Origin of the sequence: Flavobacterium sp. CG_9.10 (assembly GCF_015752245.1) — a bacterium.
Lineage (GTDB): Bacteria > Bacteroidota > Bacteroidia > Flavobacteriales > Flavobacteriaceae > Flavobacterium.
Map to the genome: position 1 here is coordinate 115,343 of NZ_JADOVD010000003.1, position 57,671 is coordinate 173,013.

At 33.4% G+C, this 57,671-nt stretch carries 52 protein-coding genes (2 of these 52 running past the window's edge); 1 reads left to right on the forward strand and 51 read right to left on the reverse strand.

Annotation, left to right across the window (positions count from 1 at the left end; all coding sequences use genetic code 11):
* The 51 genes from IWX84_RS03425 to recR form a co-directional block, all read right to left on the reverse strand.
* Positions 1-116, reverse strand: partial view of a sugar transferase gene (locus IWX84_RS03425; protein WP_196849367.1) — the beginning only. 460 nt of this gene lie to the left of the window's left edge; only the first 116 of its 576 coding nucleotides appear in the window; it begins with the start codon at positions 114-116; its stop codon lies beyond the left edge, outside the window.
* A 63-nt stretch (positions 117-179) separates the two neighbouring features.
* Entirely contained in the window at positions 180-1,133 is a 954-nt protein-coding gene (locus IWX84_RS03430) for a UDP-GlcNAc--UDP-phosphate GlcNAc-1-phosphate transferase (protein ID WP_196849368.1), read from the reverse strand.
* Between the two features lie 120 nt (positions 1,134-1,253).
* The gene (gene rfbA / locus IWX84_RS03435; protein WP_196849369.1) at positions 1,254-2,123 is read right to left on the reverse strand and encodes a glucose-1-phosphate thymidylyltransferase RfbA; all 870 of its coding nucleotides are present in this window, start codon (positions 2,121-2,123) and stop codon (positions 1,254-1,256) included.
* Positions 2,124-2,143: 20 nt separating this feature from the next.
* Positions 2,144-2,542 (reverse strand): GxxExxY protein, encoded by a 399-nt coding sequence (locus IWX84_RS03440; protein ID WP_196849370.1) that lies wholly within the window; start codon positions 2,540-2,542, stop codon positions 2,144-2,146.
* 24 nt (positions 2,543-2,566) lie between these two features.
* A complete protein-coding gene (rfbB, locus tag IWX84_RS03445; RefSeq protein ID WP_196849371.1) occupies positions 2,567-3,616 on the reverse strand; it encodes a dTDP-glucose 4,6-dehydratase in 1,050 nt (349 codons plus the stop codon).
* Positions 3,617-3,769: 153 nt separating this feature from the next.
* The gene (rfbD, locus tag IWX84_RS03450; protein WP_196849372.1) at positions 3,770-4,627 is read right to left on the reverse strand and encodes a dTDP-4-dehydrorhamnose reductase; all 858 of its coding nucleotides are present in this window, start codon (positions 4,625-4,627) and stop codon (positions 3,770-3,772) included.
* 213 nt (positions 4,628-4,840) lie between these two features.
* Positions 4,841-5,389 (reverse strand): dTDP-4-dehydrorhamnose 3,5-epimerase, encoded by a 549-nt coding sequence (gene rfbC / locus IWX84_RS03455; protein ID WP_196849373.1) that lies wholly within the window; start codon positions 5,387-5,389, stop codon positions 4,841-4,843.
* 102 nt (positions 5,390-5,491) lie between these two features.
* A complete protein-coding gene (locus tag IWX84_RS03460; RefSeq protein WP_196849374.1) occupies positions 5,492-6,391 on the reverse strand; it encodes an NAD-dependent epimerase/dehydratase family protein in 900 nt (299 codons plus the stop codon).
* Complete coding sequence (locus tag IWX84_RS03465) at positions 6,391-7,497, reverse strand: glycosyltransferase (RefSeq protein ID WP_196849375.1); 1,107 nt, start codon at positions 7,495-7,497, stop codon at positions 6,391-6,393. Before IWX84_RS03465 ends, IWX84_RS03460 begins: the two co-directional genes overlap by 1 nt.
* 225 nt (positions 7,498-7,722) lie before the next feature.
* Positions 7,723-8,460, reverse strand: coding sequence for a glycosyltransferase family 2 protein (locus IWX84_RS03470; RefSeq protein ID WP_231385403.1), 738 nt, complete (start codon positions 8,458-8,460; stop codon positions 7,723-7,725).
* A 19-nt stretch (positions 8,461-8,479) separates the two neighbouring features.
* Positions 8,480-9,667: an EpsG family protein gene (locus IWX84_RS15530; protein ID WP_410743750.1), complete on the reverse strand. Its 1,188-nt coding sequence runs from the start codon at positions 9,665-9,667 to the stop codon at positions 8,480-8,482.
* Positions 9,668-10,837 (reverse strand): glycosyltransferase family 4 protein, encoded by a 1,170-nt coding sequence (locus IWX84_RS03480; protein ID WP_196849378.1) that lies wholly within the window; start codon positions 10,835-10,837, stop codon positions 9,668-9,670. It abuts the gene before it with no gap.
* Positions 10,838-11,036: 199 nt separating this feature from the next.
* Complete coding sequence (locus IWX84_RS03485; protein ID WP_196849379.1) at positions 11,037-11,960, reverse strand: glycosyltransferase family 2 protein; 924 nt, start codon at positions 11,958-11,960, stop codon at positions 11,037-11,039.
* A gap of 28 nt (positions 11,961-11,988) precedes the next feature.
* Positions 11,989-12,834: a hypothetical protein gene (locus IWX84_RS03490; RefSeq protein ID WP_196849380.1), complete on the reverse strand. Its 846-nt coding sequence runs from the start codon at positions 12,832-12,834 to the stop codon at positions 11,989-11,991.
* Positions 12,835-12,996: 162 nt separating this feature from the next.
* A complete protein-coding gene (locus IWX84_RS03495; protein ID WP_196849381.1) occupies positions 12,997-13,629 on the reverse strand; it encodes an acyltransferase in 633 nt (210 codons plus the stop codon).
* Between the two features lie 17 nt (positions 13,630-13,646).
* Positions 13,647-15,149: a hypothetical protein gene (locus IWX84_RS03500; RefSeq protein WP_196849382.1), complete on the reverse strand. Its 1,503-nt coding sequence runs from the start codon at positions 15,147-15,149 to the stop codon at positions 13,647-13,649.
* Positions 15,146-16,606 carry an O-antigen translocase gene (locus tag IWX84_RS03505; protein ID WP_196849383.1) on the reverse strand — a complete coding sequence of 487 codons (1,461 nt, stop codon included), beginning with the start codon at positions 16,604-16,606 and terminating at the stop codon, positions 15,146-15,148. Before IWX84_RS03505 ends, IWX84_RS03500 begins: the two co-directional genes overlap by 4 nt.
* A 38-nt stretch (positions 16,607-16,644) precedes the next feature.
* Positions 16,645-17,751 (reverse strand): DegT/DnrJ/EryC1/StrS family aminotransferase, encoded by a 1,107-nt coding sequence (locus tag IWX84_RS03510; protein WP_196849504.1) that lies wholly within the window; start codon positions 17,749-17,751, stop codon positions 16,645-16,647.
* Entirely contained in the window at positions 17,748-18,680 is a 933-nt protein-coding gene (locus tag IWX84_RS03515) for a hypothetical protein (protein ID WP_196849384.1), read from the reverse strand. The genes IWX84_RS03510 and IWX84_RS03515 overlap by 4 nt, the downstream gene beginning before the upstream one ends.
* The gene (locus IWX84_RS03520) at positions 18,677-19,363 is read right to left on the reverse strand and encodes an SDR family oxidoreductase (protein WP_196849385.1); all 687 of its coding nucleotides are present in this window, start codon (positions 19,361-19,363) and stop codon (positions 18,677-18,679) included. Before IWX84_RS03520 ends, IWX84_RS03515 begins: the two co-directional genes overlap by 4 nt.
* 15 nt (positions 19,364-19,378) lie before the next feature.
* Positions 19,379-20,371 carry a 3-oxoacyl-ACP synthase III family protein gene (locus IWX84_RS03525; RefSeq protein ID WP_196849386.1) on the reverse strand — a complete coding sequence of 331 codons (993 nt, stop codon included), beginning with the start codon at positions 20,369-20,371 and terminating at the stop codon, positions 19,379-19,381.
* Complete coding sequence (locus IWX84_RS03530; RefSeq protein WP_196849387.1) at positions 20,355-20,783, reverse strand: sugar 3,4-ketoisomerase; 429 nt, start codon at positions 20,781-20,783, stop codon at positions 20,355-20,357. The genes IWX84_RS03525 and IWX84_RS03530 overlap by 17 nt, the downstream gene beginning before the upstream one ends.
* Positions 20,776-21,183: a sugar 3,4-ketoisomerase gene (locus tag IWX84_RS03535; RefSeq protein ID WP_196849388.1), complete on the reverse strand. Its 408-nt coding sequence runs from the start codon at positions 21,181-21,183 to the stop codon at positions 20,776-20,778. Before IWX84_RS03535 ends, IWX84_RS03530 begins: the two co-directional genes overlap by 8 nt.
* Positions 21,184-21,515: 332 nt before the next feature.
* A complete protein-coding gene (locus tag IWX84_RS03540) occupies positions 21,516-22,580 on the reverse strand; it encodes a lipopolysaccharide biosynthesis protein (RefSeq protein WP_196849389.1) in 1,065 nt (354 codons plus the stop codon).
* Positions 22,581-22,822: 242 nt separating this feature from the next.
* Complete coding sequence (locus IWX84_RS03545; protein ID WP_196849390.1) at positions 22,823-25,264, reverse strand: SLBB domain-containing protein; 2,442 nt, start codon at positions 25,262-25,264, stop codon at positions 22,823-22,825.
* A 393-nt stretch (positions 25,265-25,657) separates the two neighbouring features.
* Positions 25,658-28,033, reverse strand: coding sequence for a GumC family protein (locus IWX84_RS03550; RefSeq protein WP_196849391.1), 2,376 nt, complete (start codon positions 28,031-28,033; stop codon positions 25,658-25,660).
* 9 nt (positions 28,034-28,042) lie between these two features.
* On the reverse strand, positions 28,043-28,834 hold the full coding sequence (locus IWX84_RS03555; RefSeq protein ID WP_196849392.1) for a polysaccharide biosynthesis/export family protein: 792 nt from the start codon (positions 28,832-28,834) through the stop codon (positions 28,043-28,045).
* A 279-nt stretch (positions 28,835-29,113) separates the two neighbouring features.
* The gene (locus IWX84_RS03560) at positions 29,114-30,532 is read right to left on the reverse strand and encodes an undecaprenyl-phosphate glucose phosphotransferase (protein ID WP_196849393.1); all 1,419 of its coding nucleotides are present in this window, start codon (positions 30,530-30,532) and stop codon (positions 29,114-29,116) included.
* Positions 30,533-30,616: 84 nt separating this feature from the next.
* Entirely contained in the window at positions 30,617-31,366 is a 750-nt protein-coding gene (locus IWX84_RS03565; RefSeq protein WP_196849394.1) for a WecB/TagA/CpsF family glycosyltransferase, read from the reverse strand.
* 66 nt (positions 31,367-31,432) lie between these two features.
* Complete coding sequence (locus tag IWX84_RS03570) at positions 31,433-32,590, reverse strand: glycosyltransferase (protein WP_196849395.1); 1,158 nt, start codon at positions 32,588-32,590, stop codon at positions 31,433-31,435.
* Positions 32,587-33,495 carry a sugar transferase gene (locus tag IWX84_RS03575; protein WP_196849396.1) on the reverse strand — a complete coding sequence of 303 codons (909 nt, stop codon included), beginning with the start codon at positions 33,493-33,495 and terminating at the stop codon, positions 32,587-32,589. Before IWX84_RS03575 ends, IWX84_RS03570 begins: the two co-directional genes overlap by 4 nt.
* Before the next feature lie 77 nt (positions 33,496-33,572).
* Positions 33,573-34,454 (reverse strand): glycosyltransferase family 2 protein, encoded by an 882-nt coding sequence (locus tag IWX84_RS03580; protein WP_255549179.1) that lies wholly within the window; start codon positions 34,452-34,454, stop codon positions 33,573-33,575.
* A complete protein-coding gene (locus IWX84_RS03585; RefSeq protein ID WP_196849398.1) occupies positions 34,451-35,191 on the reverse strand; it encodes a glycosyltransferase family 2 protein in 741 nt (246 codons plus the stop codon). The genes IWX84_RS03580 and IWX84_RS03585 overlap by 4 nt, the downstream gene beginning before the upstream one ends.
* A complete protein-coding gene (locus IWX84_RS03590; RefSeq protein WP_196849399.1) occupies positions 35,173-35,973 on the reverse strand; it encodes a hypothetical protein in 801 nt (266 codons plus the stop codon). Before IWX84_RS03590 ends, IWX84_RS03585 begins: the two co-directional genes overlap by 19 nt.
* A 542-nt stretch (positions 35,974-36,515) precedes the next feature.
* Positions 36,516-36,812 (reverse strand): acyltransferase, encoded by a 297-nt coding sequence (locus IWX84_RS03595; protein ID WP_196849400.1) that lies wholly within the window; start codon positions 36,810-36,812, stop codon positions 36,516-36,518.
* 504 nt (positions 36,813-37,316) lie between these two features.
* Complete coding sequence (gene rffA, locus IWX84_RS03600) at positions 37,317-38,450, reverse strand: dTDP-4-amino-4,6-dideoxygalactose transaminase (protein WP_196849401.1); 1,134 nt, start codon at positions 38,448-38,450, stop codon at positions 37,317-37,319.
* Positions 38,447-39,175: a GNAT family N-acetyltransferase gene (locus IWX84_RS03605; protein WP_196849402.1), complete on the reverse strand. Its 729-nt coding sequence runs from the start codon at positions 39,173-39,175 to the stop codon at positions 38,447-38,449. Before IWX84_RS03605 ends, rffA begins: the two co-directional genes overlap by 4 nt.
* A gap of 5 nt (positions 39,176-39,180) precedes the next feature.
* Positions 39,181-40,494 (reverse strand): glycosyltransferase, encoded by a 1,314-nt coding sequence (locus IWX84_RS03610; RefSeq protein ID WP_196849403.1) that lies wholly within the window; start codon positions 40,492-40,494, stop codon positions 39,181-39,183.
* Positions 40,463-41,827, reverse strand: a complete 1,365-nt coding sequence (locus tag IWX84_RS03615) for a lipopolysaccharide biosynthesis protein (protein WP_196849404.1) — start codon at positions 41,825-41,827, stop codon at positions 40,463-40,465. The genes IWX84_RS03610 and IWX84_RS03615 overlap by 32 nt, the downstream gene beginning before the upstream one ends.
* 255 nt (positions 41,828-42,082) lie before the next feature.
* Positions 42,083-43,162, reverse strand: coding sequence for a hypothetical protein (locus IWX84_RS03620; RefSeq protein WP_196849405.1), 1,080 nt, complete (start codon positions 43,160-43,162; stop codon positions 42,083-42,085).
* A gap of 208 nt (positions 43,163-43,370) precedes the next feature.
* The gene (gmd, locus tag IWX84_RS03625) at positions 43,371-44,459 is read right to left on the reverse strand and encodes a GDP-mannose 4,6-dehydratase (protein WP_196849406.1); all 1,089 of its coding nucleotides are present in this window, start codon (positions 44,457-44,459) and stop codon (positions 43,371-43,373) included.
* Positions 44,460-44,540: 81 nt separating this feature from the next.
* Positions 44,541-45,500, reverse strand: coding sequence for a GDP-L-fucose synthase family protein (locus tag IWX84_RS03630; protein ID WP_196849407.1), 960 nt, complete (start codon positions 45,498-45,500; stop codon positions 44,541-44,543).
* A 650-nt stretch (positions 45,501-46,150) separates the two neighbouring features.
* Positions 46,151-47,155 (reverse strand): mannose-1-phosphate guanylyltransferase, encoded by a 1,005-nt coding sequence (locus IWX84_RS03635; protein WP_196849408.1) that lies wholly within the window; start codon positions 47,153-47,155, stop codon positions 46,151-46,153.
* Positions 47,156-47,181: 26 nt separating this feature from the next.
* A complete protein-coding gene (locus tag IWX84_RS03640) occupies positions 47,182-47,607 on the reverse strand; it encodes an adenylyltransferase/cytidyltransferase family protein (RefSeq protein ID WP_196849409.1) in 426 nt (141 codons plus the stop codon).
* Positions 47,608-47,638: 31 nt separating this feature from the next.
* Positions 47,639-48,922, reverse strand: coding sequence for a nucleotide sugar dehydrogenase (locus IWX84_RS03645; protein WP_196849410.1), 1,284 nt, complete (start codon positions 48,920-48,922; stop codon positions 47,639-47,641).
* A 531-nt stretch (positions 48,923-49,453) separates the two neighbouring features.
* On the reverse strand, positions 49,454-49,918 hold the full coding sequence (locus tag IWX84_RS03650) for a UpxY family transcription antiterminator (RefSeq protein WP_196849411.1): 465 nt from the start codon (positions 49,916-49,918) through the stop codon (positions 49,454-49,456).
* 92 nt (positions 49,919-50,010) lie between these two features.
* Entirely contained in the window at positions 50,011-51,402 is a 1,392-nt protein-coding gene (locus tag IWX84_RS03655) for a UDP-glucose 6-dehydrogenase (protein ID WP_196849412.1), read from the reverse strand.
* Between the two features lie 481 nt (positions 51,403-51,883).
* Complete coding sequence (locus tag IWX84_RS03660; RefSeq protein WP_196849413.1) at positions 51,884-52,867, reverse strand: SDR family oxidoreductase; 984 nt, start codon at positions 52,865-52,867, stop codon at positions 51,884-51,886.
* 25 nt (positions 52,868-52,892) lie between these two features.
* Positions 52,893-55,361, reverse strand: coding sequence for a polysaccharide biosynthesis tyrosine autokinase (locus IWX84_RS03665; RefSeq protein WP_196849414.1), 2,469 nt, complete (start codon positions 55,359-55,361; stop codon positions 52,893-52,895).
* Positions 55,362-55,376: 15 nt separating this feature from the next.
* Positions 55,377-56,168 (reverse strand): polysaccharide biosynthesis/export family protein, encoded by a 792-nt coding sequence (locus IWX84_RS03670; RefSeq protein ID WP_196849415.1) that lies wholly within the window; start codon positions 56,166-56,168, stop codon positions 55,377-55,379.
* 70 nt (positions 56,169-56,238) lie between these two features.
* Positions 56,239-56,859, reverse strand: a complete 621-nt coding sequence (gene recR / locus IWX84_RS03675; protein ID WP_196849416.1) for a recombination mediator RecR — start codon at positions 56,857-56,859, stop codon at positions 56,239-56,241.
* Positions 56,860-57,003: 144 nt separating this feature from the next.
* On the opposite strand from recR, the gene IWX84_RS03680 reads away from it, so the two are divergent.
* On the forward strand, positions 57,004-57,671 hold the 5' end (the start) of the coding sequence (locus IWX84_RS03680; RefSeq protein ID WP_196849417.1) for a sodium:solute symporter. It continues 841 nt past the right edge of the window; only the first 668 of its 1,509 coding nucleotides appear in the window; its start codon is at positions 57,004-57,006; its stop codon lies beyond the right edge, outside the window.

Here is a 57,671-nt window from a genome sequence, read left to right on the forward strand (position 1 = left end):
AAAATTCCATTGGTATGTGTGTCAATAATTGCCAGTAGCCAGGCGATTATTAGTACCCAAAAAAATAAAAGGAGTATAATCAGTGAAAAAAGGATATCGAAAATTCGCTTCGTCATACCTTTAAAAGTTTAAATTGCAATAAAAATTGCGATAGATAAAGCAAATCCTAAGAATTTGAACTAAGAATTTCTTAGCATCAATTGACGAACAATTACACCGCGAACCATTAAATAAACAAGGGTTAACAGCAGTAAAATTCCCCCAGCAAAATATAAAGACATCACGCCCTTACCATCCGTATAGATAACAATTGCGTTGATTCCCAATTGAAGTACAGCATAAATAACAGACACTAAAACATGGGAATATCCTTTTTCATTGGCCAAATATTGGTACAAATGAGAACGATGCGGTTGAAAAATATTTTCTCTTTTTATTAATCTATTTATAATAGTGATGATTGCATCAATTCCGTAAACAGAAAAGAAAAGGATGTAGGCAAATTGTCCCGTTCCAATTATTGTTTTTATCATCAAGTAGCCCAAGAAGAGTGCCATACTGATGCTTCCCACGTCACCTGCAAATGTTTTGGCTTTTTTTCGAACATTAAACAGTCCAAAAACAAAACAGGATAATCCCATGGTAATCAATAAGGGTAAACTCGCTTCATTTATAGGTAAAAAAGCGAAACTTACAATGGCTATAAGTGCGTATAAAACGGTTATTCCATTGATCCCATCCATGAAATTAAAGGCATTCACCCACCCTATCATTAATACAAACACAATGGGAAGCACCCATAATGCTTGAGAAAACAAGTTTAAATCATAAAAAACCAAACCTACGGCAATAACATGTGATGCAAATCTTGGCAACTGGGATAAGGGCTTGATGTCGTCGATAAAACTTACGACCGCAACCACTAGTACTGCCAGTGTAACTGGCCACGAAACGTATCCCAAAAAAAAAGCGATACTGATGGCTATCGGAAAAATAATCCCACCACCTCTTAAAGTAATGGTAGTATGGGAGGACCTGGAATTGGGTTTGTCTATAATATTGTATTTATCTGCAATTTTGAAATAAATAAGTTCAATACCAATCAATAAAAATAGTAATGCAATATAAACCATATTTTTTAACGCTATATAATAATCTCAAACCGAAAACTGAAAAACGGAGCACTGAACACTAATCCCTGCAAACTGCTACTGAATACTGATCTCTGAACACTGAACACTGAACACTAAAACCTACAATTTATACTTCAACAATCCCAAAAGATACGCTCCATATCCCGATTTTATCAATGGCTCAGCCAGGTCTTTTAGTTGTTGTTCGGTTATGAAACCTTGTCTCCAAGCAATTTCTTCTATACAACCTACTTTCAAACCTTGGCGCTCTTCAATAACCTGAACGAATTGTCCTGCCTGCATTAAGCTGTTAAAAGTTCCGGTGTCTAACCACGCAGTTCCTCTACTAAGAATACCTACTTTCAATGTCCCTTTTTCTAAATATACCTTGTTAACATCCGTGATTTCATATTCACCTCTTGGACTTGGCTTAATATTTTTAGCAATTTCCACCACCGAATTATCATAAAAATACAAACCCGGTACGGCATAATTTGATTTGGGTTCCGTTGGTTTTTCTTCAATCGAAAGTGCTTTCATGTTTTTGTCAAATTCCACCACACCATATCGTTCCGGATCCGAAACGTGATAGGCAAAAACAACTCCACCATCGGGTTGCGTATTGGATTTCAACAATTCATCCATATTGGATCCAAAGAAAATATTATCACCTAAAACTAGCGCCACACTGTCTTTCCCTATGAATTCTTCTCCAATAACAAATGCTTGTGCCAGCCCATTTGGAATAGCTTGCTCTGCGTAACTAAATTGACAGCCTATTGCAGTTCCGTCTCCCAATAATTTTTTGAAATTAGGCAAATCGTGAGGTGTCGAAATTATTAATATTTCATTTATCCCCGCCATCATCAAAGTAGATAATGGATAATAAATCATGGGTTTGTCATAAACAGGCATCATTTGCTTGCTCATGGCAAGTGTCAGAGGATGCAAACGGGTTCCGGACCCTCCAGCTAATATAATTCCTTTCATAGTTATGCTAATTTTACGAATTAATTCGAATTTTTCAAATTAATCATCCTTTTATAAGTTAATGAAGGCATGCCGAAATTGATCAACATGCCTAATTCCACATTTGTACATTTTAAATAATTTTTCAATTGTGCATAAAATGTGATTGGTATTTGTGATACTGCTTTTATTTCCAAAATAATTGTATCATAGCAAACAAAGTCTGATCTATATTGCTTTTTCAATTTCTGATTGTCGTAATATAAGTCCAATTTCACTTGCCTTTTAAACGGAATTTTTTGAATTTGAAATTCTTTTTCCAATGCTTCTTCATAGACTGCCTCCAAGAATCCTGCCCCTAATGAACGATGAACTTTCATGCAAGCCCCAATGATGACGAAGCTTTCTTCTTTGTAAAGTATTTTATTTGTAGCATCCATTAGTGAAATTCGGATTAATTCGAATTAATTCGTGTACTGTTTTTCGTAATAAGTGGCATACTCCCCAGAAGTTATATTATTTAACCACGTTTCATTATCCAAATACCAGTTTACAGTTCTTTCCAATCCTTGCTCAAAAGTAACAGAAGGTTTCCATCCCAGTTCCTTATTAATCTTTGAGGCATCGATGGCATATCTCAAGTCATGCCCCGGACGGTCTTTTACATAGGAAATCAGTTGTTCAGAAGTGCCTGCTGCTCTTCCTAATTTCTCATCCATTATTTTACACAGCAATTTCACCAAATCAATGTTTTGCCATTCGTTAAAACCCCCAATATTATAAGTATCGTGATTTTTTCCTTCATGAAAAACTAAATCAATCGCAACGGCATGGTCTTCCACAAAAAGCCAATCGCGGGTATATTTCCCGTCACCATAAACTGGCAAAGGTTTGTTTTGAATAATATTATTGATAAATAACGGAATTAATTTTTCAGGAAAATGAAAAGGACCGTAATTATTGGAACAATTAGTCAGTACATAAGGCAAACCATAGGTTTCTCCATACGCTCTGACAAAGTGGTCTGAACTGGCTTTAGAAGCGGAGTAAGGAGAATTGGGATCATAAGCAGTAGTCTCAGTAAACAATCCTTCGGAGCCTAAACTACCATAAACCTCATCAGTACTAATGTGATAAAATCGTTTCCCTTCCATATTATCTTTCCAAATCATCTTGGCAGCGTTCAATAAATTCACGCTACCAATCACATTAGTCTTTACAAATGCTAATGGATCAGTAATGGAACGATCCACATGCGATTCAGCAGCTAAATGCAACACTCCATCAAATTGATGTTCCGTAAAAAGTGCATCAATAAAATCGGCATCAACGATATCCCCTTTTATAAAAGTATAATTGGGTGCAGCCTCAATGTCTGTTATATTTTCTAAATTCCCGGCATAAGTCAGAGCATCCAAATTAAAAATTTGATACTCCGGATATTTGTTTACAAAACGTCTCACGACATGCGAGCCAATAAATCCTGCTCCTCCAGTAATTAATATTTTTTTCATTTTATTACACTTTTTTATTTCTATTCTTTTTCAGAAATTAAAACATTAATTCCCTTTGAAATTTTGTATTCCTAATCACAATTTTTAGCCGTCAACTTCTTGACAACGTCAAACCTTAAACTTCAAACCTTTTAAACTTTAAACCATAAAAATTTACTCTTTCAGCAACTCCATACATTTTCTCAAACTCAGTTTGTAATGCGGTACTTCAACACCAAAAGTAGTTGCAATTTTACTTTTATCCAATAAAGAAAAGGCAGGTCGTTTTGCCGGTGTAGGATAAGCTGATGATTGAATTCCACTGACATTACAGTCAAAATGGCCAATTTCTTTAATTGTTAAAGCGAATTCGTACCAACTGATTTCTCCTTCATTTGAAAAATTATAAAGACCGGGTTGCCACTTACTATGGGTAACAATAGTCATGATGGCTTGCGCCAAATCGGCCGCATAGGTTGGACCTCCGACTTGATCATTGACCACATTCAAAGTGTCTCTTTCCTGCATCAACCGAGACATGGTTTTTACAAAATTATTCCCAAAACTGGAATACACCCAGGAAGTGCGTATAATAATTGCATTTGGATGTACTTTCAAACAAGCTTTTTCTCCCGCTAATTTTGTCGCACCATACACATTGATAGGATTTGTTTTTGCCTCCTCGGTCAAGGCAGTGGCGGACGCACCGTCAAAAACATAATCAGTAGAAATATGAATTAATTTTGCATTATTTTCTTTGGCGTAGATAGCGATTACTGCCACAGCCAAATGATTTACGACATCCGCTAAATCGTGCTCAGTTTCAGCCTTATCGACTGCTGTGTAGGCACCACAATTCAATATGAAATCGGGATGTATCGTTTCTATTTGACTTTGTAATATTGCCAAATTATCCAGTGAAACTTGCGTTCTGTCGGCAAAAAACCATTCAAATTGACTGTAATTTTTGGACAACACCTCCAATTCCGAACCCAATTGTCCGGTTGCTCCTGTTACTAAAATTTTTTTCATTATTTGTGTAGTATGCTTTCGACTTATTTTTTAGCACGAAACAGTATCGTTTTTTATATTTTTTTTCTATTTCTCTCTTTTGAATTTCCTTTGTTCTTTGCGTTTAACAACAGATGACACAGACTTTGCATTCTTTGCATCTTTTCTGCGGACTTTGCGGTTAAAAATGCTCAATCCAACCGACAACTTTAAACCTTAAACTTTAAATTCTTTTCAAAACTCCCAATCAATCGCATCAAACCCCGGCAATACCAAATCCTTTTCGGAAACAATCACTTCACTTGGATTTATCTGCCAATCGATTGCCAAAGTAGGGTCATCAAAGCGAATCCCTCTTTCGCTGTCTTTATGGTACAATTGGTCCACCTTATAAAGGACAGAAGCCGTTTCGCTCAAAACCGAAAAACCATGGGCAAATCCGTGAGGAACCATCAATTGCTTTTTATTGTCTGCACTCAAAACCACACTGAAATGCTTTCCATAAGTTGCTGAATTTTTACGCAAGTCTACGGCAACATCCAGAATTTCTCCTTGTAATACTCGAACTAATTTAGCTTGCGCAAAAGGATTAATTTGCAAATGCAATCCGCGGATAACGCCCCTTTGCGAGAACGATTGGTTGTCTTGTATAAATTGATACATGATCCCATTTTCATGGAACTTGGCTTGGTTGTAGGCTTCAAAGAAATAACCACGCTCGTCATTAAAAACAGTTGGTGTTATAATTAATAAATCTTTTATGGCTGTTTTTTCAATGGTCATTGTATTATTTTATTTTATTAAAACTAAGGTTACTTTCGTTTGTGCAATTATTTATTAGACAAAAAAACAGAATTATTGTTTAGTCTGGCAAATACTATGCTTTTATTTTTTAAATGAATCAAATGTTTTTAACAAACCTTCTTTGGATTCAATGGGCAAAGGCTTCCCGATTGCGGTTACAATTTTTTGATTGCTAACTACATAATTTTCTGTCAATTTCTGTAAACGTTCCGTATTGAGAGCCAAGGGTATATAATCTCCTAATTTTGCGCACACCTGAATCCAAGATGTTGGGATATTCAAAATCTTATTCTTTTTGCCTAAACTCCTTCCCAATAATTGGATCAGCTCATTTGTGGCCACTGGTTGATCGTCCGCAACCTGATACACCCCTGAAGGTATACTACTGTTTTCCAATAATTCTTTAATCACAAAACAAAGATTTTCGACACTCAGGAACGAGCGCTCATTCTTGAAATCGCCCAAGGGCCATGGCAATCCTTTGGAAACGAACTGATACAACACATTCAAATTTCCTTTATTTCCGTGGCCATGTATCATACAGGGTCTTAAGATGTAAACTCTTTTACCTAATGGTAATTCCTGGGATTCTAAATACTGTTCTGCCTGCTGTTTGGCTATTCCATAATGAGTTTTTGGATTCGGAACAACATCTTCCGTTAAGATTCCCTGCACTGCATCAGCAACTGCTTTCACCGTACTTAAAAATATAAAAACGGTGGCATCCGATTGTAAGAAAGCGTCAAACACTTGTTTGGTTAATTCAAAATTAGCTTCATAATAAGCTATTGGATTGGATACCTTTTTTAAATCATGTGCTTTACTGGCCAAATGAATAACCGCATCTGCCTTCAAATTAAGTTCCTGATTGGGAATATAACGAACACTAATCGATTGTACATCATAGATTCCTTTCAGATACTGCTGAATGTTCAGTCCCACAAAGCCTGAGGCACCTGTAATTATAATTGTATTTCGCATTAATTCGTATATAAACGTAAATAAGCTTCTGACATCTTCTCTCTCGAAAAAAGTTTAACCCTTTCTAAAGCATTTGCAGAAAAAAATTCATACAATAGTTTATCATTTATTATTTTTTCTATTGCCAGTTGTAAAGCTGCCGAATTTTCCGGTTCCACTGTAATTCCGGAATAATCGTGTAAGGAAACAAAAGGAACACCTGAATCTAAACGAGTATTGATTACGGGCAGCCCATTTGCCATTGCTTCCAATTGAACAACGCCAAAAGCTTCTGCTTCGTTAATGCTAGGCAAAATAAATAAATCGGAAGAAAGATATTCCTGCGCTAATTTTTCGTCATTCGCATTGGCAATAAAACAAACTTTATCTCTGATCTTTAAGCGGTCTACTAATTCTTCTAAATTTGCCTGCTCTTCACCATTACCAACAACAGTTAGTTTTACATTTAAAGTTTCGATCGCCTTTATTAAATATTCTACGCCTTTGTATTTCCTTAATTTACCCACAAAAAGCAACTTAAAACATCGATTTTCGGGATATTTTTTGCAATCAGACAAGGAATATTTGGGATCAAAACTCAGTGGAATAACAGTAACTTTCTCTCTGTATTTTTTTAAAATATCGGATGCTTCAAATAATTGCGGTGATGTTACTACTATTGAATCCGCTCTATCCAATAATTTTTTAATCATTGGGTTGTAGACCTTTTCTATCCAACTCCATCTGGAATTTTTAATATTGGCATGCCAAGTGATTATGAATTTCTTATCATCCATTTTTTTTAGATACCTAAGTAAAGTGAACTCCATCGTTGGAAAAGGATAATGATGATGGATTACATTATGGTCCTTGATTAATTTCTTTAAGGAAGGATATCTTAAATTGAGAGGCTGGCTTTTTAGGTAAAGAGGTGTCGCTTCTTTGGTGACTGTAATCCTATTTAATTGATTCGTCTCCTTGCGGTAATTCCTTAAATGGTTGTTGGAATAAACTGTGAAATCAGTTGCATCTGAAATGGCAACAATCCCTTCTACTATATTTTTAACAACTGATTCCATACCACCTTGACAGGGATCGTAATATTTTACGATGTTCAATATTTTCATGACGTAGGATAACTATTTTTTATTACTATTCCCTCATTCGATGCACTAAGATCTAATGATCCAAGATTTCCCTTTCGCATAAGCTGCTTATAGACGGGTAACTTTTGGCCCTTTTCTCTTTTTTCTTTAAACTACATTTCTTATTCGCTAAAATAAAAAAATTATTGACCTAAACAGAGGCAAAAATACATCGTTATTAAATTATAATGGCTCATCTTTTCCGTTTTAAACAAAACTTTTAAGATACTGCAGTATAAACTGGACTCTATATCTTATTTTAAAATTCAGACTGTTATCACTTTTCATCCCTGAAGCAGTTACAGCAGCGCTATGCCGTTTGTATCTAATGAATTTATTATCTACAAAAGCCACCTTACCATTTTTTTCAGCGATAAGGCCAATCCACATATCATGTGCAATAAGATCTTTTGGAAATGGCAATGACTTCAACAATATACTCCGATCAAACACCATACAGCAACCTAAATAGGAGTTTTTGACAATATTTCTAAAAAAACCCTTCTGTGAGTTTACTTTTTCAAAATAGGACCGCGCTATCACTTTATCCGATTCATCCACAACATTGGCATCATGAACAATAAGATTGATTTTTTTATCTTTTAATAATAAAAGACATCCTTCGACTTTATCCTCTTCCCAGACGTCATCCTGATCAGATAAAAAAATGTAATCTCCCGTAGCATAGCTAAGTGCATTCTCGAAATTTCTGGTGACCTGATAGGATCTGCTTTGTTTATTGGGTTTGAATTGGCTGGAATCATTCTGAACCAATCGAATCCTTGGATCTAAAAAAGCAGAAACGATGTTAATGGTCTCATCAGTAGACCCATCATCAGAAATTATTATTTCGTCGGTCGCAGACAATTGTTTGATTATACTTTGTACTTGTTCTTTAATAAATTTCTCTCCATTAAAGGTGGCCATACAAACTGAAATTTTCATATTCTTCATTTTTATGCTATTATTCCTCATTCTTTTCTTTCCACTTAATCAAAAGATTATCCTCCTCACTAGGTGTAACAAAAAAGTAATTGCGATAGGGAACTAGCACACTTTTAGTCATTGGGTTGGAAATAATTCTGGAAAAACGAATGGTCGGAAAAATTAATATTAATAAAACATAGGGAAAATAGAGTGCCTTTGGGATAAATTTAATTAAATAAACAAAAACAAAAGCTACTCCTAAATAAAAATAATATGAAAAACGATCTGCAATATCCTTGGAGTCCGAGAAAAAAATATTGATAATTATAAAAATAAAAAAGGAGTTGATAAAGAATCTCAATTTATAATTATTAAAATCAATTTTCTCATAATTAACAAAAAGTAATAAAAGGTAAATCGCATATAGCATCCCGACAATACTTATGGAACTTTGTGCTTCGGCCGTTGTAGAATTTAAATACAGTTTTTGTGCAAAGATCAATTCGGGAAAATAGGTACTTAATCTTTCCAATATAGTAGTAACAAAGGAAAAATGGGTGATCATTGTGACCAAATGCAAAAGCAAAAGCAACAATATAAAGATTCTGCTAAATTTAATTTTAAAAACGAAATACAAGGGTATGAATATTAATGCGCTAACATGAAATAAGGACCCCAAAACATTTAAAAGAAAAAATTTAAAAAAACTGTTGTTAATATATTTGATGCTCAATAGAAAAATATAGAAGGCGATGGATTGTCTTAAAATATCAAATTCCCGAAACATAGTAAAGGAAATGAACGTCGCTAAAAATAAAAATTTATAGGTTATCGTATCTTCTTTCCAAGTAACATAAAACAATACCGTGTAGCAAAAGACGGAAACCAATACTGTTAAAGCCTGTAGGCTACTGCTCGTCTCCGGATCAAAAACCATGTTAATTAGGGAAATTAAAATCTTAAATCCGTACTCAATCCCTTTTTCCGCTTGAAAATTAGTCGCATTTCCCGATAAAACATCCCAAAATGGTTCGATACCCCGAATTATTGTATTGTAATTATACCAGTCATTGGCCATCTTATACCGAAACCCGATAAAAAAAACAACAACGAACCAAAAAATAAAAAAAAGCAATTTCTCTATTTTTTCAAAGGACTCAATCTTAATTAAATTGAACAATGAAATGATAAAGAGAAAGCTAAAAAATAAAATGTATGGAATCATTTAATGGCTTGCTAAAAGTTGAGTATAAAGATTTACAAGCAATTTGCTGTTCCTAGAAACGGCTGCATTATCTGTAGGTAAAGCAAGCGTGTCGATTGGTTTGGGATCCGCAAGAATTTTCAGTATGCAATTTTCCAGACCCGTTTCATCGTTCAAATCATAAACATACCCCCTGCCTCCGTCTTTTATGTATTCCGAAAGTGCCCCCACATTAGACACAATTACAGGTGTTTTAAAAGCTGCGGCAGTCATCAAAACTCCGCTTTGGGTTGCATCTCTATACGGACAAATTAAAACATCGGCTTGCTCAAACAACGATTTAATTTCGCTTTCGGCAATAAATCTATTGATGGTAATCAGTGAAGACGAACCGACTAATTCATCCGGCAACTGATAGGAATAACTGCCTTTGCCGGCAATGACCAGTTTGATATCAGGGAATTTTTGAACCACTTTTGAAAAAGCACGCAGCAACTCATCGATTCCTTTGTAAGGCGATAGTCTTCCAAAAAACAAAAGCACCTTTTCATTGGGCGACTTATTGAGCTCCGGTATCTTTTTAATACCTAACGCCGCATAAGAATAGTACGGGACCAATCGTAAATCGGCAACCGGCACTTTGGGATGAAATACTTTTTCAAACAATAGTCTGCTATAATCAGAAAAAGTAGCAAAAGCAGCAATCTTACGAAAAAGAATTTTGCGCATAATCACATAGCCCGAATTTTTTTCCCCTGAATGGGCAATCGGATCGTGCACGTTCAATACAATCTTTCTGTTTTTCAGTAGTAATGCAAAAGCCAGCATTCTCCCCGATATATCATCAAAATGAACAATTTGTGGTTTTATGCGTTTTAGCTGTTGAAGAAGCGCCATCGTAATCCGTAAGATGTTCATTCCGATTTTCGGGGGAAAGAATACAAAATGAACGGATTGACACCCTGCGAAATAGTGTTCAAACAACTTTATATTTTCAATTTTATCTTTTATCGCATCGAATGCATAGATACCGTCGAGAGCAAAACCTTCTTTTAATTTAAAAATGGTATGGTTGGGCGTTTGCAAACTCACACAAACCATTACATGCAAATTCACATGTTGTTTTAAATCATTTATTTGTTCAGCAGAATAATCCAGTAAAGGAGGCGAACAGAAATATAAGATATTCATTAGTGTTGAATTAAACTTAAAAACTATATTTTCAATCCTGCATCGGCAGGAAATAAAGTTAAGTGGTATATTAGAATACCGATTTTTATTTCAATTTTTATTTGCGAACGGACTTCAATAAAAAAAAATGTTACAAAAGTACCTTTTTGGAACGAATCAATTTTGAATTAAACTGCGTTGCTGCTCCACTAATCATTGATTATTTTTTAGATTCCCGGTACAGCTGGTATTCATACTGGTTTAATTTCAGACAAGATGCCCAATACGCATCCCTTTCATGATTGCCTTTGATTTTAAAAAGTACGATTCTTGTCCATGCCGTCAATAGAAAGAGTAGATAAGAAACAGATATCCATTCCTTTTTATTGGTCTTCTCGAAGTAGATGTATTTGCTTTTTATCATGCGGCGCATGGTATTTTCTTTAATCGTTTCTGAAGCACCTTCTAAATGTATAATTTTGGCCTCTGGCACGGATGCTATCGCATACCCTCGTTTTTTTATTCTCGAGGTTAACTCGGTTTCCTCAAAATACATAAAAAAATCCGGATCAAACAAACCCACTTCATCAAGGACTTTTTTTCGAATCATCATGTCAGCGCCCGTTACGTATCCATTTAAAATCAAATTTTGATCAGAATGATTAAAAATACTGTTTTTGCCGAAACGAAGTTTTGAAAAAACACCCCCAAAAAGAACATCTGCATCTGTATAAATGCCGGGCATTAGTTGACAGAAAGAGTCGGTTGGCTGCTGATTGGCATCATATAAATTAGCTCCACAAACCGCTACCGAACTATTTTTATCCAAATAATCACTAAGAATTGCAATCGCATTATTAAGTAAAATAGTGTCTGAATTAAGCAGAAAAATGTAATCCCCTTTTGCTTTTTGTATTCCTAAATTATTGGCTCGACCGAATCCTATATTCGCACCACTTTGAATAAAATTGATTTCAGGGAATTTATCTCTGATTAGTACTTCTGATCCGTCATACGAATCATTATCTACGACAAGTACTTCAAAAGAAAGACCTTTTGTTCTTTCATAAACGGAATTAATACAATCGACCAGTAAATCTTTTGTATTATAATTTACTATTACAATGGAAACGGTAATTTTCATTTGATAAGGCTAAATTTTAAATTACGGTTTAACAAAATCTGTCTTTTCTTTTGCCTCTAATACCGTCCATAAAACCATAAAATAAGGCGATTGATTTATCCATTTTCTTATTTTCACTCAACAATACTTTTACAAATCTGTAAATAAAATACTCCTTAACAATTTCTTTCTTCAGGATTGTTTCTATCTGCTGGGGGTATTGCTTCCACAACATGATATGATTGCATAAGATAGAATATGTCCTGAAAGGAGAATACCCTAAAGTCGTAAAGCCAAAAATTGATTTTTGATGACTGCCATAAATCTGATGCAAAATACAATGGGTATCCACTACTGTTTTGTATCCCTGTAAATTGGCTCTAAAACAAATTTCATTATCCACGCAGTCAATTTTATAATCTTCTCTGAAACCGCCAATTTCATTTATTATGGTAACATCGTATATGGAACCAGAAGTAATACACCAGCTAGTCTGCAAAAAGTCATCCTGATCAGCAAATGTGCTATTTGGATTCACACCATAAATAGCATTTCTGTTTCCTAAATTGAATTGTATCCTACTTTTAAATAATTTAAAACTACCGTCTTCAAATAAACTGTCCTGATCCATCGTAAGCAAATGAGTATACTGATTCGTGATACACCAGTCAATGGCCTGATTCAATGGATAAGCAATAAATTCATTTTTTCCTGTAGAAAACTGTTGTATCTTCTCTTCATATCCGGGCAAATCAATGAACAATGGACCACCAACGCTGTTAGGGGTATTGTCCCAAAGAATCAATACATCCACATCGGCAATATACCTCAGGATATTTTTTTTTAAATCATTTAAATCGGGGTAATAAACAACTACTATTGCTGCTAATTTCATGAAGGAAGGTATTCTTTTTTATATTAAAAAAATTCAGGTGCAACGATGCACATGAAGTGCAAAAAAAATAATCGATTAGTGAAGAAATGTTTTTTTAAGAACTAATCGGGTTGATTCATCCTTAAATTATATTATGATTTTAAATAGCGATGGCTTTGCTAATTACGTAAGTTCTCTGACAACTCGAGCAGGATTCCCAGCAGCGACACAATTTCTTGGAATTGATCTAGTAACTACCGCATTCGCGCCGACAATCGAATTTTCGCCAATAGTTACCCCAGGTAGCACAACTACTCCTTCCCCTAACCAAACATTATCTTCAATAATTACAGGGCCTTTACTAAACAATTTTCTTAGAGATGGGGGTAATAATAAAGCTTCTTTTGTTATTTCACCGTGAAAATGATCACTGATATAAACTTTACTTGCCAACAAAACATTATTGCCAATGGTAATCTTTTTTATTGCACCAATATGGCAATCATGCTGTATGGAAACATGATTTCCTATTTTGATTTCAGGAGTAAATTTAACTCCTAAAACCTCATCAAAAGCGTGTAAATGCAATCGTTTTTGACAGGAAAATCCTTCTCCTATAGTAATATATTTTCCTCCATGTAAATATAATGGTGATGAAATTAAAAAATCTTCTCCTACTGCTTTAAATTCTCTTAAAAACCAGATTGAATATAACTGATTATATCTTATGGATAATTTTACAATTAGTCCTGGAGAAAAAATATAGGAAAAAAAATATAGAATTCTCAGTACTATTTTTTTTATAATTTGTTTCATTTTACAAACGTTGTCAATTATTTAAGAATTCTTTTAAAAAAAAGATGCCAGTTCGATAGATTAAAAATAAAAGATAAAACAATTTTAGGAAATAAAAATATGACGTTAAATTTAAAACGGCTGACAATAAAAAAATCAAACTGTTTTAAATAATTATTTTCATTCTCAATATATAAATTACTAAAAGCCACATAATTTATAACTTCATGTTTGAAAGGAATTTCCATTTTATTCGAAGTAACTACTTTCTTCAAATGTTCTGAAAACTCTTTTTCACTAATGATATTTTTTTTATTCTGTGAACCTAAAACAGCTCGATAAGACCTATTTTCAATCAATTTTAAAGCTTCGACTTTAAATGAATTCAGGCTAGTATGAGTAATTTTAAAATTTGACGTGCTATTAAAGTTAATAAACCCTTCTAAAAAGTTACACCGTAAATCATCAGAAGAATAAGATAATATTGGTTTTGCTAATCTTGCGGCGTACTGTCCCATAAGACCCCCACTAATTGGATATGTACATAAATAAATATCGCAACTTTCAAAAACATGAGTTATGTCTGGCCGCGATCCTAAAATAAACAATCGATTTTGAAAATCATTATCATAGACAAATTTCTTTATTGGTGCATCATCTCCATGTCCTGCCAATAAGAGTACCACTTTTGGGTTTAAATCGAAAAGTAATTTCAACAACGTAAAAAACATATCTGATTTACCATACATTTTATAATACGACCCACCTGTGAAAATCTTGATCGAATCAGTAGGAATCTGAGATGGAAGTCCAATAAATGGTTGACAATCTAATATTGGATAATAAGGTTGAATAAGTAACTTATCTTTAGGCAACTTTCTCTTCTCAGATGAAACAGTACAACCATAATCTCTAAATTCTAAGCAATAATCAATACATTTAACTCCTAACCAAAAGGCATGGTCAGTCAAGTTTATTTGATAGCGGGTCACTTCATCAAAATGATTCCAAACAGTTACAGCAACTGAACTAGAAGGTTGTAAATGAAGAAATGCCTTTTCTGGTTTAAAATCAATAATTTTGTTATAAACACTTTTTATTTTTTCTAGTCTTGACAAAGATTTATCTATAATAAATAATTCTCCTTTAGGGTAAGACTGAATCTCACTGATTATCTGCTTAGAATGTGTTAAATCATGTCCTTCAAAAATAAATAACAATTCAACTCCCCAACTTATCAAAGCCCTTAAATATTGTTGAGTAAGTCCTCTATTGTCTAATGCGAAAACATCATAAAAAACAACTTTTCCTTCAATAGGAATAAATGGTTTTTTTTCAAGAATAATTGAATTAGATATATTAATCAATAGATTTTCTAATTCTTCATCAGTATAAATCCAATTAAAGTTATATGCGATCTCTGCCGCAGTTTCGATATGCTTTAGTGAAGCCTCATAATTTTTATTTTCAAACTCTCTAAGTGCTAATGATTTTATTTTACAAAAAACATTTCGAATTAATGGTAGCGTTAACTTGGTCATTCTTTTTTTAATCTATTGTTTAAAAAATTAGCCAAGGCAATCTTAAGTCCTAATCGTTTTTCTAATTCGATATAAGAATGCCAGACGGATAATAATATAAATATTGATCCAGCGAGATAAGAATATGGTTTATCAACAAACTTCACAACGGCAAAACAGGAAACAGCTAATAAAAATTGAATAGAAAAAATCTTCAAAAAGGAAATGTCAAATGAAAACTGATATTTTATTTTACTTAAAGTAATAACTTGGCACGAATAAACTAAATAAGTAGCACAACAAGATATTCCTAGTCCAGCTAAACCCCAAAAATAATATCCCACTAAATCAAATAGCAACACATAACAGTTTGCTAAAAGTTCATTCCAGAAAAATATTTTAGTATCGCCTTTAGCCAGCAAAATAAAACTAACAGACCAAGCTGAAGCTTTAAAAAAAGTAGCTAACGCTAACCATAATACCATTTCCTCTATAGCGACAAACGTATTAGAATATAAAATAATAATTATCAATTTTATAAATACCAAGAAGACAATAAGGATAGGTCCTAAAATCAAAATAGAAACTTCAGCCTGCTGATTAATCGTTTTTTTGCTTAATTCATTAGATTTTGCTACTGCAGAAAGTCTGGGAAAATAATCTGTTGCCATAGCTGTAAAAACTAATCCAACATAGGTATTGATTATAGAAAACCCTGCAGTAAATAAGCCTACTTGATCAACTCCTCCTCTATAACTAATATATAATTGAATTATATATGTTGATGCAGTTACCAACAAACCGCTAAGACTAATTAGAAAACCCATTTTTAACATACTTTTTCCTTCAGAAAAAGCTAATTCGTTGGTCAAGCTAACTTTGGTAATGTGAACTTTATTTGCAAAATACCAAGAAATAACAAAAGAGACAACAGATGCTATAATTAAAGCAGATACGATACCATCGTTACCAAAAAAATAATATAATGGAACGGTAACAAGTAATCCCAAAAAACTACCTGCAAGACTTGCCTTTGCTAAATATTGCAACTTCTGCATTCCTTGCAAAACCACTAATTGTCCTATATTAAGTTGATTAAATAATAGGGTAACAGAAATCAATGCAAAAGACCAAATATAATTACTATTTCCAAAAGTTATCTCGCTCAGCCAAGGCGAAAGCAATAAAACTAACAACGTTCCAAAAGCTCCTGTAACCCAAACCCATCGTCTTAAAACACTTACCACCAATCCAACACGCATATCATCGCCGTTGTTGTTGGCAACTGAAACATCTCTTACGGCACTAGTACTTAGACCAAAATTTGTAATTCCTCCAATTAAACTGGTTGTTGAATTCAACAAACCAACAATCCCTAAACCTGTTGCGCCAAGAAATAAAGCTATAAACTTCGACCGTATAATAGAAATTAAGATGGTAAAGACTTGAACTCCCCCAAATATGGAAGTCGCTTTCATTATATTCCTGTACGAGGATTGGTTTTCACTCATAATAACTAAATAACTAAATATTTATTTATCACATCCACCACTCTTTTCACTTCTTCCGCACTCATTACAGGACTTATTGGCAAACTCAAAACTTCTTGGTGAATCTTCTCGGTTATAGGTAGATAATTATCGGCCAGTGAAGAATAACATTCTTGTTTATGCAAAGGAATTGGATAATGAATTAAAGTTTGAATACCATTCTCTTCCAAATACTCCTGTAGAACATCTCGATTTAGCGTGCGAACAACAAAAAGATGCCAAACATGTTCATTATTTTCTCCAGGATTTGGTAAAACAATTTTACTATTGTTTATGTTTTCAAGATAATAGGTTGCAATTTCTTGGCGTCGAATACTTTCATGATCTAAATAACGAAGTTTAACATTCAAAAATGCAGCTTGAATTTCATCCATGCGACTATTTAAACCCTGAAATTTATTTATGTATTTTTGAGCTGAACCATAATTTGCTAACGTACGTACTACTTTTGCTAGTTCTAGATTGTTTGTCGTTACAGCGCCTGAATCCCCTAATGCTCCTAAATTTTTTCCTGGATAGAAACTAAAACCTGCAGCATCCCCTAAATTACCAGTTCTAATTCCTTCCCATCTTGCACCTATAGCTTGAGCATTATCCTCAATGATTTTTAAATTATTTTTGGCGGCTAAAGTTTCTAATTCTTTACTCCAGCAAACGCGTCCATAAAGGTGAACTACCATAATAGCTTTGGTACGTATAGTAATTTTACTTTCAATCAAATTCAAATCTAAATTATAGGTATTTAAATCTGGCTCAACTAATATAGGTACCAATTTATTATCAGTAATAGCTAATACTGAAGCAATGTAGGTATTTGCAGGTACAATAACTTCGTCTCCCTCCTGCATTAAACCTAACTCTATATATGCCTTAAAAATAAGACGCAAAGCATCTAGACCATTAGCAACAGCAACAGCATTTCCGCCGTCTTGAAAAGAAATCAAATTATTTTCAAATTGTTTTACTTGCTCTCCTAGTAAATACCAACCGCTATCTATAACTTCTACAGCAACTTTTTTTAGTTCCTCAGCATATTGAGCATTTATCTTTTGTAAATCTAAAAATTTAATCATGATGTATATGTTAATATATGTACACATTTACCATATTTACAACCTAGTTTCTCATACGTATGAATTACGGCTCTATTAGTTGTTGCGGGATGCATAAAGGCATATTGGGCTCCAATTGACTTTAAATGATAGGCCATCTCACTAATTAATTTAAGATACCAACCTTTACAAGTTTGTGAGGAAACTGAAGAAAGAACCATTTTAGAAACTTTTTCACCAATATAATCCCATTCATCAACAAGATAGTTAGCGGTTAAAAATGCATCTGCAGGAACTCCCAACTCGGCTGGAACCATAGTGAAATCGGAAAATCCTTTTATTGATTCCTCTATATAAGTGGCTAGGAATTCATCTGCCTTACCCAAGTCAAATATTGTTTCAGCATGAAATCGATCATAATCATTGCGCATTTCTCTAGCAACTCTTTTTAAATTTGGGATATCTTCTACTGTTGCTGATCGTACGTCATATCTTTCATGGATATAATTCTTTAAATCCAAATAATAAGTTAATCGATTCTCTACTAGTTTAAATCCGCTTTCGTTTAAGGCCTGAATGGTGAAAATATCTTCACTTGGAATTTCAGAGAAGCAATATCGCCCTTTCTCTTTAAAAAAATCCTTTACGAAAATTTTTACAGCATTTTTTAAGATATTGTAGTCCTTGTGAGCATATAAAACATATAATAACTTATAAGTAGGCAGATTAAAATAATCAGAATCCCATTTTAAAAACTTGACAATAAAAACATGCTTATGACCCAAAACATCAATTTGCAAAGTTTGTACATTTTCATCATCAAGATTTTTTTCAATTCCCTTAACAATACTATGTTGAAAAATTTTCTCCTGATCTTTCTTCGGAAAAAAGCTATAGGGTGAATAATGAAAAAGGATATCTTTTCTAGCAGAAATTAAGTCTAAAATCATATAATTCCGCCATTAATGTTAATTTCCGTACCATTGACATATTCCGTATTACGTAAATATTCAATAGTGTTGAAAATATCAGATGGCTTACATAATTTGTTTGAGGGAATTCTTTTTTTGATATCTTCCAAAAATTTCTCCGGTACCTCACTTATCATCCCTAATTCAGAGTACCCTAAGTTAATATTATTTATAGTCACACCTTTGCTTGCATTCTCTATAGCTATTGATTTAGACATCCCAAAAAGTGCTGATTTAGAAGCCGCATAAGCACTAACACCTGGCGACGGCAATTCTGCCACAACTGAACCAAAATTTATGATTCTTCCAAATGATTGTTCTCTCATGAAAGGGAGCAAACTACTAATCATGTTAAAAGTACCTATTAAATTAACTTCAATAACTTCTCTCCATTTTTGGATATCAGCTTTATGAGCAAATGAATTATAATTAATCCCCGCACAATTTATTAAAGTAATTTCTTTTAAATCAGATTGATTATTTTCAATCCAACTTTTAATTTCAACGTCCTTCGTAGTATCTACCTTAAAAAACACTGTTTTGGGATGAGTACTTTCTATAAATGTAGAATTATATATCCCAAAAACATTGATATCCTTTTTACTGTATTCTTCGGCTAAATACTTCCCAATGCCTTTAGAGGCTCCTGTTATTATAATCATAAAATTATTTTTAAATTACGCCCATTTAATAATTGCAGCTCCATACGTCCAACCGCTACCAACGGCAGCAAATAAAATATTTGATCCTTTTTTTATTTTACCTGCTTGTAATGTTTCATGCAGTAAAATTGGAATAGTTCCTCCCGAAGTATTCGCATATTTATCCATGTTTGTCATTACCTTTTCAAATGGCAAGCCCAAAATTTCAGCAGTTTTTTGAAGTATTTTAATACTTGGCTGATGAGGAATCATTAAATCGATGTCGTCTATAGTTAAATTAGTATCTGCTAATACTTGATTTATAGCAAGAGGTAAAACTTTTGTGGCGGTATCATAAACTGCTTTCCCATTCATTTGGAAATAATGCAAATTATTATCTATAGTATTTTGGTTTGCTGGGAATTCAGAACCACCTGCGGGAATTGTAAACTCAAATTTACCTCTTCCATCAGTATATAATCGGTAGGCTAAAAAACCTTCGTTTTCTGAAGCACTAGTTAAAACTGCAGCACCGGCACCATCCCCAAAAAAAACGGCATCTCTTCTTTTCCAATCGATAATTTTAGAAAACGTATCTGCACCAATCACCAATACATTATTATAAACGCCACTGGCGATATATTGAGATGCTACTGACATAGCGAATAAAAAACCACTACAAACAGCGGATATATCGAAAGCTACCGCATTATAAGCTTGTAGTTTATCTTGTACAATAGAAGCTGTTGATGGTGCCAAACGGTCTGGAGTGGAAGTAGCTACAATAATCAGTTCAATGTCGTCTTTAGTCAATCCTGCATTTTTAATAGCCATTGCACCCGCTAATGAAGCTAAATCGCTTGTACATTGGTTATCCTCCGCTATTCGCCGTTCATTTATCCCTAAATGTTCAAAAATCCACTCACTATTAGTGTCAATTGACTTTTCTAACTCTGAATTTGTAATTCTGTTTTCAGGAACATAAGCTCCTGATCCAATTATCTTAACTGTTCTAACTAACTGCTTCATTTATATATGTTTTATAATCGTCAAAATGCCTTATATAATCACTCTCGTTATATTCATGAGATGCCAGCACTAGACAAATGGAACCACTGGAGAAGTTAATTTCAGAGGCCCAAATTCCTGGTGGAATATGCAACCCTACATCAGGTCTGTTAAGTAATACTTGTCTTTTAGTGAAACCATCATCCAGTAAAACTTCAAAACTACCACTCGCTGCAACCAAAAACTGATGACACTCTTTATGTGCATGTGCCCCTCTGGATTCCCCACCAGGAATATCATACAAATAAAAAATTCTCTTTACAGTAAATGGAATTTGAAAATTATTAGTAACAGCGGTGATATGACCATTTCGATCACCAATTTGATTTAAATGCAAAAGATTACACTCAAAAACACTATTTTTATTATTCATTCGACAACTTTTTAAAATTCTCAAAATCTCTGATGTAATCTTCTTTAGAAAAAGGCTCACTGGAAACATGTAAAGCTAAAGCATTGGTAGAAAAATTTTCTATATGCCGCCATGTCTTAGGTGGTAAATACAAACCATAATAACTCCTATTTAATGAAAACTTTTCAGTAGTTCCGTCAGTATTTGTAACCACAACATCAAAACTTCCGCTTAAGGCTACAATGATTTCCTGTTGCTTAAAATAAGCATGACCCCCTCTTATTCCACCCCCAGGAACATCATAAGTCCAATAAACCCTTTGAATTTTAAAAGGAATCTGATTAGGATATTGCAAAAAGGTTAAATTTCCTCTTGGATCTTGTATTTTCGGAAAATCTATTAATTTTATGTTATCACTCATTAAATAATTATAAATATTTTACTAATATAACAAAAGAATCGTCAGAAAAAGCACCAATAGCACTAACCAAAGTGGATTTTTCTTGACGTAGATTCAAAGGTATTACGATATACTATATTCACTTTACTACTGCTATTTCGCTCAATTTGCAATTGTAATATATCCTCCCTCAATTAAGAGATGGGTAAGATTTCTATGTTGATTTAAAGTCATCTAAAACATTTTTTATCAAAAACATTAGGACCTTGCTTACAATCGCTTTTTCGAGACAATACGAATAACCAGCTACCATAACAACTTATAAGCGTATAATGCAATATAACGACCGTTAATTATACAGTAATTTCCTTTAAAATTCGTCTTATAATCAAAAACAATACCGTTAGCATTCCAGCCAAAAAACCTCCTAAAATAATCCCCTTCGCTTTACCAAACCTCTCTTTAGGCAAAGGTAAAATAGGCCTGTCCACAACTTGTATTAAAGGAGTTTCTTTTCGCAAAGTAACTTTAGCTAATTCTGTTTGTTTCACTAACTCAGTTAAGATAGCAGTATTCGCCTGCACATCGACTTGTCTGCGGGCCGACGGTGCACGACGCACATTCATTGCAGGATTTAAACCAAAAGTATTGTCATTGGCTACTGCAACGCCTGTAATCGCTCCGTTGAGTTCCCTACGAATCGAATCAGTTTGCCGTTCGAGAATCGCCATATTCATTCTTGACTTTTTACTTTTGGTATCGACATAAAAATCAGATACTCTTTTGGCCAAGGCCTCTGAAAAATACTTGGCAAACAATTCATCAGTAGAAACTACATCAATGCTTATAATGGATACCTTTTTATCTTTTTGCGCAACCATTAGGCCATTCTTGGACAAATCAGCGTATACCACACCCAAGATACTGTCATGTACTCTTGTAAAATACTTCCGGTCGGTATTAGGAATGAATTGAATGTTTTTAAATTTTGGTTTTCCGTTCCATTTTTCTCGCCATCCCTCATTTCTAACGTACATTTCTGCTAATGAAATACGATCACCATCTACTACAACTGGAGCCAATAAGGTTTGCTCCACCATCGAACGGGATTTGAATAACTCAGTCAAATTCGCTCCTGCAAATACGCTTCCACCACCGCCACCACCGATGTCTAATCCCAAAGAACTCGCTAATCCCAACGCACCTCCCAATCCGCCTCCTGATTTTTCATCTTCTAAAGCAAAAGAGAGCGTCGCAGTGTATATTGGTTTTTTCATTAAGGAATAGGCAACACCTAATGCACTTCCTATAAATACCATCAGGAAAAGTATTTTCCACTGCGAAAGTAAATAAGAGAACCAATCCTTGCCCTTGTCAATTAATTCCTTTAATGTAATTTGGTCGTTTTGTTCGTTCATTTTATCAAGATTTTACGCTTGTATTTTATTTATTTTTTATCAAATAAAAACCTCTTGTCGGTTTTAAATTAGTCTCGGTTAAGCTTGAACTCAAACCAAATGATCTGCTAACTATTAGTGTTACTGTAACCCGGACTCTGATCAGTCACAACTGACCACTGATCACTGAATACTGTAACCTAATCACTAAAAACTGACCACTGCAAACTGATCACTGATTACTAATCACTGAACACTAAAAACTACCTCAATATCGCTATAATTACGCCTGCTAAACTAGCCAATACTCCTGCTATACTTACAAATTCACCCGTACTCATTTTTTTGACTTCTGGTTTTTCAGGAACAATAATTTGGGAACCCGGAGTGACTTTTGGATAGGATCTAAATACCAAGAATGACTTGGTGACCGCCGCTTGTCCATTAGGATAAATAATATAGGCTTTTTTCTTCCAGCCTTTATTATCAACACCACCAACGGAATTCAGATAATATCCAAATCCCTTTCCTTTATCATACGGAATTTCTGAAGTCAACAACACATTACCGGTCACTTTGACTCCTTCATTGAAAGCGGACACTTCAATCTCATCTCCAGGAAACAAAGTCACATTCGTACTACTCTTTGGGTTTTTAACAATGCTTTTCCAATCTACCGGTATAGTGGCATATTTTAAATCTTCTTTTAATTTTTTTTCCAATTTATTTTGAATACTATCTTTTTTTCCCAAATTTAAGTTTACGTTTTCTATGTCCTCAATTTGTTTTGCTTGAATAGGTCTTTTAATTTTAACTCCATCCATATTCGCGACCGAAGTTAATCCTCCAGCTCTTCCTATTAGATCAAATACTCTATCTTTCTTATTTGCTAAAACGTACTTTCCTGCATAATTCACGGCGCCTCTTACCGTTACCATCTCTGGTTTTTCATATACTGCCATCTTGCGGATGTTCACCACGTCAAAAGGGCGCAATTCAAAATTTTTCGATTGTTCGTTGTTGTCTGGAGAAATCTCGATGTTAAATAATTCTGCTTTATTGGGATTGGCATCATCAATTTGCTCAGACATAATCATTCTGGCGATTTCCACTCTTTTGGAAGCTGATCCGGTTAATCCTCCTGCTTGCACTAGAAAATCATTTAACGTCAAGCCCTCTTGATAATCATACACACCAGGTTTTTTGATTTCACCATCAATGGTTATTTTGTATTCTTCAACAAAATCTAAAATGGAATAAACGGTTACAATATCTTCTTTTTTCAGAGCAATATCAGCCTCAAAATCCCCTTCTAATGCTTTTTCTAAATTTACATTAACAATTTCCTTCGTCAAATCCGATTTTAATCTGATGATTCTTGCTCTTTTACTGTAAGCATCTTCTTTTAATCCATCGGCCTTTGCAATCAAATCAGAAAAACGCATTCCTTCATAAAAGGAGTACGTATCCGGTCTAAAAACAGCACCGTCAATTTTAATACGATTTTCAAATCGGTTTAAAATTTTTGTGACAGTAAAAACATCTCCAGATAAAGGCGTATAGGTATTAAACTCTGTTGCTTTTATATCTCTGACTTTAAATTCTTTATTTGTTTTTTGCAAAACATTTACCGATGCAGTATACGCAAACTCGTTAAATCCTGATGCAAAAGACAATAGATCTGTAAAAGTTTCCCCTCTTTTCATTTCAAATATCCCGGGACGTTTTACTTGTCCTTCAACAGTAACTCTTTGATTATAGGCTGGAATCCGAATAACGTCATTATCTTTTAACCCTACATTGTCAGACTGATCTCCGTTCACTAAAAAATGATAGATATCAATAGTTCTATATACTTTATTGTCTCTTAATAATTCAATATTTCTATAACTGCCATTCTTTCCTGGTCCCCCACCTAAGAACAAAGCATTATAGACCGTTGCCAAAGAAGAAATTGAATAGTTCCCTGGTTGTTTGCTCCCAATCAAAGTTACTTTAATTGTTCTAATACGACTCAAACTAACGCTAACTTGAGATTGTCCTGAATTAATCGTGCTATAGACTTTCGCAAAGGCATTTCTTATTTTTTGTGTAGCAGCTTCAATACTCATTCCCGAAACCGGAATTTGACCTACATATTGTATCGTTACTTTTCCTTCCACACTTACTGGAATACTGGCGCTAAATTCTTGGACACCATAAACGCTAACTTGCAAAACGTCACCTGGTCCCAAGACATAATTTACAGGAGTGGCTAATTTCAAATTAGGTTCGAAATTTAATGTCGGATTATCAAATAGTTCCGAACCAAATACCAGCGCATTAATAGAATCCTTAACTTTAGTATTGACGATCTTTTCTTGTTTTCTGGCGGATTTTTTACCTATTTCGGTATCATTATCCTCATCATCTTGAGTAATATCCTTTTTAACGATGTCACTTTTGGTCTCTGGCATGGCAAGACGCTCCTTTAATTTGGCAAACTCAGAGGCAGGCATTCCTTTACCTAAAGCCAAGGGTTCTGCTTGCTCAATAGTCACATTATTAGTTTGCAACTGCGTTTTAATTTTTGCAATATCACTATCGGATAAGTAATCTACTTTTAGTGTACTTAAATCGGCGCTTTTCAACAGATCTTGCGCAAGCATATGTGAGGATTGAAAAAGGGCTATAAAAAATACAGCCGCAATAATTATTTTTCTCATGTCTAATCTAAAATTTACAATTTAGTTCTCGTATTCTATCTGAAATTATATTTTCAAAGTAATCCCCACTGTTGCGAACTCCACATGGCTTCGCCATAGTAAGCCACATCCTAGGCACACTTTTTTTTAAAAATTTGTACAAAGCTATAGTAAAATTATAGGAAAATCTATAGTTTCGGTAGGAAATATAAAACAAAAATGACGTTTTTTTGGTTCCTATCAGGCTACTAAACAATTAGCTTTACTTTACTTTCGCGAAAGTAATCACAAATATACCTAAATCACAAAAAAACCGTAAATTCTACAAACAATAATACCGTTAAATAGAAAAAAGTTTACAAAATAAAAACATCTTGTAAACTTTTAAATTTAATATAAATTAAAAACCAGTAGCTATATTTTTAACACTGTTTTATACCAAGGTTCTTTTTTAACCTTTATACCGTAGCCATATCCGTAACCATAGCCTTTTGTCGAATCAGTGTCATTAAGAAGCAAACACATATTAGGCAGTTTTTGCTCTTTGTATAATGTATTGGCTATGTTTAACATACGTTTTTCCAGAAAATTGGCACGAGCCACATAAATGAAACAATCAGCATGTTTCGCAATCAACAAAGTATCGGTAACCAAACTCACCGGAGCAGTATCGACAATAACATAATCATATTGCGTTTTTACCGTTTCGAACAGCATTTCTACTTTTTTACTCATTAATAATTCTGCTGGATTTGGCGGTATTACACCTGCTGGAAGAATGTGAAAATCTTCAAAACCGTCTTGTTTTATAATCAGATCTTCGAGTTTTAGATCTTTAGAAGACAGATAATTGGTAAATCCTCTTTCCGGCAAAGTAAAATATTCGTCTAATCTTGGATTCCTGATATCCATTCCAATCAACAATACTTTTTTACCTGAAAGTGCAAATGTGGCTGCTAGATTAGCTGAAACAAAAGTCTTACCTTCTTTGGGGAAAGTAGAGGTCAAAAATATCGTTTTAGCCTTATTTTCATCCGCTTTACTCAATACAAATTCGAGATTAGTCCTGATAATCCGTAAGGCTTCTGCCGTACTGGTTCTGCTTTCAGATTTAATAATTTCCATAGGTGAATCCGAAGTAGGCACATCTCCTATAAATGGAATCAACGTCTTTCCTTCCAGATCCAATCTACTTTTAATTTTAGTGTCCAGTAAATCATCGGCATATATTACCCCAAAAGGGATTAACAGACCCAACAATAAAGCAGCTAAATAAACAATATTCTTTTTTGGAGAAATAGGTACTTTTATTGCTTTTCCTGCATCAATCACTCTAGCATTAGGCTCGGTCGCTGCTAATGAAATTGCAGTCTCTTCTCTTTTTTGTAACAAATATAAGTAAAGCTCTTCTTTCACCTTTTGTTGTCTGGCAATTACTCTAAATTGGCGTTCTTGGGTAGGAATTTTTCCTATTTTAGAATTCAAAATTCCTTCATTATTGTTTAAATCTCTTTTTTGAATATTTAAACTGGATTGCATTCTCAACAAACTTGTGGTAACATTTGATTTTAAAGAGGCAATTTGCTGATCCATTCTTATGACCGAAGGATTTTCTGGAGTAGCAGATTTCAAAATCCTATTACGATCCAGCACCAATTCATTATAGGAATTAATTAAATTACTGGCATCTCCCTGACCTGAGATAATATTAGTAGGCAACAAATCAGATTTAGTACTTTTCTTCATGAAATTCAACATAGAAGATACTACATTCAATTGAATGTCAGTTTCTACACCTTTTTTATCATATTCATTGGATCCCTCCACATAAAGTTTAGCTTCTGATTCAATATCAGTTACTTTATTGGATGTTTTAAAACTCTCTACACTTTTTTCAACCCCATCTAATTCTTGCGTTATAATGGCTAATCTGTCGTTAATAAATTTAGAAGTGTTCTCAGATACAAAATTTTTATCTGCGGCAGCATCATCATTATAAATTTCAATCAGATTATCTAAGAAATCCTCTGCTTTGATTATCGTAGGATCCATTATGGAAATCTCCACTACACTGCTTGTTTTACTTATAGGAGTGACTGTTACTCTTCCTCTAAAACTATTAGCCACGTCTTCCAATGGACTTATTACTATATTAACCTCTCTATTATTGTCATCCGGAACAGTACTAGTTCTTTTAGCTTTATTAATAATCATTTGCCCGTATTGCGTAGCAATTAATTGACCATAATGGAATTTATTATTACTATTTAAGGTTATTTTTGACTTATCATTTATCAATTTATTTTTTAATTCAAACGTATTCGGGCTTAACTCAGAGTACGTCAAATCCATTTTATTTTGATAAAATTGATTCTCAGGATTGACTAAGATCACCTCTATTGGAGCTTCCTTGTAAATATCTCTATCAACAAATTTACCTTCGGCAATTATGGCAATAGTAAGGTTCAACTTTTTTACGGTACTTTCTACTAACGTTCTTGATTTTAAAATTTCAATTTCATTGTCCACATTATTCTTCATGCCTCCGCCTAATCCCATATCAGCAAAAGCAGATAGTTCCGAAAGCATACCGCCTTTCTTCTCATCTTTCACCAAAATCGTTGTTGAAGCCCTATATTGTGGAATGGTATATCTTAAATATAAAAAAGCCAACAATAAGCAAACACTAACGCCTAAGGCAAACCATTTCCAGTGTATTAAATACTTGTCAAAAAATGCTTTTAAATCAAAATCATTTTCTAAATCGTCGTCAAAATTATTATTTTCCATTCTAAAATTTTATTTTGTAGTCGTGATAATCAAGGTAATTAGTGTAATCAATAGCGAAGAAATAGAAATAATTACTCCAGTATTGGGGCCAATAGCCGCTCCATTCACTTTATTTTTATTAGGTTCCACATAAACCACATCGTTTTGTGCCAAATAATAAAAAGGGGAATTAATAAAATCCGCTTTGGTAATATCCACTCTGTTAAATGATTTCACACCGTCTATTTCTCTGATGATTAATATATTGTCCCTTTTGCCATAAATGGTTAAATCCTTTGCCAATGTCAAAGCTTCAATCAGCGTAATTCTTTCAGAAGCAACATTATAAGTACCAGGCAGTGTCACCTCTCCTTGTATAGAAACTTTAAAATTAGCAATCCGCATGTTAATAATTGGATTTTTTATGTAAGTAGCTATTTTATCATGAAACATAGTTAGTACCTCTGTTCGGGTTAAGCCACTCACTTTCAATTTTCCTAAAACCGGAAAGTCAATATTCCCGTTAGAGTCCACTAAATAAAGTTGCATGGTGGTTTGCCCATTAACCACATCTAAACTTTTAGCACTTTGCAAGCTTACTGATTTCAAATTAAATGGGGCTGCAATCTCAGGATCCTCAGCCGATACGATAATAGATAATAAGTCATCCGGTTGAATTTTTATTTCAAAACTATTTGTTTTTTGAGTGGGTAGACTATCAATATTTTGGTAGTAAACCACATCTTTTCTCGAGGCACAAGAAAAAAGGAACAGGATCAAAAAAAACGGAATTGTTTTACGTAGTATAGGAAAATATTTCATGCGGTTTTAATTTTTAAAAGTTGCAAATATAGGTATTAAAAATTTCATCAAGACTAATAAAAAAAAACATCAGTAACCTAAGTTTTATATAATTTACAGTTCGATGTAAATAACACAGTTCCAAATTTCATAATCGAACAAAGAGAAACGCGCTGCCGTTTGTCATTTCGAGGGACGAGTTCCGCCCAAAGCGAACTGAACACTGACCACTGATCACTAAAAACTGAACAGTGAACACTGAACACTGATCACTGAACACTGACCCCTGAACACTGATCACTAATAAGCCTTCTCCTCCCCTTTAAACACATTAAAAACGGTAAGATAAATAATTTTAAGGTCTAACAAAAGACTCCAGTTTTCTATATACCAGATATCATGATCCACCCGATCTTTCATTTCAATCAATTTTTTAGTTTCTCCACGTAAACCATTTACTTGTGCCCAACCGGTGATTCCGGGTTTCGCATAGTGACGCACCAGATAGTTATTGATCAATTCCGAATATTGTTCTGTATGTTTTAACATATGGGGGCGTGGCCCTACGACTGACATAGTACCCCATAAAACATTCAAAAATTGCGGCAATTCATCCAAATTTGTTTTGCGCATAAAAGCCCCTATCTTAGTAACCCGTTTGTCGTTTTTTGTTGCTTGAATTTTATCGGAAAATTTATTGACCTTCATGGTTCTAAATTTTAAACAAAAAAAGGTTTCATTTTCTCTTCCGGAACGATGCTGCTTAAAAAAAACAGGGCCGGGAGAGTCTAGTTTTATAAGAACAGCCAGAATCGGAAATAACAACGGGAAAATCAACACAATCACCAAAAAAGAAAAAATAAGATCAAATGTTTTCTTTAACAACAAATTAATGGTCCCTTCTAAAGGCTCTTTACGCAACATCAATACCGGTGTATTCTCGTAAAAAGTAATTTCAACTTTACGGGATCTGGTATATTGCTGGAAGTCAGGAATGAATTTAATTCGAATCATATGACGTTCACAAAGCGCCGTTAATTGTTTAATTCTTTTAATATGATCAATATGCAAGGCAATATACATTTCATCGACTTTATTCGCAATAATAAAATCCTCGACATCATCAACCCCTCCAAGCAATGGCTTGGGAATTAAGTAAAAAGGATCCACTGCGTCATCAAAAAAACCCATGATTCTGTACCCATACGTAAGATCTTTGGACAGAATCCGATGTATATTTACCCCTGCATCATTGGCTCCAATGATCACAACACTTTTAAAATTGTATCCCTTATAACGAACATACTTTAAAAGCTTCATAAAAAGCAATCGGGAAATACAAAGCAAGATAAAAAAGAGTAAATAGAAATAAACTAAACGCAAACGCGAAATGTCATGAAATTTCAACACCGTCACAAATACTGCTATTAGTGCAATATGAATCGTTAAATGTTTAACCATTCGCAGTAGTATCGTTTCTATCCGTTCCACCCTAATGATCCTGTAATCATCTTTATAAAGCAAAATAATGATCCAAAATAAATTCGATAATAACGTAATAGTTCGGACTTCTTTCAAATCCAGTCTAGCCAGACTATCATATCGTAACAGAAAAGAAAGTAGTATTGCCCCATTTAGCAAAACAATGTCCCAGATAAGGAAGCATAGTTTAAAATAACGTGAAAGTCGATGAGTAGATAGATTTTGTAGTATTGACATATAAAAGAATAATAATGTATTACTAGTTTCGCTTTTTAATAATTACGTTTATTTTTAAATTTCAGTTTCATAGTATGGGCAAATCTAATACTTACTCTTAAAAATGCGTTTTAATTTTTCTTTCAAAATTAATTTTATGAAAACAGGTCCATAATACAAATAGCGCTTCCACATTCGTTTGGGTTCTTTGAGTAAACGAATGAACCATTCTAAACGTAATTTGATCCAAAAAGCATTTGGCCGAACGATCGTTCCTGCATAAAAATCAAAAACAGCTCCAATGGAACAAATAATTGTGGCATCCAGCTGTTCTTTATGAGCAAAAGCCCATTTTTCCTGTTTTGGAGCGGTCATTCCTATAAACAAAACATCGGGTTGAAAGGAATTGACCGCAGCGACCATTTGTGTATTTTCAAGAGTAGAAAACTCGGCAGTGTATGCTGGGGAAAAAGATTGAACTTTTACATGCGGAAACTCTATGGCAAGACGTGCTGTAATTTTTTGTAAAGTGTCTTGGGAAGAACCTAAATAAAAGCAAGTTCCTCCTTTTTGGTTTAAATCCTCTAAAAGAAACTGATGAAAATCAGCACCAGCAATTTTTCTTATTTTTTTACCCTCTAATAATCCAACTGCTGCCACGATAGCCATTCCATCCGGTAGTAAAATATCTGATCCCTGTAAAGCATTTTTAAATGCGGCATCCGTCTCCCCAATACAATAAGAATATTGATTGATGGTATTAATCAAAGTTTTATCTACTAAAGACAAGTCCCTGAGATTGCCGTTGTAAATGGAATAGTCGCCGAAGGGAATCGAGGATATTGAATTATTCATTATTAATTTTTTGACACAAATGATTGATGTATACTCACAAAGGAGGATTGCTAAATTAATGTGTTTTTACTTTTTCAACGCTTTACTATAAACAGAATCAAAATAGCGGTGTTGTGATGCAGGAGAATACTTCGATTGATAACTTTCAAAAGCATTTGTGCCCATCTGTTCTTTCTCGATTATGGAAAGAGCATCAAATTTAGCAACTACTTTTTTTAAATTTGCAACATCTCCAGGTTCAAATAAAAAACCATTATACCCATCTTTAATCAAAGATTGAGGAGCTCCAATATTAGACGCCAAAACTGGAGTATGAGTGGCAAAAGCTTCAATATTAACTAACCCAAAAGTTTCAAAACAAACTGACGGGAAAATCAATGCCTGTGTTTTTCGTAATTCTTCTGTCACTTCGTCGTTGTTTATATTTCCCAAATAACTAATATTAGGCGATTGTTTTACGGCATTTAACACTTGTTCTTTCAGCGGTCCATCTCCTGCAATTCGCAATAAAAAAGGCAATTCCTTAAATGCATTTATCAAGACTTGAATTCCTTTTTCCTCTGACAAACGGCCTATGAATAGAAAATGTTCTTCCCTTTTAATGGGATCACTAATTTCAACAACATTAGTGAAGTTAGGTTTGACTGTAAACTGTTCTTTTGAAACACCGAAAGTCGATTGTTGAAAAAGACCAACCGCAAAAGGAGTTAAACAAACATAGCCATCAATCTTTTGCCAAGTTCCTATTTTTTTGTGAAACCAGACGACAAAAGCGAGCCAAAAAGTTTGAACTGCTGAGGAACGATACACCTTATTACGCACCGCACTCCAAGGAAATGGGTCCTTTAAACTTTTTGTGAATAATTTTCCTTCATTTAAAAGAATTGCCGAAGGACACAACAGACGATAATTATGTACGGTATGAACTAATGGAATACCCAAGCGATTAATAACACGAAATACAAGCGGTCCCATCGCAAAATGCCAGTTGTGTACATGTACTACATCAGGCTGAAATTCACGTATTTTACTCTTTACTTTTTTGGCAGCTCCAATATTCCAAATAGAGACTAGGAATTGCAAGGCCCCTTTCCAAATAGACAAATTTTGAAAACGCAAAATTTCAACATCATGATGCTGTTTTAAAAATTCCAGTTCCTGCTCCACTACGGCATCTTCACCGCCCTGCAATTGATAATGGGTATGAATGAGGAGAATTTTCAATGTTTGAATACTAAATTAATAATCTTATATTTTATTCTGTTAAATATAGAAAATGGTTTTATGAATTGACTAATAATTTTGGGTTCCAAATGAATCTCTTTTGAAAACTGAAATGTTATTTTTTCTCCTTTATCTAATGTAGTTTGGTACCTGCTGAACTTTTCTTTTGTATTACTGGCATCAGGAGAATTAAAACCGATATTATCTATTTTCGATACAAAAGGATGTACCGAAAACAAATCGTTTTTAAATTGATGGTAACACCAGCGGATTGCCCATGAACTAATTCTTCCTTGCATTTGACGATCTAACATGTCAGACATATCAGAACCCATTTTATTAAAATTGCGGCGTGAATTACTATCTTTTTTAAATTCTGAATAATCTTTAACATCCCAATCAATACTAGACCATCGGTCTTTCCATGTTGCCCAACCCCAACTGGAGGAGCGCAAAGCAAAATAAACATCTGCCTCTGATTGTCCATTGTTTATTGGAACACTAAATCCCGTTATTGAGAACACTTTACTTTTGTTTCGATAAAAATTTAATGCTTCATTCATATAATTTAAAAAATTGGGACTGCTGACTAAATCGTCTTCTAACACAATAACCTTTTCATGCTCTTTTATTATTTCATTGACTCCTTCAATAATTGATTGCGCTAAGCCCTTGTTCAATTTAGATTCATAAATTGTCACTGTTTTAAACCCTTTTATTGAACCAATATATTCCCTTACGGCATCAACTGCCTCTATATCTAGTTTACTTTTTGCTGCGTCCGAAAAAACATATAAATCAGATGCTGCAGCGAGATAATTGTTTTGTAATACTTCTACCGTTTGTTTTAAAGTCTCGAGGCGTTTGTAAGTAAAGAGAACTATGGGAGCTAAGATTGATTCCAATTTTTTATTATGAGTTAAATTTAATTCGAAATGCTCAATTACCAGATTTTTATTAATTAAAACATCTAAAAAACTGACTAGTAATTTTTTAATTTTAATTTAAATATATATCCCAACTTACCAAGTTGATTTCCGAATTTTGAGATGAATTTTATAAAATATTTATTTGGAGTTATCAAAGCAAGCAATAATAGAGAAAGAGAAATCACAATTCCGCCGAAAAAACTTTTAATTATTACAAAAAAGGCAATTAAAAACGAATTGTTTTTAAATAAAAATTGAGTGTAATTATACCCCCCAAGATATCCTCTATTTAAAAACCAACTTATTTCCAATCTTTTTTCATCTTGTATTTCATAAATAATTGCTTCATCACAAAAAACTATTTTTGCACTTTGTTGAATTAAAAAATTAAAAAAATCAGAATCTTCACCCCCAGTGTGATTGAAATGAGTTTGGAATGGAGGTGTCCTTAATTTAAATAGTTTTTTTCTAACTAATGTATTACCAGAATATCCTTGGTTAATTGTAGCTAATTGTCCTGTTGTAATAGTATCTCTAATAAAATATGAGCTTTTTCGGATATATGATGGAAAATCTTTTGGTATTTCATAAATTACTTTGCCAAGAACAACATCCGCATTATATTTCTGTTGACAGTCTATTATTTTGGACAACCAATTCTCTTCTGCATATTCATCATCATCAATGAATAGAATAAACTCACCATTAGCCTTAGAAACAGACATGTTTCGTGCATTAGACAATCCCTTTACAGGTTGAGAAAAATACTGAACATGAGTAATAAAACGGTCGGCAACTTCCTTTGCCGATTGAGCCTTATCATTATCAACAACAATTATTTCATATTCGATTTTGGCGATTTGGTTGATAACAGATTCAATACATTTTTGCAATAGTATTGGTCTTTTATAGGTACAAATAAGAATGGAAATCATTTCAATTTATTTTTCATGCGAGCTAATCTAGTTTTCAAAAAACGAAAAAGGCCTTTTGCTTTAATTGACCAATTTTCAGCATGTTTTTGTTGAATCAATAAAGACTCGATTTGTGCTTTAGACCAGTTGGAAGTTGACAAACTATCATTATGTTCTCTAAAGACAGTAATATTTTCATTGATTTGAAATGGCGTATATTTTTTAGCTATTCTTAAAATTAAATCATAATCCATAGCATACTTATATTTTTCATCAAAATATCCTATTTTTTCATAGATAGCTTTTTTTACAAAAACTGTGGGATGTGGAATATTAAATGTATAGGATAAAAATTCTTTTGAATAAGGTAGATTTTTTTGAAATATGAATTCCCCATTTCTTTTTTTTCGTACTAAACTGCCATAAAGCCATTCACAATTAGTGTTAACGAAACAAGACGCAACCAAATCTAAAGAGTTATTTGAATAATAATAATCATCAGAGTGCAATATCGCAATTATATCTCCCGAAGCATGACTAATTCCAAAATTCATAGCTTTACTTACGCCTCCTCTAATATTTGTGAAAACTTTTTCAATATTATATTTTTTAATTATATCTAATGTTTGGTCAACCGAACCACCATCAACTATTATTATTTCATAGTCTTTAAATGTTTGGTTTTTAATTGACAAAAGACATTCTTCCAAGTATTTTTCACTATTCCAGGTACAGGTAATTATTGATATTTTAGGCATATTTTTTTATTTGAGACTTTTTTAATCAAATCATATTTTAAAATAAATCCGAGTATTGCCAACATGTGAAAAAACACTAAATCAAACAATATCTCACTTGTAGATAATACTAAAATCGATATGAAAAATGCAATTGCCATTTTCTTATTTTTCTCATATTGGTAACATAAAAAATAAAAGTAATTATAAATTCCGTATAAATAAAAAACAGTAAATAGTATACCTCTTTGAACCAATAAAGCAGTTAACCCATTATTTCTTAATACATTTTTATCATTAATCCCAATCCTTACCCTTTTGTCGCTTCCTTTACCAAAAAGAAAGTACTCTGGTTGTTCAGTAACCTCTCTCCAGTCCAGTATCGTACTTGCAATTCGAGAATCTCCCCCTTTATCCTGAATAGCATCTTCCCTGTTAATAAATTCTTCAAAGATCTTATCTTTTAAAAAAGTTGTATTATTAAACAGTATAAAAGAACCCGTTAATAATACTGTCATCAACAACATTTTCTTTATTAAAATAATTTTATTTGAAAGTAATATTAAACCTAAAACTAAAACTGCAAATGAAACGTATCCCGTTGAGGAAAATGTGGTTATCAGTGTAATAAAACTAACAATTGAATATTTGTTAATTATTTTTTTAAATAGAATTAAATTAAAAATAATTGAAAGGATAAGTAGGCTTGCAAATATTGTTGGTTCCCAGAAAGGTCCATTATTGCGAATCAAATAAAAATTATAATCAAAATTATAAAATATGGGATTTACTTGAGATGACAAATTGCCATATTGCTCGTTTTCAACTCTAAAAATAGGATCAAAAAATGATTCAATTATTTTAATTGCTGATTCAGAAATTAATAAAATACCGAAGATTATTAAACTTATAATTGATAAAAAATGGATGATTTTTATATAAGTAATTAAAAGAGACGACTTGCAGCCAACTGAAAATCCGAAGCCAATTATAAATGATGATACTATAACTCTAACAACTGATAAATCGTAATTGGGTGTAAAATTAAGGAAATGATAGACTTCAAGAATTAACAGAAAACTAATTAGAAATAGAACATCTTTATATTTATACAATGATCCAAAAAAAAAGAGACTAATTGCCAAACAAATTGTCTCCATAAATTTATTTCTAAATATTGGAATAGTTGAAAAGGCAATCAATAAAAACACTAAAACATAGACAATTCTTTTTTGTTTATTTATGTTGAGTTTCATGAATTATATTTTAAGCTAAAAATAAATTTAAAATTTTGCGAGGAGCTTCTCCTAGGTTTAAGAACATCTTAAAAATAATAATTATCTTTCTAATGTTTCCACGAAATATCTTCCTTCACTACTTTAGCTGGATTACCTCCAATTAATGTATTCTTTGAAGTAAAAATACCTTTCACTATTGAATTAGATGCAATGACTCTACCACTTGGTATAACTGCACCTTTGTATATTTTAACTCCACAACCAATCCAAACATTGTTTACAATACTAATTGAGTTATTTTGTTGTTGCTTTTTTCCTTGATAACATATTTCATGAAAATCTTCATCTAGAAATTGACAGTCCCAGGATATTGTACAATTATCACCTATCGTTAGGTTATGCATAATAATTAGATTTGTGAAACAATTTATATAACCTCCAGATCCAATTGTTACCGTTGCATTTTTCCAATATCAAATCTACACCCTCGACCCACAGAGTAATTTCCTTTAATAACTAACTTCCCTGCAATATTCAAGTAAGTTCAGTCATTTTTATGAACAAATCCAACAAATGAAGTACCAATCCTGAGCAACCCATTTGATTCAATGTTCTTTAATCCTTTTATTGTAACTTTTTGATGTAGCAACATTTTTTTACCATAGAAAAGTTTAATCCAAATGAAACGAGCAAATACAATTAATGGATTACACCCAGAATGCAATAGGTCTATAAAATTTTTATATAAGTAAACAATTATTTTTTGCATATTATGAGTCTTTAATCATTTTACAGACAGTAGTGATAAAGCTTCTAATGTTTTTATTCTGATTATGTATCATTTGTTGTTTTAACTTTTTTTTTCCACAATCTAAAATATTGATTAATACCCCTCTTTTGAATTCATTCTAATCAAATTGAACTTTCAATATGGTTTCAATAATATAATCTAATTGATCTATTGTTAGTTCATAAAACAAAGGCAATCTAACCAACCTTTCCGTGAACTCATCTGAGTTAGGCAATTCAGAAATTTGATTAATGCTATTGCTTTTATGAAAACTAGATTTGTGTAAACTTAAATAATGAAAAACTGCCAAAATATTATTTTCCTTTAAATGACTAATTAGCAAATTACGTTGTTCTCCAGTTTTACATACAAGATAAAACATGTGTCCATTGTTAGTGGCATATTCTGGAATAAATGGCATTTCAACTTGATGCTTTTTCGCCCAATCTTTTAAACCATTATAATAATATTCCCAAATTTCGACTCTCTTATTTTGAATATCTTCAAGATTTTCCAATTGTGCCCATAAATAAGCTGAGATTATTTCTGAGGGAAGAAAAGAAGAGCCAGTATCTACCCAGCCATATTTGTCAACTTCACCTCTAAAAAACTCGGATCTATTGGTCCCTTTTTCCCAAATTATTTCAGAACGGTTTATAAAACGATCATCATTTATTGCAATCAGTCCACCTTCACCGGAATTAATATTCTTTGTTTCATGAAAAGAGAAAGCAGCCATATGACCAATACTTCCCAGAGCACGTCCTTTGTAAAAGGACTCAACTGCCTGAGCTGCATCTTCTATGACAGTTAAATTGTATTTATTTGCCACCTCCATTATTTTATCCATATCACAAGCAACACCAGCATAATGTACTGGTACAATTACTTTTGTTTTAGATGTAATTAAGGCTTCAAGTTTATCTTCATCAATTCCCGGATGATCAGTTCTGCTATCGGCGAAAATTATTTTTGCCCCTTGTCTCACAAATGCTAATGCTGTTGAAACAAAAGTGTAAGAAGGCACAATGACTTCATCTCCTGGCTCAATATTAGCAAGTATCGCACACATCTCTAACGCATCCGTACATGAAGTAGTTAAAAGTACTTTTTTAAATCCGTATCGATTTTCAAAATAACTCTGACATTTTTTAGTAAACATTCCATTACCGGAAATTTTACCAGAATATACGGCCTGATAGATGTAATGCATTTCCTTACCTGTTAAGTAAGGCTTGTTAAATGGTATCATAATTTATTACTATAGTGGTAAATATATTTTATTTCTTCGAGTTTATTAAATCCCATTTTTAAATGAAAATTAAACGATTCCATGTTTTGAAGTGAGAAAGGACTGTTAATACACTCCAATTCACATGTATTTGACCAATAACCAAATGATTGATTCCATAATTTACTTCCCAATCCCATTCGTTTAATATTTTCGTCAACTCCTGTTAATGTAAACAACCCTAACTTATTAGTATTGTTTGTTTTTATAATATGAACCCCGACTATAGTGTTTTTGGTCCGTTCTACAAATAAGCCATCTGAAAAAGATTGATCAAGAGCATTGTCTATCCATTTTCTATAAAGCTCTTTCGTTTTTTCTGGTCCAATCAACGGTTCTTTATAAAATCTTGAAACAGTGGCAGTTTGTTCTGCTATACGATAACATTCTTGTAATTCAGTTTCAGATAATTCAGTTCGAAATTCATAAGGTATATTTGAATATTCATTAGGATTAAATTTTTTGGACATAGTAATCTGCACATCCATTAAATTAAGTTTCAACTGTTCTTTATTTTCTATATTAAGTATTTTCTTAAGACTTATAATATAAACTAATTCAAATTCATCTTCTTTTACTTGTTGTTCAAAAGAAACCGGATCAAAGTTATCAGTTTCAGCAAGGATTATACGACCCACTTTTATTCCAAAAAACTCGGTATCCCAATTTAATTTTTCTATTATCATAAACTTTAGTACGTGTTTTTGGATAAAATTTCTCTAAATTTTTCGGCTATTATATTCGGTTGAAGTATTTTTTGACTTAACTCAATACAGTTCAAACTCATTCTTTCCTTTTCTGCCGTTTTCATTTCAAGAATATTTTTTAAACCTGATGCTAAGTCATTGCAATCTCTTAATTTAGCCCTATGTCCTGTAACTCCATTATGGACTAAATCTATCGCAACTCCCATTTCAAATGACGCTACTGGAGTTCCACACATAATAGATTGATTAATCATCATAGGACCGGAATCTTCAATCGACGGGCAAACAAATACATTTGCTGCTTGAAATGCCAAAGCTAAATTAGAATAATTAAGAAACCCTAAAAAGGTATGGCTAAAAGGCAAATCTTTAATCATCTTCTCGTTATTTCTACCAGCTATAATTAAGTGTATGTCTTTTATTTGTTCCTCTGAAATTTGATTCTTTAATATTATTAATGACTCTATTAATTCTTTATATCCCTTTCTAATTTCCTTAACACTAACTGCTCCAAAAAAAATCAATTGCTTGTCTTGCGGTAAACCCAGTTGATTTCTTGCTTCTGATTTATTCCCCGGTTTAAATAAGTCATTATTTATTGGCAAATGAATTTTATAATGCGGTTTATTTATGAATAAACTACTTCTCTTTAATTGATCAAATTGCCATTGAGAAGCCGCAATTGGAATAATATTTGATTTTTCAATGAAATCAAATTTATTTAACCAATTAAGATTTGTTTTATCTTTACTATTGTTAGAATATATTCCTGGACAATGTCCACATTCTTTGGTGTAACCCAAACAATCCCATGCATAATGACAGCCCCCCGTGATTGGTGCCATATCCATCATGTACCACAATATTGGGGCATTGGTTTTTTTATTTAAATAATGCAAATCACTTGTACTCAGAAAAAATTGAGGAAAAAGATAAATAAATGCATCTGGTTTAAAACTAATTTTTTTAAGTATTTTTTTTGCTTTAAATGTCGATTTTTTTTCATCTATACCATCCATGTAATAATTTGAATCAAATAAATGTTCGTTTTGAACTTTAGGTTTTAACCTATTTTTCAACCTTTGATAAATGCCTAAAAGAGTACCTGTGATTGTTATTGTGTTTTCATATTTCTTTTCAAGTCTTGAACTTGTGACTATCTTCACATTACACCCGCTTTGATTTAAACATTGCATCAAATCAAATGCAACTATTCCAGACACTTTGTATGGATGGGATGCCGTTAAAATTACAATATTATATTTTTTATTTGTCCCAAATTCCTCTGGCTGTTCCATTAATTATTTTTTTGTATTGTAAAGGTAAAACTAGATTTGATATTAAAAAAAGGAAGCTATTTCCATATATTATTCCAGGCACACCTAGTTGAAAATAAGTTGCAAGAATTATGCTTAAGGGAATATTAAGTATGATTACCAGAAAACTCAGCCATAATTGTGCTTTTAATTTACCTACTCCATTAATAAAGTTTACATAAATCATATTATACGAAAATACCAACACATAAACAGCCATCGAAATAGACAAACTTATGGGTACTTTTACTTTGGTTCCTAACCAAAAATTGTAAAACCAATTAGCCATTAAAAGCATAATAATTAAAGTAATTGGAATTAAAAGCCATAATTTTTGAATATTTTGTACTGATTTTTTTATCCAATTAAAATCATTTCTGTTATATGCGTCAGTAAAAGAAGACCAATATGGAGTAATGACAATTGAGTAAATCATAATTATTATTGAGAAATATTTGAAGGCTATATTATAGGGCACTACTGCGGCTGGTCCAAATAATTGAATTATAATAAAATTATCGGTTGAAAAAAGAATCATAGCACCGATTTGAAGAATAAAAAAATTGAAACCCAAACCAAAAATATCTTTTAAATATTCCTTTTTCCATAAGCTAACTGTTGGCTTAAAGGCTTTGTAACGAGTATTAAATGCAAATAAATTGAACCAAACAAGAATAAGCACAGGAAAGACAGAAAAAATAGTTCCGAAAATCAACAGTGAACTTTCAGATGTTTTGGTCATAATCCAAATCAACAACAAAGATCCCGCTTGTATGAAAAAATTAATCTTCCCTTGCATAGAATGATGCTGATCCGCTGTATAGATAGTAGTTATCAACTTTACCACTAACTGCAAACAGAAAAAACCAAAAACTATGGGCATTAAAATCCTCAGATCCTTTTGCAAACTCGCGGATGTATTGAATACTTTTGTCCAGTCAATAAATATGTTCAAAACAAAAAAAAACAAAATCAAACCAACGCAGACTGCTCCAATTGTAAAATAGGCCACACTTACATAACCTCGGGCTAATGTCATATCACCATTTGCTTTTGCTTCTGCAAATTTATTGCGTAAACCATTACCTAATCCAATATCAAAAAAAGCAAACCACCCTATAAATGAACTTATAGTCAACCAGATTCCGTAATTCTCCATATTGAGAAAAGATATTGTAAGTGGTACCAGGAGAAAACTAGCCAACATGCTTCCTCCTTTGTAGATAAACGACAATAGGACATGTTTGCTGATATTTTTGGTACGATCACTTTTAATACCAACTTTATCGTATATTTTGTATAACTTATTTTTCATTATAGGCTTTATTATAAATCGCTATTATGCTAATTCCACTATTACCTCACAAATTTCCACCTTTGAGAAAGAAAGTGCGATCACCAGAACTTATTTTTTTATTTCATGCGCAGACTGAATGAAACTACCTAAAAGTTAAAAACTTTACATAGCTAGTATTCAAATAGTATGTCGGCAAGATTAATAAAATTATTATTGGTTTATATAATTAAAAATATAGCTTCCTCCTTTATAAACTTCTTATCTACTCTTGATTCAAATTTTTATTTGCTTTTTATCCAAAAAACGAATTAAAGCAGCAAAATTAACTTGTGAGATCCAGATTCTACTGGTTGCAGGAGTGGCACCGATTTCAGCTACAGGATTCCACAAATAAAAAATCCCTTGATAAACTAAAGCTGTTGGTTTATAAAAATACGTTCGCCCCGTCCCAGTATTTGATAATAAAGGGGTATCCCAAAAAACATAATTGATACCGTCATCACTTCTACCTAATAATATTTCATTTGCAGATTCAGGAGATACCACACAATAATATTTATTATTATATTCAAAAAAATCAAAATGCCAAAAATCAAATCCTGACTTATATTTAGGCAATACATCTAATGTTTTAACAAATTTATTTTTGAATAAATCATTATCTGGCAAATCCCAAATAGATAAGCCTAGAGGGATTCTATTAGGAGTAAACAGATGATGATCTCCATATAATTTAACTTGCCCATTGACAGAAGCAATAATTGGACACATTTCACTATCTTCAGTATTGGATTTCTCTCCGGCAAAAAACTTTTTCTCTGTAAATGTTGTACCATCAATAGAATATTTCCCAAAAGTACCACGAGCCATTTTATTAGCAGAACAAGATGGAGTGTAATTTTCTCTCCAAAACACCCACAAACCTTTTCCGTCATAATAAAGACTTGGATCTGAATTATAACCTTTTTTTGGTGTTTCTTCCATTACTCCACTTGCAATCCAATTTGTAGGTACCACACTCTCGTCTGTTGAATCTCCATAATATAAAATAGGGTTTTCAATCGATGAATCATATCCTCTATATGGAGAAGCAATCATCCACCATTTATGTCCAGCGAAGCCTTTAGGGATAAATCGCACACAGGGATGTATTAAATCGTCAAAATACTTCTCTGGTTGAGGAGTGGGAGCACTAACTTTGACTCCCAATTTCATAGCATCTATTTGATTTAAATCAATGTCAGTTGTGTTTGAAGTTGTATTTACTTCTTTTTTATCAGTTACATCTTTAGAACAAGAAGAAGAAATTAAAACAGCAATTATAAAAATTCTTTTAAGGTAGTTTTCTATCATGTATTGTTTGGTTCTAAAATATTGGCTTACTATGAGCTAATATTTTACTTTTTCATTAAAATAAGCATCATCCAAAATAACTGCACTACCCATTTTACGTAGGTTCAAATTTAAATAATCACAAAAGCGGGTGATTATTTTTTCATGCACTTCTATTGAAAATAATTTACATTAGTATAACCACCCTCTTTCAAGTATTATTCTCTCTCTAATACAATTGCAAATCACTGGCTACCATCTCCTTCACCATTGCCGCTAAATCATACTGAGGCTCCCATCCCAATTGCGTTTTAGACTTGGTTGGGTCACCAATCAATAAATCTACTTCGGTAGGACGGTAATATTCAGGATCCACACGAAGCACCACTTTACCTATTTCTAGCTGGTATAAAGGATTTGAACATGCCGCTACTGTAGCCGTTTCATTTTCTTGTTCTCCATCAAAAGTCAGCGTAACACCCACCTCAGCAAAAGCCATGATAACGAAATCTCTAATATAAGTAGTCACACCAGTTGCGATCACATAGTCTTCTGCTACATCTTGTTGTAAAATTCGCCACATCGCTTCAACATAATCTTTCGCATGGCCCCAGTCTCTTTGTGAATTTAGATTTCCCAGGTAAAGGCATTCTTGCTTTCCTTTCGCAATAGCAGCAGTGGCCATTGTAATTTTACGGGTAACAAAGGTTTCACCACGTCTAGGAGACTCATGATTAAAAAGGATTCCGTTACACGCATACATATCATAAGCCTCACGGTAGTTTTTAGTAATCCAAAAACCATAAATTTTAGCCACACCATACGGCGAACGTGGATAAAATGGAGAGTTTTCATCATAAAACCCTTTTTCATTTTTATTTTCAGCGAAACCTCCATACAATTCAGAAGTGGACGCTTGATATATTCTAGTTTTTTTTCCTAAACCCAAGATTCGTACCGCCTCCAGTATTCTTAAAGTCCCAATACCATCAACATTCGCCACATATTCTGGAGAATCAAATGATACCTTCACATGAGACATCGCACCCAAATTATAAATTTCATCCGGTTGTACTTCCTGAATGATTCGGATTATATTAGTCGAATCGGTCAAATCACCATAATGCAATTTAAAGTTCACATGGGCTTCATGTTGGTCTTGATAGATATGGTCGATACGCTGTGTATTAAAAGAAGAAGCACGGCGTTTCACACCATGAACGACATATCCTTTTTCTAATAATAATTCTGCTAAATAAGATCCATCTTGACCCGTGATTCCAGTTACTAATGCTATTTTTTGTGTAGTGCTGTCCATAATTTTTGTCTTAATTTCCACTAGAAAAACACACCCCTAACCCCTCTGGAGAGGGGAATAGCTGCATGTATATATCTGAAACTATTTGTTAATTAGTGTTATTTTTTTTACGTTTTGTATATTGTCTACAAACCAATCATACGTTTTCTGTATTCCTTCTTCAAGATTCACCTGATGTTTCCATCCCAATTCATGCATTTTAGAAATATCCATCAATTTCCTTGGTGTTCCATCAGGTTTACTGATGTCCCAAATAATTTCTCCTTGATGTCCCGTGATTTTTTGGATGGTTTCTGCTAATTGTTTAATTGTCAAATCCTCTCCTGTTCCTACATTGTATAAATACTCCGGTAATTTATTTTCTAAAGCAAATACAACAGAAGCTGCCATATCATCTACAAAAAGAAATTCTCGCATTGGTGTTCCGCTGCCCCAAAGGGTTACGGGCGAATGATTATTTTCTTTGGCCTCATGAAATTTTCGCATCATCGCCGGCAAAACATGCGAAGAAGTTAAATCGAAATTATCATGGGTCCCATATAAATTCGTGGGCATTAAGCTTACATAGTCTTTATCAAATTGTTTCCTGATGGCTTCACAGGCTTTAACCCCAGTAATTTTTGCAATAGCGTACCATTCGTTAGTCGGTTCCAATGAATCCGTAAGCAAATACTCTTCTTTCAAAGGTTGCGGGGCTAACTTTGGATAAATGCAAGAACTCCCTAAAAAAATAAACTTCTCCACCCCTGATTGCAAGGCGGTATCAATTAGATTATTTTGGATTTGCATGTTCTCCATTAGAAATTGGTATGGAAAATTATTGTTTGCCAAAATCCCTCCTACTTTTGCAGCAGCATCGATGATTACTTCTGGTTTTTGGGCTGTAAAAAAGCCAGCAACCGCTTGCTGATTTCTCAAATCAAGCTCCTTACTGGAAGCACCAATCAAATTAGTATACCCTTTAGCAGTCAGCGTACGCCAAATGGCACTACCTACCATCCCGTTATGCCCTGCTATATATATTTTAGTGTCTTTATTCATTTTTTCTATTTTTAACCTAATTGTTCATACCAAATGACCCGCCCTTATATTTTTAAACCAAAAAAATCACGGTAAGAATTTCATCTTAGCAGCTTCACACATCGTTATTACTTCTACAACCGCCCTTAAATAAAAAGCATCGAAAAACAACGAAGAAGTGAAGTGGCAGTGCTCCGCGAGTTGAGTCCGAAGGACGAACGGCTCGGGGCATGGAGCGGAACTTCGAGGTAGTTTTTAAGCTTTTTATTTTCAGGCTTGATTTTTTTGTTACTTTTTTCATCAAGGAAAAAAGTAAAGTTGTTCTCAATTAATAAATACGATCTATTAGAATTATATACCTACTTATGTGATCTCTCCTTTCGTCGAGATGACAAACTACAACGCCCTTATATTTTTACCCTAAAAAAATCACGGTAAGAATTTCAGCGCTGGCAGTAGGGAGTGACCCCCGAGTCGAGTGTGAAACACGAGCGGCTGGTGTCGCGACAGGGAAATTCGTTCGATGATTTTTGGTGTAAAAATATTGAGGCTTGATTTTTTGTTTCTTTTGTATCAAGACAAAAGAAAAAATTGTCTTAAAAAATCAGATGTACTATGATTATCTTGCTAATTATGCAATCTATCGTCCATTTAACAAACTACAGAAAAGGTTAATTCAATAAATCCGAATTGTCTCTTTCCAGTTCATTATAAACACTTTTGACATCCTGTGAAAATTCTTTCTTCAAAATCAAATTCGCAGTAGGCGTATAAACAAAAATAGTGTCTTTAACCCCTATAAAAGCCGTATAATTAGTAGTCCCAATCACCATATTCCCGTTTTCATCCACAACATGACCTATAGTTACTAAATAATCATAAACAGATTCAAAAGAACCTAAATCCGACCAGTCAAATTGAGAAGATACTACTTTAATTTTTTTAGAGCGTTCCATGACGGCATAATCAATGCTAATAGATGGAATATCCATAGACATCGCTAAATCTAAATTTCCATCGCTGTTATTTTCCCAAGCTAATTTTGATTTTTCATATACCTCCGGAGCATAAATTTTTAGCTCTTCCAAAAGCACTCCTGCTTTAAAACAAAACATACCGCTGTTCCAAAGAAAATTTCCTTTGGCTATAAAATCGCGTGCCGAAACTTGGTTTGGTTTTTCTCTAAAAGAAACCACATTGTCTCCTTTACGTTCAATATAGCCGTATCCGGTCTCCGGTTTAGTGGGAACGATACCAAAGGTGACTATGTAACCGTTTGCTGCTTTTTCGACAGCTTCTTGAATCGCTTCTTCGTAGCGTTCCATTTCACCAATAATATGATCCGATGGAGTTACTACCAAGATGTCATCTGGTTCAGATGCGAAAGCCGCAAAAGCAATAGCAGCAGCCGTATTTCTCGGGGTAGACTCAATTATATCTATATATTTTGTATTCGATTTCTCTAATACTTTTTTACTCAAATGACAGTTATCAATATTACCAACAACCATTACTTTATCAGCAAGGCTACTGTTGCGATCTACAGTCATTTCAAATAAAGACTTACCATCAAAAATATCAAGATATTGCTTGGGTTGGCTTTTGCGTGATAATGGCCATAAACGACTACCAACACCTCCAGTGAGTATTACGTGTGTAATTGAATGCTTTTCCATATTCTATTTATACAAGGTTTAAAACCCTAAATTACTTTTCTTAATTCTTTCTCGGCCACTTCTTTCCGCAAACTGCTACTTGAAAAACGATGATCCCGGACATTGAAATACAATTCAATTCCTTTTTCCTCACAATAGCTGCGTCCAGTGAAGTTTTTTTCTCTGTATTCATCTCCGATGATACGGACATCTAATTTGAAAGAGCGTAAAATATCTTCCAAATCTTGTTCTGTTGCATAAGGCACAATTTCATCCACATGTACGCACCCTTTTAGTTGAATATAGCGCTCCACAACTGATTGTGTAGGTCTGTTTTTTTCGGGACGGTCAATTGTTGGATCAGTTTGTAAAGCCACAATTAAATAATCACATTGTCTTTTTGCTTCTTCTAACATTTTAACATGCCCGGCATGAAGTAAGTCGAAGGCACTGAAAGTAATTCCTATTTTCATTTTTGATATGTAATTTAATTCTTTGCTAAGTTTATAACCGCCCATCAGCTAGATTTCCCAAAACGCCTTTAACATCGTACAAAAGACCATTCGGCTTTTGCAATTTTGCAAGGTCAAGGTCAAAAAACTCGCTATGTGCAACACCTAAAACTATGGCATCAAATTTTTGATTGGGCAACTCTTTAGTCGTTCCTAATTTATATTCGTGATAAACGGCAACTGGATCAGCCAAAGGGTCATAAATAGTAACTGTTATTCCGTAATCTGATAAAGCGGCGATGACATCGACAATTTTTGTATTGCGAACATCAGGGCAGTTTTCTTTAAAAGTTATTCCCAGCATTAAAACAGTAGCGCCATTAACTGAAATTCCTTTCTTAATCATTAATTTGACAATTTGGGAGGCAACATATTCCCCCATACTGTCATTCAAGCGTCTTCCTGCTAGTATAATCTCTGGATGATATCCAAATTCCTGGGCTCGTTGTGCCAAATAATAAGGATCGACTCCTATGCAATGACCACCAACTAATCCCGGCTTGAAAGGTAAAAAATTCCATTTGGTTCCCGCAGCTTCTAATACAGCCTGGGTATCAATATTCATCAAATTGAATATTTTAGCCAGTTCATTTACAAAAGCAATATTGATATCTCGCTGTGAATTCTCGATTACTTTGGCAGCCTCGGCAACCTTTATCGAAGGAGCTAGATGGGTCCCAGCAGTAATAACCGATTGATATAATTCATTTACTTTCAGTCCGATTTCAGTAGTTGAACCTGATGTGACTTTTAATATTTTATCTACGGTATGTTCTTTATCGCCTGGATTAATTCGCTCTGGCGAATAGCCTGCAAAAAAATCTATATTAAATTTTAATCCGGAAACTCTTTCTAATACCGGTACACATTCCTCCTCGGTTACCCCAGGATATACAGTGGATTCGTAAATAACGATATCTCCTTTTTTTAATACTTTACCTACGGTCTCACTTGACTTATATAACGGAGTTAAATCTGGACGATTATTTTTATCGACAGGTGTTGGAACGGTCACAATATAATAATTGCAGTCTCCAATTTCCTCCCAATTAGTGGTACAATACAATCCAACAGTACTTCCTGGTTGATCAAGTAATACTTTTTGTAATGACTCCGAATCAATTTCAAGTGTTGCATCAGAGCCTAATTTCAATTCGGCGACCCTTGTTTCATTTATATCAAATCCTACAACAGCATGTTTTGTGGCAAATAAGCGTGCTAATGGCAAACCCACGTAACCAAGACCTATTACTGCTATTTTTAAATTAGATTTCATTGTTTTAAACTAATATCTGACGCGATTGTTAATTATATGGCACCGCTACGCAATTCAAAACCACATTAGTGGATTCAAATCTTTTTTTTAAGGTTGCAAATATAGGTACAATATGCCGGTTTATAGCATTATAATTTTTTAACGAGCTACTACAACCTTAGTTAAAAAAAAACAAAAAAAATACTAAGGTATTGTACTTCAACACTTAACAATAATTATTATTTTTCCCTTCACAAAAAAAATCACCTAATTAGGTGATAAGAATATTCTTATAAAAATAATTCTGATTCAGAAGACATAAACCTTCCCTTACTCAATCCAAAGAAAGTACAATCCCCTTTTCAATAAATAAAGACTACGCCCATTCCCACAAAATATCACAAAAGCCCCAAAATCTACAAATACAATTTTGTAAACTTTGGGGCTTTAACTATTTGAAGTCTTATCTTTTATACTCCACTTAAAGTATGGTTCATAAACGTATTGCTTTTAAGCTAAACGATAATGTGGGTCCCTTGAGTGACAGTATGCTTATTTGATTTTCATTTTCAGAACACAACCTAATGATTCCAAAACTAAAACATAATGAGTTTTATTTATCTCTTGAACAGTTGCTTCCTGAGTAGAAAAAGGTCCGGATTCCAAAGTGATTTTATCTCCCACTTTTATCGAATCAATCGACATATCATAAATATCGGGTGTTTCGAGCCAACTTTTTATGATGCTAATCTCTTCATTCTTAACAATAGCAGGTTTCCCCAACCAAAACAAATAACGAACCGCACCCGCTGATTGAAAAACTAAATTCCTGTCAGTCTCTTCTAATTGTACAAAAACATACGAATTAAATAAAGGCACTTCGACCTTTTTTTTTCTATCCGACCATTGACGTACTTGAGTAATTAATGGACAATAGCATTCTATTCCAATTTTATTTAATTGTTCCGCTACTTTTTTCTCCCATTTAGGTTTTGTATATACTACGTACCAGTTCATCTTGCGTTTTATATTGAAATATTTTTTTAATTAACCCCTTGCATCTTATTAGTTTTTAATAGTTCCAACTAAAAGAATCACTCTACACTAATTTACGATCCAATTCCCTGATACACGAATCCAATTTTTTCCAAAGCTGGACCATTCAAGATATTTCTTCCATCAAATACAAATGCTGGCTTTTTCATAGCATCATAAATGCGTTGCCAATCGTACTGAGCAAATTCATCCCACTCCGTCAGCACAGCTACAGCATGGGCATTTTCACAAGCTTCATATGGATCTTGAAATGACAGTATACAATCAGCATTCTTTTCGGCAGTTCTTGTTTCTAAATAATCTAAATCAGCCAGTACTTTCTTTCTGGACACTTTAGGATCATATACGGCAATTTTTGCATGTTCATTTATTAAATCATCCGCTACATAAATTGCTGCCGATTCCCTAGTATCATTAGTGTCTTTTTTGAAAGCCCATCCAAGAAAAGTGATTTTTTTATCGGAAACAGTATTATAAAGTGTTTGCACTATATTATTCGAAAAGCGTCTTTTTTGATGGTCGTTCATGATAATCACTTGTTCCCAATAGTCAGCCACTTCGTTTAACCCATACGATTTTGCTATGTAAACTAAATTCAAGATGTCTTTCTGAAAACAGGAACCTCCAAACCCAACGGAGGCTTTTAAGAATTTTGAACCTATTCTGCTATCCATTCCAATGGCTTTAGCCACTTCGTTAACATCGGCTCCAGTTTTTTCACAAAGCTCAGACATCGCATTAATAGAAGAAATTCGTTGCGCTAAAAAAGCATTCGCAGTCAACTTTGACAATTCAGATGACCAAACATTCGTGGTTAATATTTTATCTTCGGCTACCCAATTCGAATATACTTCAACTAGCGCCTGTATCGCTTTTTGTCCTTCTAAAGTTGTGTCGCCTCCTATTAAAATTCGGTCTGGATTTAATAAATCCTGAACGGCAGTTCCTTCCGCTAAAAATTCTGGATTGGAAAGGATTTGAAACTGAACTCCATTTCCTGTATTATCCAAAATACTTTTGATTGCTTCCGCTGTTCGCACTGGCAGCGTTGATTTCTCTACTACTATTTTGTTGTCTTTCGCAATTTTGGCAATTTGTCTGGCACACAATTCAATATATTTCAAATCTGCTGCCATTCCTTTTCCTTTTCCATAGGTTTTGGTAGGCGTATTCACTGATATAAAAATGATTTGAGCTTCATCAATCGCTTTCTCCACATTGGTAGAAAAGAACAAGTTTCTCCCTCTCGCTTCTGCAACAATTTTATCTAAACCTGGTTCATAAATAGGAATATTATCTATATTCTCATCATTCCAAGCGGCAATTCGCTCTTCATTTAAATCAACAACAGTAACTTGTATCTCTGGGCATTTTTGGGCAATAACTGCCATAGTTGGGCCTCCAACATATCCAGCCCCAATGCAACATATTTTTGTAATTTTCATTTCTTCTGTACTTTATTCTATTTTCCTTGTTCTAATTTCTTGTACTTCGTTCAACGTTTTCTGGTCGCTCCTATTTTATGCTTTGTATTTTCAAATTCTGCAAAATAAAAAAGCACCAATGTTATTTTTAATTGAAGCAATATCGATTGCAAATTAAATCTAAAATTATGTTTCTACTTTTTTGCTAGATCAAAAAAGTAACAAAAAAATCACTGCCTGAAAATTAAAAACTTAAAAACTACCTCAAAACCCTGTTCCGAGCCCCGAGCCGTTCGCCTTCCAGGCTCAACTCGCGGAGCTCTGCTACTATGTTTTTTCGTTGTTTTTTGACATTTTCAATTTAAGGGCGGAAGTAAGATCTTTACCGATGCTATTCTTTATTCTCTGTTCTTTCACCAATTTTCTTTATTCTATCTTCTTTGTCTCCAATATCCCGAAACCAGCAATTTCATAGAAATATCTTCTACTAACTGCTAACCGCCTATCTTAAATTATTCCAATACCAGTCAACCGCTTCTTTTAAGCCTTCCTGTAAAGAATATTTTGGATTATATCCCAATAGTTCTTTTGCTTTGTCAATACTTGCCAAAGAATGAGGAATATCCCCCACTCTATTGGGTCCATAAACGACTTCAACATTAGCGATTCTCTCGTCATACTTAGCCAAGAATTCCTTCAAATAACGGACTAAGTCATTTAATGTATTTCTATCGCCATAAGCCGTATTATAAATAGTATTCACTGCCGCAGTATTATTTGTCGACATCGCCAACTCATTCATCTGAATCACATTATCAATATAAGTAAAATCACGGGAAAAGTTCCCATCGCCATTAATTTGAGGGCTTTCCAACTGCATTAATTGCATTACAAATTTAGGAATAACTGCCGCATAAGCTCCGTTAGGGTCCTGTTTTCGTCCAAAAACATTAAAATAACGCAAACCTATTGTTTCCATTCCGTACGTTTTGCTAAAAATCTCCGCATACAACTCGTTTACATATTTTGTTATTGCATAAGGAGAAAGCGGATTCCCTATTACGGCTTCCACTTTTGGCAATCCCACCGAATCTCCATACGTAGATGAACTTGCCGCGTATATAAACCGTTTTACATCAGCATCTCGAGAAGCTACAAGCATATTTAAAAAACCAGAGACATTAACATCATTAGTAGTAATCGGATCATTTATAGAGCGGGGAACAGATCCCAAAGCCGCTTGATGTAAAACATAATCGACACCTTTTACTGCATTTTGACAATCAGTCGCATTACGTATGTCTCCTTCAATTAAATGAAAGTTAGCATTATTTATAAAATCTTTAAGATTATGTCGGTATCCCGTTGCAAAATTATCAAAACAAACCACTTGGTGTCCTTTGGATAAAAAATATTCACAAAGATTTGAGCCTATAAATCCTGCCCCACCCGTAATTAATATGGTACTTTTTGATAATTCTTCCATTTTTTTTCAATTTAAAACAGTCAATTTATTTAGTTGCTTTTTTACGTAATTTTTGAATGATTTTTTCATAAAGATTTTTTGGCTTGTCTTCTTCATGATATCCATTTGAATAAGTTCCATAACCATAACCGTAGCCATAACCATATCCATAACCTGCTCCATATTTAGCTTTGTTTTCAAAACCATTCAAAATAATACTGGTATTATTTAACTCTCCTCGTTTAACTCTATTATTTAAAAGCGTAATCATTTCTTTTTTGGTGAAGTTCTGCCTTACAATATATAAGGTTACATCGCAATATTGTGCCAACTCTAATGTGTCAGATACCAGTCCAACCGGCGGTGTATCCAAAATGATATAATCGTATTTTTTCTTTAATTCATTCATTAAATCTTTCATTCTTTCATTCATGATCATTTCTGCTGGATTGGGAGGAACTGGCCCTGAAAGAATCACATCCAGATAAGGAATTTGCGTATGATTTATAATTTCATCAACCGTTTTTTGATTAATTAGATAATTGACAACCCCTATTTCATTCGATAAATTAAATTCAGCAAACAGTTTTGGTTTTCTTAAATCAAGACCTATAACAACTGTTTTTTTTCCGCTAAGTGCAAATACCGTTGCGATATTTATAGAACAAAATGTTTTTCCTTCACCACTCACTGACGATGTGATCATCAGTGTCTTGGCTCCATCTAGGTGTTGTTGCTTATATAAAAACTGAAGTGAAGAACGAACAGCCCTGAAAGATTCCGACAAGGCAGATTTAGGTTTGTCATAAACTGCTAGATCGGAAGTATCTTTATTCAGTCCAATCACCCCAATCAAAGGAATTTTTGTCAGTTTACTAATATCTTCCGTATTTTGGATAGAGTTATTGATAAAGAAAATTATAAATACAAACAGTAAAGGAAAAAGAATTCCTAAGAACAATGCTAATACATAATTCACTGATGTTTTTGGACCCATAAGCCCACCGCCAATATCCTTCGCAGGATCTATAAAATGAATATCCGATAAATTTGCCGCCTTAACAATATCAGCCTCACTTCTTTTTTGAAGAAACGTACTGTAAATATTGTCACTTAAATCATATTTTCTTTTAATCTTGATCAATTCCTGCTGATCATCCGGAAGTTGTTTTATGGTGCTTTCCGCTTCATTAATTTTACTGCTCACCACTGCTAAATCGCCTTGTAAAGAAGCTTTGGCTGTCGATATATTTTCTAATAACACCTTTTTGACAGCCTCCATTTGATTGTCAAAATCTTTAAATATCTTATCACTTTTAACTGCATAAGCCATTTCAGATCTTTGAGTAGAAAGCGAAATCAATTTGGAAACATTCATTACGACATTGGGATCATCAATACCCGCTACTGATGGTGCCGGAAGTTTAGAATAATCTACGCTGTTTTTTAAATATGATTTTAAAGAATTGTAATATGCCATTTTACGGGTTACTTCATCTTTCTTTACATCAAATTCAAGGATTTTATCCGAAAATTTTTCTCCACCTGCTTCTACGTCATAAATATTTTTGCCTTTTCTAAAAGATTTCAGCTCATTTCCAGTTTCCTTTAGTTGGGATTCCATTGCAATTAAGGTACTGTCAATAAAAGCAATGGTATTTGTCGCAAATTGATTTTTACTGTCTAATTGTCTTTTTATCAGCATTTTTACAGTCGAATTCAAATACTCAACCATTCTTGCTTTGTTGGTGCCTTGCATCCCCAGCGTAATTATGGAACCTCCTTTGTCATCTGATCTGACATTTATTCCTCTATAGCCGGAAACAGTTCCATCAAAATTATTAAACTGCACAAAGTATTCGTTTCCTTTATAAAAACCTGGGTTGTCTTTTATTTGTACTTTCCAATTTAAAAAAGGCAATGATACTTGTTCCCCGACCTTATACCTTTTTACAAAATCACCTTGGGCGACTGAAGTATTGCTATAAGAATTATTTGAGTAGGTTATTAATGAGACATTTTGATTTTCAAAAGGTATTCTTATTTCGTAAACATTATCACTCAAAAATTTAATCCCAATTAAATTTCCAGCTAGTTGACCTTTTGATTTATCAATATTTACATAAAAAGGGACTGCACCATACGCATCTTCCATTCTATATTTACCTTGAACCAAATAACCGATGTAATATTGTAGTTTATCAACAACCAACTCATTATGCGATCTGGATTGCAAGGTGGTCGAAATAGTTTGAACCTGATCTGAAGTTCCTCCCCAGTTAAAAACTAAGCTAGTGGTAGAGGTAAACAAGGGATTCGTTTCTTCTTTTACGGAAATAAGCGTCTCCATTCCATAAATTTTTTCTTTACGAATGTTAACCTGGTAAGCAATTGTGAAGGTAATTAAGAGACTTATTAAAAACCATTTCCAATAACTTCCTATTTTTATTAAAAATCCTTTAAAGTCAAAACTTACTTGGTCTTCAAAAATTGAAAAATCTTTTATATCTAGCATTTTTTGAATTGTGTTTTAATTTTTAAATAGCAAAAAGTAAGTGGTCGTTGCCAATGATAATAATGTTATGATAGTCCCCAACGATTCTATACCCGTTTTTCCAGTTCCCCAAGTCTTTTGCTTAAGTGGTTTGATATAAATATAGTCATTTGGTTGCAAATAAAAATAAGGCGAATTCATTACGTTTATATCGGTAAGATCGATATCATGCATTTGGACTCCTGTAGGCGATTTTCTAATAATTGTAACTGCTTTTCTGTTTCCTGTGATGGTTATGTCACCTGCATTTGCAATAGCTTCCATCACATTTACATGCTCTTGAAATAAAGTTTTGGTTCCCGTGCTCCCTATTTCGCCATTGATGGTATATCGAAATCCTGCTAATTTTACGGTAACAAAAATATTAGCCGCTGCATTAAAATACTCTGCTAATAATTGTTTCTCTATTCTAACTCTTATTTCATCCAAAGTAAAACCAATCACATTTAAATCACCCAAAACAGGCATTCTAATATTTCCATGATCATCCACGGTAAACCCATCAAAATAAAGTCCCGTTTCTGATTTACCGGCTTCACCTTGATTTGTAGTACTAAAAATAGACACTAATTTTGGATCATTTGCTTTTATATTGATACTCAAAACATCATTCGTTTGCAATCTGTACGGTTTTGATTCAACTGCCGAAATAGTCGTTTCATCACTTGAGTTATCCTTTTTTTGAAGATAAATTAAATCTTTGCTTGGAATGCAAGAAGAAAATAACACACTAATACATAGCAACAAATAGAGTTGGGTCTTGCTCATTTCAATATTTTTAACGACAAATATAGGTTTTCATTTACTATTTAAAAAGAATCGCTATTTATTAAATGGATTAATTATTTTTCAAGGACTTTTCAAACGGAACTCTATGTAATATACTTCTTCCCAAGGTAACTTCGTCAGCATATTCTAATTCATCGCCAACTGAAATTCCTCTAGCAATTGTTGATATAATTATTTCACTATCACCAATTTGCTTATAGATATAAAAGTTGGTTGTATCCCCTTCCATCGTAGAGCTTAAAGCAAATATTATTTCATTTACACTGCCTGATTTTACTTTTTCAACAAGCGTGGCTATATTTAACTGACTGGGGCCAACTCCGTCTATTGGCGAAATTTTACCTCCTAAAACATGATAAATCCCTCTGAATTGACCTGTATTTTCAATGGCCATCACATCTCGAATATCTTCCACAACACAGATAATTTGATGGTTTCTGTTTTTATTGGAACAAATTTCACAAAGGACACTATCCGAGATATTGTGACAACTGTTGCAATACTTGATATCTTCGCGCATTGTCATTAATGCTTGCGCCAAAAAACCCGTTTGTTCCTTTGGTTGTTTCAATAAATGCAACACCAATCGCAATGCCGTTCTCTTGCCAATTCCGGGCAATTGAGACATCTCATTGACTGCTTTTTCTATTAATTTTGAAGAAAATTCCATAAATGCAAAAGTAATCAATTACTTCATTTGTTCCATCGGTTATTTGCTATATCGAAGCTGCGATTTACCACATTTCTAAATAAATGAAGGAACAAATAACCGATTAACCAAAAAATCGTATTTTGGCTTCAAATAAAAAACCAAATGACTCCAGGCACTATACTACTACTTGTATCTATTTACTTCGGAATATTATTCTACATTTCCCATGCCGTTAGTAAAAAAGACAGTGGGAATGATGCTTTTTTTAAAGCCAATAAAAATTCGAAATGGTATTTAGTAGCCTTTGGAATGATAGGAACCGCACTTTCCGGAGTGACATTTATATCAGTTCCGGGGGAAGTAGGCGCTCCAACTGGTGAACAATTCAAGTATTTTCAGTTTGTATTAGGAAACGCCATTGGTTTTATAATCATTGCTAAAGTTTTGCTCCCTTTATATTACCGGATGAATTTGACTTCTATTTATGGATATATAGAACGCCGATTAGGAACTTATTCTTATAAAACCGCCGCAACTATTTTTCTAATTAGCAGAACAATTGGTTCTTCCTTTAGATTGTATCTAGTAGTAATTGTTTTACAACGTTATGTTTTTGATTATTATGGAATTCCCTTTGCAGTTACGGTATTAATTTCACTCGCCTTGATATTTGCTTATACGTATCGTGGCGGTTTAAAAACCATCATCATTACAGATACTTTACAGACTTTCTTCTTAGTCACTTCGGTTTTCTTGACTATTTTCTTTATTTGCAGAAGTTTGAACCTCAATATTTTTGAAGCTTTTGAGGAAGTAAAAAACAGCAATTA

What these genes read in the sequence shown, in the direction of transcription:
- IWX84_RS03465 (WP_196849375.1), bottom strand. Translation starts at nt 7,497, where the DNA reads ATGAAAATATTGAACATCGTAAAATATTACGATCCCTGTCAAGGTGGT.
- IWX84_RS03670 (WP_196849415.1), bottom strand. Translation starts at nt 56,168, where the DNA reads ATGAGCAAGACCCAACTCTATTTGTTGCTATGTATTAGTGTGTTATTT.
- IWX84_RS03585 (WP_196849398.1), bottom strand. Translation starts at nt 35,191, where the DNA reads ATGCCTAAAATATCAATAATTACCTGTACCTGGAATAGTGAAAAATAC.
- IWX84_RS03630 (WP_196849407.1), bottom strand. Translation starts at nt 45,500, where the DNA reads ATGAATAAAGACACTAAAATATATATAGCAGGGCATAACGGGATGGTA.
- IWX84_RS03525 (WP_196849386.1), bottom strand. Translation starts at nt 20,371, where the DNA reads ATGAAGCAGTTAGTTAGAACAGTTAAGATAATTGGATCAGGAGCTTAT.
- IWX84_RS03510 (WP_196849504.1), bottom strand. Translation starts at nt 17,751, where the DNA reads ATGATTAAATTTTTAGATTTACAAAAGATAAATGCTCAATATGCTGAG.
- IWX84_RS03650 (WP_196849411.1), bottom strand. Translation starts at nt 49,918, where the DNA reads ATGAACTGGTACGTAGTATATACAAAACCTAAATGGGAGAAAAAAGTA.
- IWX84_RS03595 (WP_196849400.1), bottom strand. Translation starts at nt 36,812, where the DNA reads ATGCATAACCTAACGATAGGTGATAATTGTACAATATCCTGGGACTGT.
- rfbA (WP_196849369.1), bottom strand. Translation starts at nt 2,123, where the DNA reads ATGAAAGGAATTATATTAGCTGGAGGGTCCGGAACCCGTTTGCATCCT.
- IWX84_RS03640 (WP_196849409.1), bottom strand. Translation starts at nt 47,607, where the DNA reads ATGAAAATAGGAATTACTTTCAGTGCCTTCGACTTACTTCATGCCGGG.
- IWX84_RS03505 (WP_196849383.1), bottom strand. Translation starts at nt 16,606, where the DNA reads ATGAAAGCGACTTCCATATTTGGGGGAGTTCAAGTCTTTACCATCTTA.
- rfbC (WP_196849373.1), bottom strand. Translation starts at nt 5,389, where the DNA reads ATGACCATTGAAAAAACAGCCATAAAAGATTTATTAATTATAACACCA.
- IWX84_RS03535 (WP_196849388.1), bottom strand. Translation starts at nt 21,183, where the DNA reads ATGAGTGATAACATAAAATTAATAGATTTTCCGAAAATACAAGATCCA.
- IWX84_RS03560 (WP_196849393.1), bottom strand. Translation starts at nt 30,532, where the DNA reads ATGTCAATACTACAAAATCTATCTACTCATCGACTTTCACGTTATTTT.
- IWX84_RS03515 (WP_196849384.1), bottom strand. Translation starts at nt 18,680, where the DNA reads ATGATTTTAGACTTAATTTCTGCTAGAAAAGATATCCTTTTTCATTAT.
- IWX84_RS03615 (WP_196849404.1), bottom strand. Translation starts at nt 41,827, where the DNA reads ATGAAAAATAAGTTATACAAAATATACGATAAAGTTGGTATTAAAAGT.
- IWX84_RS03545 (WP_196849390.1), bottom strand. Translation starts at nt 25,264, where the DNA reads ATGAGAAAAATAATTATTGCGGCTGTATTTTTTATAGCCCTTTTTCAA.
- IWX84_RS03490 (WP_196849380.1), bottom strand. Translation starts at nt 12,834, where the DNA reads ATGAAATTAGCAGCAATAGTAGTTGTTTATTACCCCGATTTAAATGAT.
- IWX84_RS03655 (WP_196849412.1), bottom strand. Translation starts at nt 51,402, where the DNA reads ATGAAAATTACAAAAATATGTTGCATTGGGGCTGGATATGTTGGAGGC.
- IWX84_RS03580 (WP_255549179.1), bottom strand. Translation starts at nt 34,454, where the DNA reads ATGATTTCCATTCTTATTTGTACCTATAAAAGACCAATACTATTGCAA.
- IWX84_RS03495 (WP_196849381.1), bottom strand. Translation starts at nt 13,629, where the DNA reads ATGAAACAAATTATAAAAAAAATAGTACTGAGAATTCTATATTTTTTT.
- IWX84_RS03530 (WP_196849387.1), bottom strand. Translation starts at nt 20,783, where the DNA reads ATGAATAATAAAAATAGTGTTTTTGAGTGTAATCTTTTGCATTTAAAT.
- IWX84_RS03605 (WP_196849402.1), bottom strand. Translation starts at nt 39,175, where the DNA reads ATGATAATAGAAAAATTAAATTGGGATACCGAGTTTTTTGGAATAAAA.
- rfbB (WP_196849371.1), bottom strand. Translation starts at nt 3,616, where the DNA reads ATGAAAAAAATATTAATTACTGGAGGAGCAGGATTTATTGGCTCGCAT.
- IWX84_RS03555 (WP_196849392.1), bottom strand. Translation starts at nt 28,834, where the DNA reads ATGAAATATTTTCCTATACTACGTAAAACAATTCCGTTTTTTTTGATC.
- IWX84_RS03540 (WP_196849389.1), bottom strand. Translation starts at nt 22,580, where the DNA reads ATGAACGAACAAAACGACCAAATTACATTAAAGGAATTAATTGACAAG.
- IWX84_RS03610 (WP_196849403.1), bottom strand. Translation starts at nt 40,494, where the DNA reads ATGGAACAGCCAGAGGAATTTGGGACAAATAAAAAATATAATATTGTA.
- IWX84_RS03635 (WP_196849408.1), bottom strand. Translation starts at nt 47,155, where the DNA reads ATGGAAAAGCATTCAATTACACACGTAATACTCACTGGAGGTGTTGGT.
- recR (WP_196849416.1), bottom strand. Translation starts at nt 56,859, where the DNA reads ATGGAATTTTCTTCAAAATTAATAGAAAAAGCAGTCAATGAGATGTCT.
- IWX84_RS15530 (WP_410743750.1), bottom strand. Translation starts at nt 9,667, where the DNA reads ATGATTCCATACATTTTATTTTTTAGCTTTCTCTTTATCATTTCATTG.
- IWX84_RS03520 (WP_196849385.1), bottom strand. Translation starts at nt 19,363, where the DNA reads ATGATTATAATAACAGGAGCCTCTAAAGGCATTGGGAAGTATTTAGCC.
- IWX84_RS03550 (WP_196849391.1), bottom strand. Translation starts at nt 28,033, where the DNA reads ATGGAAAATAATAATTTTGACGACGATTTAGAAAATGATTTTGATTTA.
- IWX84_RS03485 (WP_196849379.1), bottom strand. Translation starts at nt 11,960, where the DNA reads ATGAAAATTACCGTTTCCATTGTAATAGTAAATTATAATACAAAAGAT.
- IWX84_RS03665 (WP_196849414.1), bottom strand. Translation starts at nt 55,361, where the DNA reads ATGCTAGATATAAAAGATTTTTCAATTTTTGAAGACCAAGTAAGTTTT.
- IWX84_RS03480 (WP_196849378.1), bottom strand. Translation starts at nt 10,837, where the DNA reads ATGAATATCTTATATTTCTGTTCGCCTCCTTTACTGGATTATTCTGCT.
- gmd (WP_196849406.1), bottom strand. Translation starts at nt 44,459, where the DNA reads ATGGACAGCACTACACAAAAAATAGCATTAGTAACTGGAATCACGGGT.
- rffA (WP_196849401.1), bottom strand. Translation starts at nt 38,450, where the DNA reads ATGATACCATTTAACAAGCCTTACTTAACAGGTAAGGAAATGCATTAC.
- IWX84_RS03430 (WP_196849368.1), bottom strand. Translation starts at nt 1,133, where the DNA reads ATGGTTTATATTGCATTACTATTTTTATTGATTGGTATTGAACTTATT.
- IWX84_RS03460 (WP_196849374.1), bottom strand. Translation starts at nt 6,391, where the DNA reads ATGCGAAATACAATTATAATTACAGGTGCCTCAGGCTTTGTGGGACTG.
- IWX84_RS03500 (WP_196849382.1), bottom strand. Translation starts at nt 15,149, where the DNA reads ATGACCAAGTTAACGCTACCATTAATTCGAAATGTTTTTTGTAAAATA.
- IWX84_RS03620 (WP_196849405.1), bottom strand. Translation starts at nt 43,162, where the DNA reads ATGATAGAAAACTACCTTAAAAGAATTTTTATAATTGCTGTTTTAATT.
- IWX84_RS03645 (WP_196849410.1), bottom strand. Translation starts at nt 48,922, where the DNA reads ATGAAATCTAATTTAAAAATAGCAGTAATAGGTCTTGGTTACGTGGGT.
- IWX84_RS03440 (WP_196849370.1), bottom strand. Translation starts at nt 2,542, where the DNA reads ATGGATGCTACAAATAAAATACTTTACAAAGAAGAAAGCTTCGTCATC.
- IWX84_RS03565 (WP_196849394.1), bottom strand. Translation starts at nt 31,366, where the DNA reads ATGAATAATTCAATATCCTCGATTCCCTTCGGCGACTATTCCATTTAC.
- IWX84_RS03660 (WP_196849413.1), bottom strand. Translation starts at nt 52,867, where the DNA reads ATGGAAGAATTATCAAAAAGTACCATATTAATTACGGGTGGGGCAGGA.
- rfbD (WP_196849372.1), bottom strand. Translation starts at nt 4,627, where the DNA reads ATGAAAAAAATTTTAGTAACAGGAGCAACCGGACAATTGGGTTCGGAA.
- IWX84_RS03470 (WP_231385403.1), bottom strand. Translation starts at nt 8,460, where the DNA reads ATGAAAATTTCAGTTTGTATGGCCACCTTTAATGGAGAGAAATTTATT.